The sequence below is a fragment of the Acidimicrobiales bacterium genome, from assembly GCA_035547835.1.
GTDB lineage: Bacteria > Actinomycetota > Acidimicrobiia > Acidimicrobiales > Iamiaceae > DASZTW01.
In genome coordinates this window covers 57354-114701 of record DASZTW010000002.1, presented here as the reverse complement: position 1 = coordinate 114701, position 57348 = coordinate 57354, and the positions used below count along the sequence as shown (strand labels likewise).

General features: G+C 70.2%; 58 protein-coding genes and 1 tRNA gene (2 of these 59 running past the window's edge). 15 read left to right on the top strand and 44 right to left on the bottom strand.

Annotated features, from left to right (window positions below):
• Nucleotides 1–873, top strand: the 3' portion of a protein-coding gene (locus VHA73_01840) for a trehalose-6-phosphate synthase (protein HVX16747.1). It extends 504 nt beyond the left edge of the window; only the last 873 of its 1377 coding nucleotides appear in the window; its start codon lies beyond the left edge, outside the window; it ends in the stop codon at nt 871–873.
• Here the strand turns inward: VHA73_01840 and otsB are convergent.
• The 8 genes from otsB to VHA73_01800 form a co-directional block, all read right to left on the bottom strand.
• The gene (gene otsB / locus VHA73_01835; GenBank protein ID HVX16746.1) at nt 852–1574 is read right to left on the bottom strand and encodes a trehalose-phosphatase; all 723 of its coding nucleotides are present in this window, start codon (nt 1572–1574) and stop codon (nt 852–854) included. The genes VHA73_01840 and otsB overlap by 22 nt on opposite strands.
• 76 nt (nt 1575–1650) lie before the next feature.
• The gene (locus VHA73_01830; protein HVX16745.1) at nt 1651–2247 is read right to left on the bottom strand and encodes a LytR C-terminal domain-containing protein; all 597 of its coding nucleotides are present in this window, start codon (nt 2245–2247) and stop codon (nt 1651–1653) included.
• 137 nt (nt 2248–2384) lie between these two features.
• Nucleotides 2385–2975, bottom strand: a complete 591-nt coding sequence (locus VHA73_01825; protein HVX16744.1) for a MarR family transcriptional regulator — start codon at nt 2973–2975, stop codon at nt 2385–2387.
• 30 nt (nt 2976–3005) lie between these two features.
• On the bottom strand, nt 3006–5429 hold the full coding sequence (locus tag VHA73_01820) for a CoA transferase (protein ID HVX16743.1): 2424 nt from the start codon (nt 5427–5429) through the stop codon (nt 3006–3008).
• A 54-nt stretch (nt 5430–5483) separates the two neighbouring features.
• The gene (locus VHA73_01815; GenBank protein HVX16742.1) at nt 5484–6461 is read right to left on the bottom strand and encodes an enoyl-CoA hydratase/isomerase family protein; all 978 of its coding nucleotides are present in this window, start codon (nt 6459–6461) and stop codon (nt 5484–5486) included.
• Complete coding sequence (locus VHA73_01810) at nt 6458–7591, bottom strand: M24 family metallopeptidase (protein ID HVX16741.1); 1134 nt, start codon at nt 7589–7591, stop codon at nt 6458–6460. The genes VHA73_01815 and VHA73_01810 overlap by 4 nt, the downstream gene beginning before the upstream one ends.
• Before the next feature lie 8 nt (nt 7592–7599).
• A complete protein-coding gene (locus VHA73_01805) occupies nt 7600–8826 on the bottom strand; it encodes a M24 family metallopeptidase (GenBank protein ID HVX16740.1) in 1227 nt (408 codons plus the stop codon).
• Nucleotides 8826–9998 carry an amidohydrolase family protein gene (locus VHA73_01800; GenBank protein ID HVX16739.1) on the bottom strand — a complete coding sequence of 391 codons (1173 nt, stop codon included), beginning with the start codon at nt 9996–9998 and terminating at the stop codon, nt 8826–8828. The genes VHA73_01805 and VHA73_01800 overlap by 1 nt, the downstream gene beginning before the upstream one ends.
• A 133-nt stretch (nt 9999–10131) precedes the next feature.
• Between VHA73_01800 and VHA73_01795 the strand changes: the two genes are divergently transcribed.
• Nucleotides 10132–11826, top strand: a complete 1695-nt coding sequence (locus VHA73_01795; protein HVX16738.1) for an FAD-binding protein — start codon at nt 10132–10134, stop codon at nt 11824–11826.
• On the opposite strand, the gene VHA73_01790 is transcribed toward VHA73_01795, so the two are convergent.
• Nucleotides 11819–12028 (bottom strand): ferredoxin, encoded by a 210-nt coding sequence (locus VHA73_01790; protein HVX16737.1) that lies wholly within the window; start codon nt 12026–12028, stop codon nt 11819–11821. The two genes, VHA73_01795 and VHA73_01790, sit on opposite strands and share 8 nt — an antisense overlap.
• A gap of 42 nt (nt 12029–12070) precedes the next feature.
• Here VHA73_01790 and VHA73_01785 point away from each other — a divergent pair, with 42 nt between their 5' ends.
• Nucleotides 12071–13345 carry a cytochrome P450 gene (locus tag VHA73_01785; GenBank protein HVX16736.1) on the top strand — a complete coding sequence of 425 codons (1275 nt, stop codon included), beginning with the start codon at nt 12071–12073 and terminating at the stop codon, nt 13343–13345.
• Between the two features lie 18 nt (nt 13346–13363).
• On the opposite strand, the gene VHA73_01780 is transcribed toward VHA73_01785, so the two are convergent.
• Nucleotides 13364–14188, bottom strand: coding sequence for an SDR family oxidoreductase (locus tag VHA73_01780; protein ID HVX16735.1), 825 nt, complete (start codon nt 14186–14188; stop codon nt 13364–13366).
• Between the two features lie 93 nt (nt 14189–14281).
• Here VHA73_01780 and VHA73_01775 point away from each other — a divergent pair, with 93 nt between their 5' ends.
• The 3 genes from VHA73_01775 (at nt 14282) to VHA73_01765 (ending at nt 16414) form a co-directional block, all read left to right on the top strand.
• The gene (locus tag VHA73_01775) at nt 14282–15487 is read left to right on the top strand and encodes a cytochrome P450 (protein HVX16734.1); all 1206 of its coding nucleotides are present in this window, start codon (nt 14282–14284) and stop codon (nt 15485–15487) included.
• Between the two features lie 45 nt (nt 15488–15532).
• Nucleotides 15533–16162: a helix-turn-helix domain-containing protein gene (locus VHA73_01770; protein ID HVX16733.1), complete on the top strand. Its 630-nt coding sequence runs from the start codon at nt 15533–15535 to the stop codon at nt 16160–16162.
• Nucleotides 16163–16341: 179 nt separating this feature from the next.
• Nucleotides 16342–16414, top strand: a tRNA-Thr gene (locus VHA73_01765).
• A gap of 56 nt (nt 16415–16470) precedes the next feature.
• Here the strand turns inward: VHA73_01765 and sigH are convergent.
• From sigH to ispD, 4 genes are all read right to left on the bottom strand, one after another.
• Nucleotides 16471–17121: an RNA polymerase sporulation sigma factor SigH gene (gene sigH / locus VHA73_01760; protein ID HVX16732.1), complete on the bottom strand. Its 651-nt coding sequence runs from the start codon at nt 17119–17121 to the stop codon at nt 16471–16473.
• A gap of 280 nt (nt 17122–17401) precedes the next feature.
• Entirely contained in the window at nt 17402–18490 is a 1089-nt protein-coding gene (gene rlmB, locus VHA73_01755; protein ID HVX16731.1) for a 23S rRNA (guanosine(2251)-2'-O)-methyltransferase RlmB, read from the bottom strand.
• Nucleotides 18490–19008 (bottom strand): 2-C-methyl-D-erythritol 2,4-cyclodiphosphate synthase, encoded by a 519-nt coding sequence (gene ispF / locus VHA73_01750; GenBank protein HVX16730.1) that lies wholly within the window; start codon nt 19006–19008, stop codon nt 18490–18492. The genes rlmB and ispF overlap by 1 nt, the downstream gene beginning before the upstream one ends.
• Complete coding sequence (ispD, locus tag VHA73_01745; GenBank protein HVX16729.1) at nt 19005–19706, bottom strand: 2-C-methyl-D-erythritol 4-phosphate cytidylyltransferase; 702 nt, start codon at nt 19704–19706, stop codon at nt 19005–19007. The genes ispF and ispD overlap by 4 nt, the downstream gene beginning before the upstream one ends.
• A gap of 101 nt (nt 19707–19807) precedes the next feature.
• Here ispD and VHA73_01740 point away from each other — a divergent pair, with 101 nt between their 5' ends.
• Nucleotides 19808–20467: a Crp/Fnr family transcriptional regulator gene (locus VHA73_01740; GenBank protein HVX16728.1), complete on the top strand. Its 660-nt coding sequence runs from the start codon at nt 19808–19810 to the stop codon at nt 20465–20467.
• Between the two features lie 12 nt (nt 20468–20479).
• On the opposite strand, the gene VHA73_01735 is transcribed toward VHA73_01740, so the two are convergent.
• From VHA73_01735 to radA, 3 genes are all read right to left on the bottom strand, one after another.
• Complete coding sequence (locus tag VHA73_01735) at nt 20480–21139, bottom strand: dienelactone hydrolase family protein (protein ID HVX16727.1); 660 nt, start codon at nt 21137–21139, stop codon at nt 20480–20482.
• A 37-nt stretch (nt 21140–21176) separates the two neighbouring features.
• On the bottom strand, nt 21177–22238 hold the full coding sequence (gene disA / locus VHA73_01730; GenBank protein ID HVX16726.1) for a DNA integrity scanning diadenylate cyclase DisA: 1062 nt from the start codon (nt 22236–22238) through the stop codon (nt 21177–21179).
• A 65-nt stretch (nt 22239–22303) separates the two neighbouring features.
• A complete protein-coding gene (gene radA, locus VHA73_01725; protein ID HVX16725.1) occupies nt 22304–23656 on the bottom strand; it encodes a DNA repair protein RadA in 1353 nt (450 codons plus the stop codon).
• Nucleotides 23657–23766: 110 nt separating this feature from the next.
• Here radA and VHA73_01720 point away from each other — a divergent pair, with 110 nt between their 5' ends.
• The 7 genes from VHA73_01720 (at nt 23767) to VHA73_01690 (ending at nt 30153) form a co-directional block, all read left to right on the top strand.
• A complete protein-coding gene (locus VHA73_01720) occupies nt 23767–24777 on the top strand; it encodes a sulfate ABC transporter substrate-binding protein (GenBank protein HVX16724.1) in 1011 nt (336 codons plus the stop codon).
• The gene (cysT, locus tag VHA73_01715) at nt 24774–25643 is read left to right on the top strand and encodes a sulfate ABC transporter permease subunit CysT (GenBank protein ID HVX16723.1); all 870 of its coding nucleotides are present in this window, start codon (nt 24774–24776) and stop codon (nt 25641–25643) included. Before VHA73_01720 ends, cysT begins: the two co-directional genes overlap by 4 nt.
• The gene (locus VHA73_01710) at nt 25636–26466 is read left to right on the top strand and encodes a sulfate ABC transporter permease subunit (GenBank protein ID HVX16722.1); all 831 of its coding nucleotides are present in this window, start codon (nt 25636–25638) and stop codon (nt 26464–26466) included. The genes cysT and VHA73_01710 overlap by 8 nt, the downstream gene beginning before the upstream one ends.
• Nucleotides 26466–27458: a TOBE-like domain-containing protein gene (locus VHA73_01705; GenBank protein ID HVX16721.1), complete on the top strand. Its 993-nt coding sequence runs from the start codon at nt 26466–26468 to the stop codon at nt 27456–27458. Before VHA73_01710 ends, VHA73_01705 begins: the two co-directional genes overlap by 1 nt.
• 213 nt (nt 27459–27671) lie before the next feature.
• Nucleotides 27672–28646: a hypothetical protein gene (locus VHA73_01700; protein HVX16720.1), complete on the top strand. Its 975-nt coding sequence runs from the start codon at nt 27672–27674 to the stop codon at nt 28644–28646.
• A 112-nt stretch (nt 28647–28758) separates the two neighbouring features.
• Nucleotides 28759–29325: a hypothetical protein gene (locus VHA73_01695; GenBank protein ID HVX16719.1), complete on the top strand. Its 567-nt coding sequence runs from the start codon at nt 28759–28761 to the stop codon at nt 29323–29325.
• Nucleotides 29326–29412: 87 nt separating this feature from the next.
• On the top strand, nt 29413–30153 hold the full coding sequence (locus tag VHA73_01690; GenBank protein ID HVX16718.1) for a helix-turn-helix domain-containing protein: 741 nt from the start codon (nt 29413–29415) through the stop codon (nt 30151–30153).
• Between the two features lie 36 nt (nt 30154–30189).
• On the opposite strand, the gene VHA73_01685 is transcribed toward VHA73_01690, so the two are convergent.
• The 3 genes from VHA73_01685 to VHA73_01675 are packed head-to-tail and all read right to left on the bottom strand — an operon-like array spanning nt 30190 to nt 34045.
• Nucleotides 30190–31089 carry a hypothetical protein gene (locus VHA73_01685; GenBank protein ID HVX16717.1) on the bottom strand — a complete coding sequence of 300 codons (900 nt, stop codon included), beginning with the start codon at nt 31087–31089 and terminating at the stop codon, nt 30190–30192.
• 31 nt (nt 31090–31120) lie between these two features.
• Nucleotides 31121–31495, bottom strand: a complete 375-nt coding sequence (locus VHA73_01680; GenBank protein ID HVX16716.1) for a universal stress protein — start codon at nt 31493–31495, stop codon at nt 31121–31123.
• A gap of 36 nt (nt 31496–31531) precedes the next feature.
• Nucleotides 31532–34045, bottom strand: a complete 2514-nt coding sequence (locus tag VHA73_01675) for an ATP-dependent Clp protease ATP-binding subunit (GenBank protein ID HVX16715.1) — start codon at nt 34043–34045, stop codon at nt 31532–31534.
• A 210-nt stretch (nt 34046–34255) separates the two neighbouring features.
• Here VHA73_01675 and VHA73_01670 point away from each other — a divergent pair, with 210 nt between their 5' ends.
• Complete coding sequence (locus VHA73_01670; protein HVX16714.1) at nt 34256–35242, top strand: polyprenyl synthetase family protein; 987 nt, start codon at nt 34256–34258, stop codon at nt 35240–35242.
• A 142-nt stretch (nt 35243–35384) separates the two neighbouring features.
• Here the strand turns inward: VHA73_01670 and VHA73_01665 are convergent, their stop codons facing one another.
• The 24 genes from VHA73_01665 to VHA73_01550 all read right to left on the bottom strand — a co-directional run.
• Complete coding sequence (locus VHA73_01665) at nt 35385–36239, bottom strand: alpha/beta fold hydrolase (GenBank protein HVX16713.1); 855 nt, start codon at nt 36237–36239, stop codon at nt 35385–35387.
• Nucleotides 36240–36333: 94 nt separating this feature from the next.
• Nucleotides 36334–37008 carry a hypothetical protein gene (locus VHA73_01660; GenBank protein HVX16712.1) on the bottom strand — a complete coding sequence of 225 codons (675 nt, stop codon included), beginning with the start codon at nt 37006–37008 and terminating at the stop codon, nt 36334–36336.
• A 77-nt stretch (nt 37009–37085) separates the two neighbouring features.
• On the bottom strand, nt 37086–38048 hold the full coding sequence (locus VHA73_01655; GenBank protein ID HVX16711.1) for an NAD-dependent epimerase/dehydratase family protein: 963 nt from the start codon (nt 38046–38048) through the stop codon (nt 37086–37088).
• Complete coding sequence (lysS, locus tag VHA73_01650) at nt 38045–39517, bottom strand: lysine--tRNA ligase (GenBank protein ID HVX16710.1); 1473 nt, start codon at nt 39515–39517, stop codon at nt 38045–38047. Before lysS ends, VHA73_01655 begins: the two co-directional genes overlap by 4 nt.
• A 242-nt stretch (nt 39518–39759) precedes the next feature.
• Nucleotides 39760–40653, bottom strand: coding sequence for a type III pantothenate kinase (locus VHA73_01645; GenBank protein HVX16709.1), 894 nt, complete (start codon nt 40651–40653; stop codon nt 39760–39762).
• A gap of 9 nt (nt 40654–40662) precedes the next feature.
• A complete protein-coding gene (nadC, locus tag VHA73_01640) occupies nt 40663–41565 on the bottom strand; it encodes a carboxylating nicotinate-nucleotide diphosphorylase (GenBank protein HVX16708.1) in 903 nt (300 codons plus the stop codon).
• 84 nt (nt 41566–41649) lie between these two features.
• Nucleotides 41650–42477, bottom strand: coding sequence for a phospholipid scramblase-related protein (locus tag VHA73_01635; GenBank protein ID HVX16707.1), 828 nt, complete (start codon nt 42475–42477; stop codon nt 41650–41652).
• 56 nt (nt 42478–42533) lie between these two features.
• On the bottom strand, nt 42534–44207 hold the full coding sequence (locus VHA73_01630) for an FAD-binding protein (GenBank protein ID HVX16706.1): 1674 nt from the start codon (nt 44205–44207) through the stop codon (nt 42534–42536).
• 34 nt (nt 44208–44241) lie between these two features.
• Nucleotides 44242–44706 carry an aspartate 1-decarboxylase gene (panD, locus tag VHA73_01625; GenBank protein HVX16705.1) on the bottom strand — a complete coding sequence of 155 codons (465 nt, stop codon included), beginning with the start codon at nt 44704–44706 and terminating at the stop codon, nt 44242–44244.
• Between the two features lie 216 nt (nt 44707–44922).
• The gene (panC, locus tag VHA73_01620) at nt 44923–45783 is read right to left on the bottom strand and encodes a pantoate--beta-alanine ligase (protein HVX16704.1); all 861 of its coding nucleotides are present in this window, start codon (nt 45781–45783) and stop codon (nt 44923–44925) included.
• The gene (locus VHA73_01615) at nt 45774–46532 is read right to left on the bottom strand and encodes a DUF2520 domain-containing protein (protein HVX16703.1); all 759 of its coding nucleotides are present in this window, start codon (nt 46530–46532) and stop codon (nt 45774–45776) included. Before VHA73_01615 ends, panC begins: the two co-directional genes overlap by 10 nt.
• Complete coding sequence (gene folK, locus VHA73_01610) at nt 46529–46996, bottom strand: 2-amino-4-hydroxy-6-hydroxymethyldihydropteridine diphosphokinase (protein ID HVX16702.1); 468 nt, start codon at nt 46994–46996, stop codon at nt 46529–46531. Before folK ends, VHA73_01615 begins: the two co-directional genes overlap by 4 nt.
• Nucleotides 46993–47385 carry a dihydroneopterin aldolase gene (folB, locus tag VHA73_01605; GenBank protein ID HVX16701.1) on the bottom strand — a complete coding sequence of 131 codons (393 nt, stop codon included), beginning with the start codon at nt 47383–47385 and terminating at the stop codon, nt 46993–46995. Before folB ends, folK begins: the two co-directional genes overlap by 4 nt.
• Entirely contained in the window at nt 47382–47903 is a 522-nt protein-coding gene (locus VHA73_01600) for a hypothetical protein (GenBank protein HVX16700.1), read from the bottom strand. The genes folB and VHA73_01600 overlap by 4 nt, the downstream gene beginning before the upstream one ends.
• A gap of 58 nt (nt 47904–47961) precedes the next feature.
• Entirely contained in the window at nt 47962–48804 is an 843-nt protein-coding gene (gene folP, locus VHA73_01595; GenBank protein ID HVX16699.1) for a dihydropteroate synthase, read from the bottom strand.
• Nucleotides 48805–48929: 125 nt separating this feature from the next.
• Nucleotides 48930–49571 carry a GTP cyclohydrolase I FolE gene (folE, locus tag VHA73_01590; GenBank protein HVX16698.1) on the bottom strand — a complete coding sequence of 214 codons (642 nt, stop codon included), beginning with the start codon at nt 49569–49571 and terminating at the stop codon, nt 48930–48932.
• 6 nt (nt 49572–49577) lie between these two features.
• A complete protein-coding gene (gene ftsH / locus VHA73_01585; protein ID HVX16697.1) occupies nt 49578–51569 on the bottom strand; it encodes an ATP-dependent zinc metalloprotease FtsH in 1992 nt (663 codons plus the stop codon).
• A gap of 105 nt (nt 51570–51674) precedes the next feature.
• Nucleotides 51675–52223 (bottom strand): hypoxanthine phosphoribosyltransferase, encoded by a 549-nt coding sequence (hpt, locus tag VHA73_01580; protein HVX16696.1) that lies wholly within the window; start codon nt 52221–52223, stop codon nt 51675–51677.
• A 99-nt stretch (nt 52224–52322) separates the two neighbouring features.
• On the bottom strand, nt 52323–53246 hold the full coding sequence (gene tilS / locus VHA73_01575) for a tRNA lysidine(34) synthetase TilS (protein ID HVX16695.1): 924 nt from the start codon (nt 53244–53246) through the stop codon (nt 52323–52325).
• 18 nt (nt 53247–53264) lie between these two features.
• A complete protein-coding gene (locus VHA73_01570) occupies nt 53265–54335 on the bottom strand; it encodes a zinc-dependent metalloprotease (GenBank protein HVX16694.1) in 1071 nt (356 codons plus the stop codon).
• Nucleotides 54336–54347: 12 nt separating this feature from the next.
• Nucleotides 54348–54518, bottom strand: coding sequence for a hypothetical protein (locus VHA73_01565; GenBank protein ID HVX16693.1), 171 nt, complete (start codon nt 54516–54518; stop codon nt 54348–54350).
• Nucleotides 54519–54583: 65 nt separating this feature from the next.
• Nucleotides 54584–56047, bottom strand: coding sequence for a multicopper oxidase domain-containing protein (locus VHA73_01560; GenBank protein ID HVX16692.1), 1464 nt, complete (start codon nt 56045–56047; stop codon nt 54584–54586).
• 168 nt (nt 56048–56215) lie between these two features.
• Nucleotides 56216–56665: a hypothetical protein gene (locus VHA73_01555; GenBank protein ID HVX16691.1), complete on the bottom strand. Its 450-nt coding sequence runs from the start codon at nt 56663–56665 to the stop codon at nt 56216–56218.
• Between the two features lie 32 nt (nt 56666–56697).
• Nucleotides 56698–57348, bottom strand: the end of a protein-coding gene (locus VHA73_01550; GenBank protein ID HVX16690.1) for a hydantoinase/oxoprolinase family protein. It continues 2979 nt past the right edge of the window; 651 of the gene's 3630 nt are visible here — the last part of the coding sequence; its start codon lies beyond the right edge, outside the window — the gene reads right to left on this strand; its stop codon occupies nt 56698–56700.

Genomic DNA, 57348 nt, shown 5'->3' with positions numbered 1-57348 from the left:
GTCCACTTCAGCCACACCCCGTTCGCCACCCCCGACGGGCTGCGAGTGCTGCCGAGCGACGTCCGCCACGAACTGCTCGCCGGCATGGCCGCGCACGCCGCGTGCGGGTTCCACACCGCCCGATGGGCCCGCGGCTTCGAGGCGTGCTGCGACGACACGCTGGGGTGGGTGCCGACGACGTTCGTCTCGCCGCTCGCCTCAGATCTCGACGACTTGCGGTCGGTGGCCGCAGGTCCCGAGTGCGCCACCGCGGCCGACGAGCTCGACGCGGCCGTCGGCAACCGCCGGTTCGTCTTGCGAGTGGACCGGATCGAGTTGTCGAAGAACTTGCTGCGCGGCTTCTGGGCGTTCGACGACCTCCTCACCCGGCACCCCGAGTGGCGAGGCGCAGTGACGTTCGGCGCCTTTGTCTACCCCTCGCGCGAAGGGCTCCCCGAGTACCTCGCGTATCGCCAAGAAGTCGACCGACTGGTCCAGGACCTCAACTCCAAGTGGGCCACGCCGGACTGGACGCCGATCCTGTTCGACCCGACCGACCACTTCCCACGATCGGTCGCCGCGCTGCGCCGCTTCGACGTGTTGCTCGTGAACCCGATCCGTGACGGCCTCAACTTGGTGGCCAGCGAAGGCGTCCTGTTGAACGAGCGCGACGGGGCGATCGCGTTGTCGACCGAGGCCGGCGCCTTCGAGTACCTCCGATCTGCGGTGATACCCGTCGAGCCGTTCGACGTCAGCGGCACGGCCGATGCACTGCACCTCGCGCTCACGATGCCGGCCGCCGAACGGGCCCGCCGCGCGACGGCGGCACGCGACATCGCGTTGAGCCGGTCGCCGGCGGACTGGCTGCGCGGTCAGCTCGACGCCGCGGGCTGAGCGTCCGTCAACGTCTGCAAGAAGGCCAACGCGCCGCGCGGGCCGTCGACGAGCGAGTCAGCCGCCCCCGCCACCTCCGGGTCCAGTTCGCCCGACGCCACCGCCACGCGCAGCACGTCGCGGCCCTCGGCGGCCAACCCTGCCAGCGCCGAGAACGCGGGCACATCGCCCACGTCGTCGCCGAGGAAGCAGACCCGCGGCAGATCGCCGACCAAGCGCCGGGTCACGCTGCCCTTGTCGACGTCGACGGGCGGGTGCAGCTCCACGGATCGCTTTGCCGCTCGCACGACCAGGCCACTGCGAGCACCGGCCTGCTCCGCCCACTCGACGATCGTGCGCTCGGCCGCCGGCACCCGCCGGTAGTGCACGGTCACCGACAAGCCTTTCAGCTCCACATCGGCGTCGGCCGGCAGCAGCTCCGCTGCGTCGGCGCCGACCTCTTCGACCACGCCCCGCCACTCCGTCGCCCGGGGGTCCTCCACCCGCAGACCGCCGTGCGCGGACTCCAGCCCGTACAAGCCCGACAAGTGCACCGAATCGGGCAGCAGGTCCTGCAGGAAGCCGACGGGACGACCCGAGACGACGGCGACCATCGCATACCGTCCGGCGAGGTCGGCCAAGGTGGCTACCACGCCACCGACGGGACGGGCGGCGGTCGGGTCGGTGACGATCTCCGCGAGCGTGCCGTCGAAGTCGCTCAAGATCGCGGTGTGCGACGGATCTGCGCGGGCCCGGTCAGCCCACCCGGCGAGGTCGGAAGTGGCGACGACGGGCTCGCTACGGCGTCGACGTGGTGGACGAGCTGCTGGCGCTGGTCGTGCTCGTTCCGGTGGAACCACCCGCGACCGCCGTGTTCGAGGTGGCGTCGAGCCCGAGGATCACGACGACGTCGGCACCGGTCGAACCAGCGGGGAGCTGCGCAGTGCCTTGTGCCTGCACCGCCGTGTTCTTGAAGCCCATCACCCGGGCGATGGCTGCGGCATCGCCGCGCTGGGCCGTTGGCCCGTAGTACACGACCGACGTGGAACGCTGGTCGGTGTCGTGGCCGACGGTCACGTTGGTGTAGCCCGCCGTCGAGAGCGCCTTTTGGGTGTTGCCCGCCGCTTTGGCCACCCGGCCACCGGTGCCGTTGAACACGGCCACCTTCAGCGCGGTGATCGGCTTCGACGTGGTCCCGGTTGGCAGCACGGCCGTGGTCGTCGGGGCGTTCACCGTCGTGGACGTCGTGTTCTTCGGCGCCGAGGCGTGACCGCCACTGCCACCCCCGCCGTTGAAGCGTGCCAGAAGCACGACCCCCACCAACACCGCCACGACCAGTAAGGCGATCCCCTTGGCGGCGTTCTGGTCGGCGGGTGGTCGATTCGCAGCAGTCATGACGAAAAGCGTCCGTCCGGTCGGGTGACGTTCGAGGCAGCTTGGCGCGCCCCGCTGGGCAATACAAGCATTCCCCATGGGAGGACACCGGGCGTGACATACCTCGAAACAGCCTGTTGGACCAGATCGATCGCGCCTTACGCGACCCCGCGGGGCGGCTTCCGTCGGGGCGCCTGAGAACGGCGCCCGGCCAGCTCTTCGATCACCTCGTTGGATCGTTCGACGTCGAACTCCCCGCCGCTCGCGCGCAGGTGCGCGAGCACACCGACGAGGTCGCGGCGCTGCGCTTGCGTGAGCGCGAGCTCCTCGTACACGGCCCCGTTGAGGTCGCGGGTCGCCGCAGTGGCCACGCGCCGGCCGCGCGGGGTGATGACCGCCAACGTGGTGCGCGCATCGGAAGGATGCGGCACGCGTCGGACGAGCTCGTCGGCCTCGAGCCGGTCGATGATGTTGGTCACCGTCGCCGGAGGGATCCGCAGCGTCTTGCTGATCCAGCTGAGCGTGAGCGACGACTCCGGGTCGGTCGCCAGCCATGTGAGCACCTCGTAGCGCGGGAAGCTGAGGTCGTGGCGGCGCATCACGCGGCTGACCTGGTCGTGGAGCATCTGGTACGAACGGAGCACGGCCGTGTACACCGCCATCCCCGACGCCGCCTCGGGACTCCACAGCTCGAGCCACACCCGCCGTGAGGCTTCGACCACATCGAACGGCGCGACGTCGAAGCCCATGGCCGCAGGATATGACGCCCGTGGGGGCCGTCAGCTTCCTTGCACGAGCGAACGTCCGATGATGCCATCGGCTTCCAGCGCGCGGATCTCCTCGGGCGTGAGCCCGAGCCCCTCGAGGATCGTCTCGTTGTGCTCCCCCAGCAGTGGCGCATGCCGCGTATGGAAGCGAGTCGGGCCATGGGAGAAGCGCATCGGCAGTGTGCTGTAACGGGCCCGACCGGCGACTGGATGGTCGACCTCCTCGAAGAACCCCCGAGCGGCGAGCGGCGCCAGGTCAGTCTGGCGGTGCGGCAGTGTGACCGTTCCAACGGGAACGCCGGCATCCCACAGCGTGGCGGTGACCTCCTCGGCCGTGCGGTCCCGGCACCAGGCTCGGAGACCCGCGTCGATCTGGTCGTGGCCCCGACGCCGTCCGGCGGCCGTCGCGAAGGCGGCATCGGTCGCCCAATCCGGTCCGCCCAATACGTGGCACAGCGAGCGCCACTGCTCGTCGGTCGCGACCGCGATCGCGACCCAGCAGTCGTCGCGGCCCCACTCGTCGGGTCCTGCCACCTGGTACAGGTTCTGCGGCGCGGCGCCCGGCCCGCGGTTCCCGTCGCGGCCGAGGAGCGCTCCGTACGCCGAGAACTCGATCGGCTGCTCGGCCGCGATGTTGGCTGCCGCGTCGACCATCGCGACTTCCACCACACCGCCGGCACCGGTGCGGTCACGATGTGCGAGGGCGAGCAGCAGGCCGTACACCGCGTGCAGGCCCGCGTTGGGGTCGCCGATGCAATACGGCTCCAGGGGCAAGAGGTCGGGATACCCGGTGAGCCACGTGAGCCCCGCCGCGTCCTCGATCACAAAGGCGAACGCCGCCAGGTCGCGCCACGGACCATCGAGCCCGAACCCCGGCATCCGCAAGACGAGCAGCTCGGGGTGGCCGGCCCGGAGCGCGTCGTGACCGAGACCGACCTGGTCGAGCACGCGAGGTGTGTAGTTCTCGATCACCACGTCGCACGTTCCCGCGAGGCGCCGGACGAGCTCCGCGCCGCGCGGGTCGGCAAAGTCGATGGTGAGGCCCTGCTTGTTGGTGTTGAGCGCCGCGAAGATCGGCCCGCGCTCCCAGAACTGTTCCTCGGACTGCGGCACCCCACCGACGAGACGGGCGCCGTCGGGGCGGGCAGCCGATTCGAGGTGGATGACCTCGGCGCCGAGCAGCGCGAGCACCTGCCCTGCGAGCGGGCCAGCCCAGTAGCCGGTCATGTCGAGCACGCGCAGGCCGGCGAACGGCAGGGTCGGCGACGAGGGGGCACCGGCGGGCGCCATGTCATCTCGAGCGTGAGCAGAGGACGCCTCGAGCAAGGCGTCGATCGCCTGCTCCCCCAGGCGCGGTGCAGGCCCCGGGGGGCGCAACCCCCCGGCACCCAGGCGGAACGGCGCGCGCGGGTTGGTGGCGCCGTCGGTGGGGTTGGCCACGAACGCCCCGCGCTCACGGAAATGCTCGAACGTGGCAATGTTCGAACCGTCCGCCAATGGGGCGTTCGGGATCCGGAACGCGGACGCGAGGTCGAGCACTTCCGCGACGGTGTGCTCGGCGATCCAGGCATCGATGGTGGGCGCGAGCCCGGTGCGCTGGAGGAACAGCGACTGATCCTCCATCCACTCCGGATGGCCGACCATCACGCAGAAGTCGAGCCACTGCTGCCCCGTGCCGCAGCCGAGGCCCACCAGCCCGTCGCTGGCTGCGCCGACGCCGGGCGTGGGAACCACCCGGCGGCGTCGCATCGGCCGGCCGAGCTGATCGTGGAACGTGACGGGGTAGTACGTGAGGCACATCGCCAGCGCCTCGAGCATCGACACGTCGACCAGTTCGCCACCAGCGGGCACACGCCGGCCCGACGCAAGGGTGCCGATGGCGGCCAGCAGCCCGGCGAGCCACTCACCGACCTGGCCGCCGACGTACACCGGCGCCCGATCCGACGGGCCGCGCCCGAGCCCGATCACCCCGCCGGACCACGCCTGCAGCGTGAACTCGGTGGCGGCACGGCCGGTCCACGGGCCGTCGAGGCCGAACGGCGTGATCGACGTGACGGTGAGATGCGGGTGGCGGCGCAGGATCTCACCCGGCGCCAACGTGGGTTCCTCGGCCAGCGGCGAACCCGGCGACCACACGACGGCAGCCGCCGTCGCCAGCAACGCCTCGAGCGACGACAGGGCGGCCGGTTGCTGCGGGTCGACCACGACACCCTGCTTCGACGCGCCCAGGAAGTTGAACAGTGCACCGTCGTCGTCGGCCCCGATCGCCGCGCCCGACGCCGACCAGCGGCGCAGCGGGTCGCCGCCCGGCGGCTCGACCTTGACCACCTCCGCGCCACCGTCGGCGAGCAGCTTCGTGCAGTACGCGCCACCGATCCACGTCGACAGGTCGACCACCCGCAACCCATCGAGCGCGAGTCCGCCGACGTCAGACATCGGCTGCCCCGACACCCGTCTCCGTACCGCCGACGAGCGTCGGTCGGGCGGCGGTCACCGCCAATCGGCTTCGGTGCGCCGACGACCCGACCTGCTCAGGCGCCAGTCGGGCGGGAACCGGTCATCGTTGTCCTTCACCGAGTTGTTGAGGCCAGCGTCCATCGTCTCGCCGGACAAGGTCGCCAGCCGACCGTCGTCGTCCTCGCGGAGCGCGCCACCCATCGACTCGAGCCACGCGCTCAACAAGGTGCCCACCGACTCCCCTTGGTGTTGCTTCATCACCTCGAAGAACACCTTCTGCATGTAGACGGTGTCGGTGGGTCGGGTGCGGGCACACGACAGCGCGTACTTCTCGACTTCGGCCTCGAGCTCGGCGCGTGGCACCACGCTGTTCACGAAGTTGCACTCGTACATCTGTTGCGCCGTGAACGGCCGCCCGGTGAAGACCATCTCCTGGAACTTCCGCAGGCCCATCATCGTGGCCCACTGCCACATCCGCGGCGCATAACCCACATAGCGGAACGCGGGGTGACCGAACAGCGCGTCGTCAGAGGAGATCACGAGGTCGGCATCGGCCGCTTGGTAGAAGTGCCAGCCGTAGCAGTAGCCCTTGACCTCGAGGATGCTGATCTTCTTGAAGTCCTGCAGGGTGCGACAGCCCGACCTGGTGTCGGCGTACCAGTGCAGGAGCTGTGCGCCGGCGCGGTACGACCGCGGGCCGGGCAAGGTCACGTCGTCCTCCGGCTCGAGGCCGAACTCCTCGTGCAACGCGGTGCCCTGGGCTCGCTTCGCCATGAGCTCGTCGAGGTCGGCGCCGGTGCCGAGGTGGTCGCCGACGCCCCGCACGACGAGCACTTTCACGTCGTCGTCGATGCTCGCCTTGAACAGCAGGTCGGCGTAACGGCGCCTCGCGGCGATCGTCGGCACGTTGAGCGCGTCGGGTCGGTTGAGCGTGATCGTGGCGATCCGGGTGGCCGGGTCCTTGTCGTACAAGATGATCTCTTCGGCGGGAGGGATGTCCGCGCTGGTCATGGCGTGGGGTTCCTTGGGTTGGCAGGGCCAGAGAGGAGCTCGGGCCCGTCGGGCGTGACGTGCACTGCGGCCTGTTCGTAGATTGCCCCGACGCCCTCGGCCCACGTGTACGCGGTGAGCGCCAGCACCATGCCCGACTCGAAGGCCGCTTGGGCCGCGGTGGCGGGCAGGGCAGCGGTCACCAGCGGCACGTCGTAGCCAAGCCCGAGCCCTCTGGCCACCGGCACCGGCGGCGCCGCGACACCCGACGCCTCGTAGGCATCGAGCAGGCCGGTCATCGGCAGCCCGGCGCGGCACGCGTCCAGCAGGCGGTCCCAGAGCTCGCCGGTGCGCTGGCGCAGCGCCGCTGCCGGGTCGTCGGCGGGATCGACCTGGCGGGTGTGGCCGACCTCGCCCACGTAGCCGCCGAGGATGATCCCCGCGTCGAAGGCCACGAGATCGCCGGGCGCCGCCGGCGTGTCGCGCCCAGTTCGACCCCAAGCCTGGCGGCGCGAGGTGATCCAGGCGATGTCTTGGGTCGCGGGCGTCGTCACGCCGGCTTCCGCCATCGCCTCCATGAACACCCCCGTGAGGTGGCGCTCGGTGACCCCCGGCTCCAGCGCCGCGGTCGCCGCGTCGAGCGCGCGCTCCGCGACACCCAGCGACGCTCGGATCGCGTCGATCTCCTGCGGGAGCTTCACGCTGCGACAGCGGCGCATGAACGGCTCTGCGTCGACCAGCTCGGCAGCGGGGAACGCTGCCGGCAACAAGCGCGCCGACGACGGCGACATCGCGTCGGTCGCGACCGTACGAAACGTGTCCGCGCCGTCGATGCCTCGTAGCACCTTCACGAAGGTTCCGGAGTTGAACGAGATGCCGTACAAGTTCTCGTGGGGGATGTCGTCGGGGATGCCCTCATCCCACGTGCTCAACAAGTGCACGGCCTCGGTGGCGCGCACGAGCACGCAGCCCGGCCCGAACGCACGGGATCCCGCCGTCCACAACCGCGGCGCGCCGGACACGTAGCGGGCGTTGCCCTCGCGACCGACGACGAGCACGTCGATGTCGGCCGCCTCCATGGCTTCGAGCACGCGTGCTCGCCGTGCGCGGCGCAGCGTGGCTTCGTCGGGCAGGACTTCGGTCGTTGGCACGAGCTACCTCAGAAGGGGTCGTAGGGGTAGTCGGTCATCGGTTCCCAACCGTCGGAGGTGATGAGCAGCACCTCCTCGGACCGGTAACCAGCGGCGCCGTCGTCCCAGACGATCGGTTCGAGCACGAGGACCATGCCGGCCTCGAGCACGAGCGACGCGTCGAACGCCTCGCCGATGTCGCTGCCCACGTACGGCATCTCGGCGCTGTCGATGCCGAGGCCGTGGCCCAGGTAGAAGTGGGGCATCCACGGCTTGGTCCCGCCGGCCGCCTCGATGGCCGCAGCAGTGAGGTCGGCGGCGGTGGCACCGGCACGGGTCACGTCGAGCACCGCGCCGAGGATGTGGCGCCATTGCTCGAACTGGGCGCGCTGGCGAGCATCCGGCTCCTGACCCACGAGCCAAGTGCGACCGAAGTCGGAGTGAAAGCCGCCGAAGCTCACCCCGGTGTCGACCCACAAGACGTCGCCGGCGGCCAGCTCGCGCTCGGTCGACAGCAATGGGCAGGCGAGGTCGCCGGTGGTGGTCCACGGGCCGTCGGCCATGCGGCGAGGCATCACCTGCCAGATCGGGTCGAGGATGTTCGCGTCGGCTCCCGCGTCGAAGATCGTGCGCAGGAACGTGGCGGTGAGCTCCGTCTGGCGCACACCCGGCGCCAGACGCGCCTGCACCTCGGCCGCCGCGAGCTCGGTGATCCGCAGGCCTTCGCGCAGGTACGAGAGCTCGTCGGGCGTCTTGATCAACTTGGCGCCGCTGATCACACGCCCGCCATCGACCGGCTTGGCCGAGGCCGCCTGCAACGACGGTTCGCGGCGCAGCGAGTTGGTCCATTCGTCAAATGCCACCACGCCGCCGCCGGCGAGGTCGGCGAGCTGCGACGCGAACAGCTTCACGCCCTCGTCGAAGTCGACGTACACGGGGCCGTGCCGATGGTCGGCCGGCAGCTCCGCCGGCAGTCCGGCATCGTCCGCGACCGACGAGAACAAGTGGGGCCACTCGTCGTCAGCGAGCACCACGGCCACAGGCTGCTCGAAGTTGGCACGGCCCGAATCGGCGAGCGGCCACACCGCACCGGTCACGTAGACCACGTTGGTGTTGCCGAGCAGCACCAACGCGTCGAGACCGGCAGCCCGCATCCCCTCGCGCACGCGGTGCGTCCGCTCCCGCTGCATGCGAGAACGGTCGGGCACTTCGGGGATGGTCCTCGTGCCGGCCGACGCCATCAGCCCGGCCGGCATCAGTCGTCCAGCCCGAGGAACCGCTTCACGTTGCCGCCGACGACACCGACCGAGGCTTGCGCGCCCAGCGTGTCGACCACCGACGCCAGCGACGTGTTGCTGTAGCCGTACGTGCTCTCGTTGTGCGGGAAGTCGGTCGACCACATGATCTTGTCGACGCCGATGCGATCAACGAGATCGAGGCCCAACGGGTCGACCATGAACGACGCGTGCATGTGGTGGTCCCAGTAGTACCTCGGGTCGTGCTGCACTTCGAGGTTGTTGAGGTGGTGGAACGACGCGGCGATGTGCTGTGCGTCCTGGATCGTCGACGGGACCCAGTTGATGCCGCCCTCGAACCACCCGATCTGCAGGCCGGGGTGGCGATCGAGGATGCCGCCGAGCACGTACTTGCCGAACGCGTCACGAAACGGCGCCACCGACTGCAACATCCCGATGCCCACCGCGTTGAACTCGTTCGGTGTGGCCGGTGGGTTCTCACCGATGTGATGAGCGACGGGGACTTGCGCTTCCTCGATGGCGTCCCATACGGGATCCATCGCGGTGCTGGCGAAGTCGATGGGTCGCTTGTCGAGGTCCTTGCCCGGTTGCAGCGGTAGCAGGAACGTCTTCAGGCCCAACTCCTTGAGCTCGTTCACCGTGCGACGGGCGCCGTCGGCGTCCCACCAGTTGATCAGGCCAACGCCGTAGATGCGGCCTTTCGAACGCTCCTGCACCTCGGCGATGTGCTCGTTGTAGATCCGGAAGCACAACTCACGAACCTCGCGGTCGGGCCAGCCGAACAGCGCCAGTACCGAGTTGGGGAACGCCAGCTCCTTCGACACGCCTTCGGATTCGAGTGCGGCGATCCGGGCCTCGACGTCGCCGGTGTGCGAGCCCGACACGGGGTCGTACTGGGTGAGCACGTCGACGAACTCGGGAACCAGGATCGACTTGCCGTCCATTCCGATCACCCACCCGCCGCGCTCGTTCATCACGCGCGGTGCACGGTCCTTCATGCTCGCGGGGAAGCGCTCGTAGAAGATGTCGACGGCCAGCGAGATGTGGTTGTCGGCGGAGAACACGTCGATGCCGGCCGGCAGCCCGACATCGGCGAGCGGACCAGGCCTGCGGGCCTTCGGCGCTCCCAGCCCCTCGGGCGGGTACGTGATCGTCCTCGACGCGACGGACATTCCCCCACCTCCCCGCCGCGGACCGGTTCCGCGGACCTCGCGGACATTACTTCGACTTCGTAGCAATCGTCAACGGACGCTGCTAAGTTCACGGCGCTGCGGGAGGACGTTCGGGGGCCGGAAGGGGCGCGACATGACGACGTGGGACTCGACCGTCGACTTCGTGATCATCGGATCCGGCGGTGGCGCGATGGTGGCTGCACTGGCCGCCGCCGAACGCGGTGCGAGCGCGTTGGTGCTCGAGAAGCAGGAACTGGTCGGCGGCTCCACCGCCATGTCGGGTGGCATCGTGTGGGTGCCGAACAACCCCGTGATGCAGGCCGCGGGCGTCCCTGACTCCTATGACGCGGCCATGGCGCACTTCGAATCCGTGGTGGGCGACGTCGGGCCCTCGTCCTCGCCGGCCAACCGTGCCGCCTTCTTGACCGCGGGGCCGGAGATGGTCTCGTTCCTGCAAGGTCTCGGCGTGCAGTTCAGCTACTGCCGTGGCTACAGCGACTACTACTCGAATGCCGAAGGCGGCCACGACCTCGGCCGTGGCATCGAGCCCGTGCCGTACGACGGCCGGGCCCTCGGCGAGTGGCAGCACAAGCTCCAGCCGGGCCTGGCAAAGAGCCTCGGCATGTGCGTGATGACCAATGAGGCGCGGTCGCTGTCGAACTACAACCGCAGCGTCGGCGCGTTTGTCACCTCGGCCCGGGTCGTGATCCGCACCGTGCTGGCGCGGCTGCGGCGCCAGGATCTGCTCACCAACGGCGCGTCGTTGATCGCGCAGATGCTGCGGGTCGCCATCGACCGCAACGTGGAGATCTGGACCGAGGCGCCGCTCGACGAGCTGATCGTCGAAGACGGCAGCGTCGTCGGTGTCCGCACCGTGCACGGCGGCCGGCAGCACCAGATCCGGGCGCGCCGGGGCGTGTTGATCGCGGCGGGTGGCTTCGCACACAACCCCGAGATGCGCGCCACCTTCGGCGCCGACCAACCGAACGAAGGGAAGTGGTCGATCGCCAACCCGGGTGACACAGGCGAAGCCATCGCGACCGCTATGCGTCTCGGGGCGCGCACCGATCTGATGGACGAAGCGTGGTGGATGCCCTCGCCGCGCACCGGCCGGTTCGGGCAGTCGACGCTCGACCAAGCACGGCAACGCCCGCGCACGATCTACGTCGACGCCGCTGGACAGCGCTTCGTGAACGAGTCGAACTCCTACATGGAGGTCGGCAAAGCGATGTACGCACGCAACAAGACCAGCAGGGCCGTGCCCTGCTGGCTGATCTTCGACGACCGCTACCGCAAGCGCTACGCGCACCTTCGATCCAGCCCCGGCCGCTTCCCGCGCAAGCTCTTCGAGAGCGGGCGGCTGAAGCAGGCCTGGACCCTCGCCGACCTGGCCCGGCTGTGCGGCATCGACCCGGCGGGCCTCGCCGAGACCGTCGAGCGCTTCAACGCCAACGCCGAGCGCGGGGTCGACCCGGACTACGGGCGCGGTGAGTCTGCGTACAACCGAGCGCTCGGCGACCCGAACCGCAAGGTGCACCCGTGCCTGGGGCCGATCGACGAGCCGCCGTTCTACGCGTGCGAGGTGCTCCCGGGCGACATCGGCACCTGCGGTGGGCTGGTCACCAACGAGCACGCGCAGGTGGTCGACGGTGACGAGCGACCGATCCCTGGGTTGTACGCCGCCGGGAACAGCACCGCGACCGTCATGGGCCGCCACTACCTGGGCCCCGGCGCGAGCATCGCCAACAGCATGGTGTTCGGCTACGTAGCCGCGCTCCACGCGCTCGGCTCGGGTGAGCCCGAAGGGCCCGGAGGCGACGTCAGTTGATCACTGCGCCGTCGCGCCGGACCGTGATCGCCTTGGTCGGACACTTGCGCGCGGCTGCGAGCACGCGCTCCTCCGGTGCCGCCGCGATGTCGACCACCACCGAGATCGAGTCGTCGTCGAGGTCGAACACGCCGACAGCCTCGTACACGCAGTTCCCTGACCCCATGCAGACGTCGCGGTCGATTTCGACTTCGAGGGCCACGCCGCGACCCTATAGCTCCTCCCCGACCGACCGAGGGCGATCATGACCGACTTCGAGCACGTCAACTTCTTCGCCGACCGGACGGTGCAGGACGACCCCTACCCCTACTTCGACTGGGTCCGCGAGCAAGGCCCGGTGTGGCAGGAACCGAAACACGGCATGTTCGTCATCACCGGCCACCCCGAAGCGATGGTGGTGTACGGCGACCCTGCGACGTTCCCGGCCAACGACGAGCCGTCGGGTACGTACTCGTCGTGCAACGCGGTGAGCGGCTCGTTCGTCCCGTTCTCCGAGCCGCTGGAGGGCCACGACGTCAGCGACGTGATCGTCCGCTGCCGCCACGAGCTGCCGTTCAGCGACCAGCTCCCCGCGTTCGACCCGCCGCGGCACACCGACCACCGCCACTTGTTGATGCGGCTCATCACCCCGAAGCGCCTGAAGGAGAACGAGGGCTTCATGTGGGAGTACGCCGACCGGCTGATCGACGGGTTCGACACCAGCACCGCCTGCGAGATCGTCAGCGCGTACGCCGAGCCGTTCACGCTCACCGTGATTGCTGACCTCGAAGGCGTGCCCGAGGCCGATCACTCGCTCTTCCGCGAGCAGCTCTCCACCGCCCACCAGCAGCTCGACCACAAGCCGCTCGAGTTCCTCTACGAGCATTTCCGCGCTTACATCGAGGAGCGCCGCGCCAACCCGGTCAACGACGTCCTGAGCGGGCTCGCCACCGCCACGTTCCCCGATGGCACCACCCCCGAGGTCGGCGACGCCGCGCTGATCGCCGCGAACCTCTTCGCCGGGGGGCAGGAGACCACCGTGCGGCTCCTGTCGTTCGCCTTGCGGATGCTCGCCGAACGACCCGACCTCCAAGCTGCCGTGCGGGCCGATCGCGATCGCATCCCGAACTTCATCGAGGAGACGCTCCGGATGGAGAGCCCGCTGCGCACGCAGTTCCGAATGGCCCGCGTCGACACCACGCTCGGTGGCGTCGACGTGCCGGCTGGCAGCTCGTTGATGCTCGCGCCCGGCGCATGCAACCGCGACCCGCGGGTGTTCGACCACCCCCACGAGTTCGATCTCGACCGCCCCAACGCGCGCCAGCACATCGGCTTCGGCCACGGGATCCACACCTGCGCGGGTGCGCCGCTGGCGCGGGCAGAGGGTCGCGTGACGATCAACCGGTTCCTCGACCGCACCGCGAACATCGCCATCGCCGAACAGCACCACGGACCCGCCGGCGCGCGGCGCTACGAGTACCTGCCCACGTTCTTCCTGCGGGGGTTGCAGCACCTCCACCTCGACCTCACCGCGCCATAGCGCACGGTTCGGTCGGCCTCACGCGTTTGGGTTGTTCGCCGGCCGGGCAGCCGTCGACATGATGAGCTTGGTCTGTGCGTACGGCGGGCCGGCCGTGGTGCCGCCGTCGATCGGCATCACGATGCCGGTGATCTGAGCAGCCCGATCGCTGGCGAGGAACACCACCGCGTTCGCCACGTCTTCGGGTTGCGCCTCGCGCTCGAGCGGCTGCATGTACTTGAGCACGGGCGCCATGTCATACGTGGTGATCGCAGTGCGGATGTGTGCCGGGGTGAGGCAGTTGACCCGGATGCCGTACGGGGCCAGGTCGATCGCCATGCACTTCGTGATGTGGGCCACCGCCGCCTTGGAAGCGCGATAGGAGATCATCCCGGCACCGGCGTTGACGGCCGCGATCGACGCGTTGTTGATGATCGAGCCGCCGCCGTGGTCCTTCATGTGGCGCGCCGCTCGCTGCGCGCCCGCGATGACGCCGAAGAGGTTCACGCCCATGATCCGCGAGAAGTCGCTCAAGTCATCGGGCAGGAACCGCTTCAGCTCGCTGCCGATCCCCGCGTTGTTGAACATGATGTCGAGGCCGCCGAAGCGTTCGACGGCGAAGTCGACGAGCGCCTGCACCTGGTCCTCGTCGCTGACGTCGGTCTGGCAGAACGCCGCCGCCTCACCGATCCGCGCGGCTACGGCCGCGCCGTGTTCCGCGTCGACGTCCGCCACGACCACGTGCGCGCCCTCGTCGGCCAACATCGCCACCGTCGCCTCACCGATGCCCCCGGCGCCACCGGTCACGATGGCCACCTTCCCGGCAAGGAGCTGGGTCTTCCCGTCGTTGTTCGACTCGCTCATCGCCGAGACCCTACGGGGCGTTGACAGCCGTTGTAGATTTCATGTCAGAGTCCGACATGAACTGTCCGGCATGAACGGAGCGGAGGGCGCCGCATGGCTGCGAGCAACACCACGGGGGTCTACTACGACCCCTACGACGCCGGGATCGACGCCGACCCCTATCCGGTGTACCGGCGCCTCCGTGAGGAAGCCCCGCTGTACTACAACGACCAGCACGACTTCTACGCGGTGAGTCGCTTCGCCGACGTCGAGCAGTGCTTCCGCGACCCCGGGGTGTTCATCTCGGGTCGCGGCGGGATCCTCGAGCTCATCAAGGCCGGCATCCAGATGCCGCCGGGCATCTTGATCTTCGAGGACCCGCCCACCCACACCATCCACCGCCGCCTGCTGTCACGGGTGTTCACCCCCAAGCGGGTGGCCGAGCTCGAACCGAAGATCCGCGAGTTCTGCGCCCACGCGCTCGACCCCTACGTCGGCAGCGACGGGTTCGACTTCATCGCTGACCTCGGCGCCCAGATGCCGATGCGCACGATCGGCATGCTGCTCGGCATCCCCGAATCCGATCAGGAAGCGGTGCGCGACCACGTCGACAAGAACCTCCGCACCCGGGAGGGTGAGCCGATGAAGGTCACCGAGGACTTCGTCAGCGGCGACATGTTCGCCGACTACATCGACTGGCGCGCCGAGCACCCATCGGACGATCTCATGACCGACCTGCTGCAGGCCGAGTTCACCGACGCGGAGGGCGTGGATCGCCGCCTGACCCGGTCGGAGATCCTGACGTACGTCACCGTGGTGGCTGGCGCTGGCAACGAGACGACCACCCGTCTCATCGGCTGGACCGGCAAGGTGCTCGCGGACCACCCGGACCAACGCCGGGAGCTGGTCGACGACCGTTCCCTCATCCCGAACGCGATCGAGGAGATCCTGCGCTTCGAGGGGCCCGCTCCCCACGTGGGCCGGTGCACGTCGGGCGACGTCGAGATCCACGGCACCAAGATCCCCGAAGGCAGTGCCGTCCTGTTGCTGCTCGGGTCCGCCAACCGCGACGATCGGCGGTTCCCCGACGGTGACCGCTTCGACATCCGCCGCGACGTCGGCGCCCACCTCACGTTCGGCCACGGCATCCACTTCTGCATGGGCGCCGCGCTCGCCCGGCTGGAGGGCCGCGTGGCCCTCGACGAAGTGCTCAACCGGTTCCCCGAGTGGGAGGTCGACGCCAGCAGCATCCGGCTCGCACCCACGTCCACGGTGCGCGGGTGGGAGCGCTTGCCGGTGACCGTCACGTCGACGACCTGAGCCCCGAGCTTCGCGCCAGCCGAGCCGATCGCCTCACTCGAAACCATGCCTGGCGCCTCCACCAACCGCACCTCGGACGCCCGCCGACCGTACGACAACAGCCGCCGCCGGCAGCAAGCCGCCGAGACCCGTGAACGGATCGTGGCATCCGGCGCCGCACTCGTGCGCAGTTCACCCGTGCGCGACTGGCGCGGGTTGACCGTGCGGGCGGTCGCCGAGCACGCGGGCGTCAACGAGCGCACGGTCTACCGACACTTCGAGCATGAGCGCGGGCTGCGCGACGCCGTCATGCACCGCCTCGAAGAAGATGCCGGCATCGAGCTCACCACCATGCGCCTCGACGACCTCGCGTCGGTGACCGCGAGCATCCTGCGACAGGTGGCCGAGTTCCCGATCCCCACCCGACCCCCGCTCGACCCGACCTTGTCCGACGCCAACCAGCGCCAGCGACGCGCGCTGCTCGACGCGGTCGCCGAGCACACGTCCGCCTGGAACGACCAGCAGCGGGGACAGGTTGCCGCCGCGCTCGACGTGCTGTGGAGCGTGGCCGCGTACGAACGGCTGGTGGTCGATTGGGGCTTCGACCACACCCGCGCGGTCGCGTGCCTCACCTGGATGATCGACATGGTCACCGCGCAGGTCCGCGCGGGTGACCCACCACCGACGCACACCTGAACCAGGCCCCCAACCCCCAAGCCCCGACCCCTTGTCTTCTGGGTACCTCACCGTGTCGCCCCAGGGCACGCTCCGGCGCCCAGAAGGACGGATTGGAAGCGGTCGGTGGGACGGCGTGCGTCAGCGGCGGGCAGGGGTGGATCCGCGACCCTCTACGCTCTCGCCTGTCGCGCCGCCGTGCCCGAGTAGCTCAGCTGGCAGAGCAACCGCCTTGTAAGCGGTAGGTCGTGGGTTCGATTCCCACCTCGGGCTCGCGGCCGGGGCGGCCGAGGCCCCGAGCCCGGCGACCAGCCCGGCTGCCCGGTCGCTCAGGCGAACGCCAGCTCGGCCTCGCGCTCATCGGCGAGGTGCTGGTCGAGCTTGCGCTTGATGCGCTGCAGCGCGTTGTCGATCGACTTCACGTGGCGGCCGAGCCGCTCACCGATCTCCTGGTAGCTGTGGCCCTCGATGTACAGCGACAAGACACGGACCTCGAGGGTCGACAGGCGCGCGGCCATCGACTCGCGCATGGCGTCGAGCCGCTCGCCCGCCATCACCCGGTTGACCGGATCCGCGTCGACCGGCCCCGGCAAGGTCTCCTCGACGGAGCGCTCACCGCTGTCATCGCTGCCGTGGGTGGCCGAGATCGACAGGTACTGGTTCAGCGGCTGGTGCTTTTGGCGCGTGGCCGTCTTGATCGCCGTGATGATGTGCCGGGTGATGCACAGTTCGGCAAACGCGCGGAACGAGGCGTTGTGCTCGGGCCGGAAGTCGCGCGCCGCCTTGTACAGACCGATCAGCGCTTCTTGTTCGACATCGTCGGCGTCGCCGCCCACGAGGAAGTAGCCGCGGCCTTTGGCGCGGGCGAAACGGCGGTAGCGATCGATCAGCGTGTCGAGCGCACGTTGGTCACCTGCTTGGAACCGTGCAGCGAGCTCCTGGTCGGTGAGGGTCGTTCGGGTGGTAGTGCGAATGGCCACTGAGGGCTCCCAGCTTCGATGACGACGACGTCAGGTTCGTGCGGTGACTAGTTAGGTTGGGCCATGAACCGGGGCGCGTGTCAAGTGTCACTTGTCCCAGGTGAGGCCGCAAAAATGCGCCATCTCGGCCTTCCCGCGGACAAACACCGCGAAAAATCGCACACCGATCGGGACACGTCCACCGCGAACTGTCGACCGCGACCCACCGCGCCTGGCCGACCTGACTAGTCCGATCAGGCCACGCTGTGAGCACTTGGCCACCCGTACGGTGGCCAAGTGCTCACAGCAGGTGGTTTCGGGTGGGGCCGGAGCCGGGGGCCCAACGGCGTCGGGCCACCTCGAACAGCGCGAGCGCGCCCGCGACGGACACGTTGAGCGAACCCAGCCTTCCTCGAAGCGGTATCGCGACCACCTGATCGCACCGCTCGCGCACCAGCCGGGACAGGCCCGCTCCTTCCGAGCCCAACACGAGGCAGAGCGGCTCGGTCGCGACGGTGAGATCCCACAGTGCCTGGTCGCCACCAGCGTCGAGCCCGACGACCCACACCCCTTGCTCGCGAAGCTGGCTGATGGCCGCGGGCAGCCCGCCGACCAGCGCGATCGGCAAGTGCTCGACCGCGCCGGCGGCGGCCTTTGCGACGGTGGGGGTCACGTGCGCGCTGCGATGCCGAGGAAGCACGATCCCCGTCGCGCCGGCGCCATCGGCGGAGCGCAGGATCGCTCCCACGTTGCCCGGGTCGGTCACGCCGTCGAGCGCCACGAGGAAGGGCGCCGTCGCACCGCTGGCCTCGGCAAGGTCCGCGAGGTCGGCTTCGGGCAGCGGGGCTGCCAACGCGATGACGCCTTGTGGCGCGTCGGTCCGCGCCTCGGCGTCGAGCTTCGCGCGGCTGATCTCACGGACTGGGACGTTCAGCTCGGCGGCGAGGCCGCGGATGTCGTCGACGATGGGAGCGGCGTCCAAGTCGGCCGCCAGTAGCACTTCTTGCGTGCGTCGCCGTCCCGCCAACAGCAGCTCGCGCACGGCATGGCGCCCTTCGACCTGTTCGCCCCCGAGCCCGGACGCAGCCGACGCGCGGGATCGTCCAGGCGAGCCACGCCCGCCCGACCGTCGGCCACCTGAGCCACCGGCAGCCGACCCGCGTCCCGAGCCGGGCGCCGGTCCGGACCCAGCCGCACCACGGCCGCCACCCGACCCTCCACGGCCACCCGACCCTCCACGGCCACCCGACCCCCCACGGCCACCCGACCCCCCACGGCCACCCGACCCACCGCGGCCACCCGACCCTCCCGGGCCTGCGGCTCCCCGACCGGCCGATGGACGGGCACTCCCCGGCTTCGGACGACGCCCGCGCCCTTGCGACCCGGCCATCACCGCGCCCCGGTCGCCGGGGGGCCCGCGCCGACGGCCACCAAGGCGTTCGCGAAGCAGACGATGCCTTCGCCCCGACCGAGCGCACCCAGCCCTTCGGTTCGGCGCCCCTTCACCGTCACCGGCGCACCGACCGCTGCGCTCAAGCGAGCTTCCATGTCGGCCCGGTGGGGGGCCAAGCGCGGTTCGTCGAGGACCACCGAGCAATCGACGTTGACCGGGGCGAACCCGGCCGCACGAAGCTGCTCGACCGCCCCGCGCAACAGCTCGACGCTGTCAGCGCCGCGCAGCGCGGGATCGTCGTCGGGGAACAGCGAACCGATGTCGCCAAGTCCCGCCGCGCCGAGCAGGGCGTCGGCGCACGCATGCGCCACGACATCGCCGTCGCTGTGGCCGACCAGGCCAGGGCCGTCGAAGCGGATGCCGCCCAGCATCAACGGCCGGGACGGGTCGTCGCCGAGGCGGTGGGCGTCGAAGCCCTGACCCACCCGGAACGCCACGCTGCCACCCACGCTCATGGCGTCAGTCCAGCAGAAGCGGGGTCCTCCCCCGCGCCCACCGCCCGGTGATGCAACCGCGCGGCAGCCACCACCAGGTCGGATGCGGTGGTGATCTTGCCGTTGGAGCTCTCCCCGTCGACGAAGCGCACGTGCCCGCCGGTCGCTGCCACGAGGGTGGCGTCATCGGTGGCCGTCCCACCGCCGTGGTGGGCGGCTCGAAGGGCTTCCGCCCGGAAACCCTGCGGCGTCTGCACGGCCACGAACCCGGTCCGATCGACCGCCTCGCCATCCACCGTCCACAAGGTGTCGACCACTGGCACGGCCGGGATCGCCGCATCGGCACCCGACCGCACCGCGTCGACCACCCGCCGGAACAGCGCGGCGGTCGCGAGCGGTCGGGCCGCATCATGGACCAGCACCACTTCGGCGTCGGAGGGAACCGCGTCGAGGCCGGCTCGCACCGAGTCCGAGCGAGTTGCACCGCCCGGCACCACCACGTCGGCATCCGGCTCCTGGTCGGCAGCTCGATCCGGCGCCGCTACCAGCACCACCCCATCGGCGACCGAGCGCGCGGTGCGCAAGGAGTGGTCGAGCACCCGCATGCCGCCGAGGTCTTCGTACTGCTTGGCGCCCCCGAAGCGGCTACCCGAACCGGCAGCGACCACGATCACCCACACCCCGCGGCGGTCGACGAGAGCTGACGCATCGGACGGCACCGCGCCTCGTTAGCACGAAGCCCCGACGTCGGCACGTCCAGCCCGCGGGCCGTGACCACGATGAGCCACCGGTCACGCCGTTTCGTTAGCATGACCGCCGCATGCCCGACCTCGCCCTCCTTCGCAATGTCGAGCTCTTCGCGGATCTGACCGACGACGAGCTCGGCGGTCTTGCCGGCTCGATCCAGACACGGCACTACGTCCGCAACGACCTGCTGTTCGCGGAAGGCGAGCCGCCCACCGAGCTGTTCGTGGTCCGCAACGGCCGCATCGCGATCTCGAGCAAGTCGATCGACGGCCGCGAGTCGATGTTCGCCCTCATGGAACGAGGCGACCTCATCGGTGAGATGGGGCTCTTCGACGACCGCGGGCGCTCCGCCGACGCCCGCGCGCTCGAGCCGTCCGAAGCCATGGTCGTACCGTATGCCCCGCTGCGCGCCGTCTACGAGCAGCGCCCCGCCCTGCTGTGGGGCGTGGTCCGGCTGTTGGTCGGGCGGCTCCGCTCGACCGACATCGCGCTGGCCGACGTCGTGTTCCTCGACGTGACCGGCCGCACCGCGAAACGGCTGCTCGAGCTCGCTGGCGAGGCCGACGAGTTCATGCTCCCGATCACCCAAGAGGAGCTCGCCGGCATGGTCGGCGCGTCACGAGAGCGCGTCAACAAGGCCATTGCCAGCTTCGTTCGGCTGGGCTGGCTCGACCAGGCCGATCGGCACTACCGCTTGTTGAAGCGCGACGAACTCGAGCGCCGGGCTCGCTGAAGTCGGGTTCGCTCAGGCCCCGAGGAACGCCGCGACCCGCGCCCAGGCGTCGGCCGCATCGTCGCCACGATGCACCGGACGGCTGGGGTCGTGCACGAAGCCGTGCTCGGCGCCCTCGTACTTCACGACCCGCGCGCCCGTGGCTTCCAGATCGGCCACATCGGCGGGGGGCGTGAAGCCGTCGGCGGTGCCCACGATGGCCAACACCTGGCTGGCGCCAGGCGCGGTGGTCGCGGCCAACGGGTCGGGCACGGTCCCCGCCCACGACTCCGGCACGTGGATCATCCCGTAGAAGGACACCACCCGGTCGTAACGACCGACGCCTGCCGCCAGGTAGGCCGCCATGCCGCCCATGCAAAAGCCGAGCGCGGCCACAGGATCGGCGCCGAGCGACTGCAAGTGCTCCGCGGCGAGCCCTGCGGATCGCAGGTACGCGTCGGTGTCGTACGACGACATGGCCTCGAGCCGCTCACCGACCGGTAGATCGGTCCGGCCGGGGAACGGCTCGACCGCGCACACCGCCCAGCCGTGCTCGCCGGCCAGCCGCGCGCACAGCTCGTCGAACAGCGGCCGCAGCCCGCCGATGTCGGGGAACAGCACGAGCCCACGGGTGGGCGTCCCGCCGGGCAGGGCCAACTCGGCCGGGGTGGCGTCAGGCAACTCGATCCGCATGCCGACGAGTCTGGCCCACGCCCCCGTGGAGGGTTGGTCAGGTGTAGCGGTCGAGGATGCTCGATGCGGCGAGTCGGGACAGTCCGTCCTTGATGGCCTGGGCGCGGGTGGCGCCGACGCCTTCGACGTCGTCGAGGTCGTCGAGCGTGGCGCGCAGGATCTTGTCGAGGCTGCCGAAGCGCTCCACGATGTGCTCCACGACTTGTTCCGGCAGCCGGGGGATGCGGGCGAGCATCCGATACCCGCGGGGAGCCAGGGGGCTCTCGAGGTCGATGGGCGCGTCGCCGACCGCGGCTTCGGCCACGAGGTCGAGGTGGAGCAAGTCGTCGGTGCTGCACGCCCCCATCCGCTCCAGCGCGGCTTCGGGACCACGGTCGGTGCGGCGCTGGTAGTCGCGCAGGACCAGGCGGCGCTCGTCCTCGACGCCGCGCATGAGCTCCTCGAGCTGCAACCGGATCATGCGGCCTTCGGTGCCGAGCTCGAGGAGGTACCGCTCGACTTCGACGGCGATCCGCACCACCATCTCGCCGCGCTGCAACACGCCCGCCACATCGCGAACGGTGACGAGATCTTCGATCTCGAGCGCGGCCAGCGACGCCGACACCGTCTCCAACCGCGCCTTGTAGCGCTCCAGCGCCTCGATGGCCTGGTCGGCACGGTTGACCAGCCGAGGGATGGAGCTGAGCGGGTGCTTCTGGTCGCCGACGTACACGGCGATGCTGGCCATCCGCTCCGAGACGGACAGCACGGGCACGCCCAACGAGCGGGCCACGCGTTCGGCCGTGCGGTGACGGGTGCCGGTCTCGGTGGTGGGCACGGACGGGTCGGGCACCAGATGGACGTTGGCGCGTGCGATGCGGCTTGCATCCGCCGCCAAGATCACGGCGCCGTCCATCTTCGCCAGCTCGAACAGCCGCTGGGGGCTGAACGCCGCGTCGAGCAGGAAGCCACCAGAGCAGACGTTGAGCACCTGTGGCCCGTCACCGATGACGATCAACGCGCCCATCCCGCCCCGCACGACGCGGTCGAGCCCGTCGCGCAACGCCTGCCCGGGCGCCACCTGGGCGATCGCGCGGTCGAGTGGGGAACGGGAGACCACGCCAGGATTCTACGAGGACGGCGCGGCCGGAGGCGGTGGGAACCCGCCGTGGGCGCCACCGACGTTCACGGTCGGCACCCGACCGCGAGCAGTGCCTCGCTGAGCGTGCCGGCGCGGATCACCTCGAGACCGTCGGTCGCGGCTGGCGACGTGAACGGCACGATCGCCCTGCGGAAGCCCATGCGTGCGGCCTCGGCGAGCCGGCGAGGCATGTTGCCGACTTGGCGCAACTCCCCCGCGAGGCCCACTTCGCCGACCGCCACGAGGTCTTCTGGGACCGGCCGGTCCAGCACCGCGGAGGCGAGCGCCAACGCCAACGCCAAGTCGCCCCCCGGCTCGACGACCTGGGCACCGCCCACGGCCAGCCCATAGACGTCGTGCTGGTTGCACCAGATGCCGGCGCGGCGGCCGAGCACCGCGAGCAACAGCGCCAGGCGCCGGCTGTCGACGCCTTGGACCGAACGCCGCGGGGTCGGCAACGGGCTGGGCGCCACCAGCGCCTGCACCTCGACCAGCAGGGGACGTTGCCCGTCGATCGTCGGGACCACCACCGAGCCTGCGACCCCACGGCGGCGGTCGGCCAGAAACAGCTCGCTCGGATCGGGAACGCCGTCGAGGCCCTGCTCGCTCATCTCGAAGAGGCCGACCTCGAGCGTGGACCCGAAGCGGTGCTTGACCGCTCGCAGCACCCGTAGGGCGTGATGCCGGTCGCCTTCGAACGACAGCACCGTGTCGACCAGGTGCTCGAGCGTGCGGGGACCCGCCAGGCCGCCGTCTTTGGTGACGTGGCCGACCAGCACCACCGACATGCCCCGGGCCTTGGCTTCTTGGACGAGGCGGGAGGCGCACTCGCGCACCTGCACCACACTGCCCGGCGCAGAGGGGATCTCGGGGTCGTGCAGCGTCTGGATCGAGTCGACGATCAACAGGTCGGGCTCGACGGACGCCACGTGAGCCAGCACGTTGCCGATCGAGTACTCCGACACCAGCAGCAGACGGGGCCGGAGCGCGCCGAGCCGTTCGGCGCGCATCCGAACTTGCGCTTTCGACTCCTCGCCCGTCACGTACAGCGCGGTGTCGCCCTGCCCGGCGACGCCGGCCGCCGCCTGCAACAACAACGTGGACTTGCCGATACCGGGCTCGCCGCCGCACACCGTGACCGAGCCGGGCACGAGCCCGCCACCGAGGACACGATCGAGCTCCGCCACGCCGGTACCGACCGGCTCCCACTGCGACAGGTCGACCTCGGCGATGGGCTCGACCTGATCGCGGGCCGGGATCGCGGCCGGGCTCGAGCGCGGCTGTTCGACTTCCTCGGTCAATGAGTTCCACGCTCCGCAGGCTGCGCAACGCCCCGCCCACTTGGGCTCGGCCGCTCCGCAGTCGGCGCATCGGAAGACGACCTTCACCTTCGACATGCCGCCCAACCTAGGCACGACCTGCGACAGTCTCAGATCCAATGTCGGGAATCTTGACTAATAAGGTCGGCCTTTGTACCTTTAGCCGCTCGTAGAAGGGAGGTCGCACCGTGCGACAGAGACCCCACACCCATCCCCGACTCGCCGGGCTCGCCCTCGGCATGGTCGCGTTGCTTGCGGTGGCCGCGTGCAGCTCGGCTGGCACCAGCGACTCGAGGCAGTCCCTGGTCGCGTACTCGACCCCCAAGCCTGTCTACGACCAGCTGACCAAGGACTTCGCCAAGACGAGCAAGGGCAAGGGCGTGACGTGGCGAACGTCGTACGGCGCGAGCGGCGACCAGAGCCGGGCCGTCGAGTCGAACCTGTCCGCGGACTATGTGGCGTTCTCGCTCCAGACCGATATGGACCGTCTCGTGAAGGACGGCAAGGTCGCGACCAGCTGGAACCAAGGGCCCACCAAGGGCATGATCAGCGACTCGGTCGTGGTGATCGTCGTGCGCAAGGGCAACCCGAAGCACATCGAGGGGTGGTCCGACCTCGTCAAGCCCGGCATCAAGATCGTCACGCCCGACCCCGGGTCATCCGGCTCCGCGCGGTGGAACACCATGGCCGCGTACGGCCAGGTCGTCGAAGGCGGCGGCAGCCCGCAGGAAGGCGAGGCCTACTTGCGGGCGTTCTTCAAGAACGTCGTCGCGTCGCCTTCGAGCGGGCGCGAGGCCACGAGCACGTTCACGTCGGGCACCGGCGACGTGCTCATCTCGTATGAGAACGAGGCCATCTTCGCCCGCCAGCACGATCAGGCCGTCGACTACATCGTCCCGAGTTCCACGCTGCTGATCGAGAACCCCGCGGCGGTGACCGTCCACGCGGCGCCGGCCGCCAAGGCCTTCTTGGCATTCGCGCAGTCGGCGGCGGGCCAGCGCGTCTTCGCAGCCAACGGCTACCGACCCGTCATCGACGGGATCCACGTGCGAGTCGACGGCGCCAACAACCCGACCGACCCGTTCCCCCAGCCGGCCAAGCTCTTCACGATCGCCGACCTTGGCGGGTGGACGCAGGTGGCGACCAAGTTCTTCGACGAGCACGACGGCATCGTCACCAAGATCCAACAAGCCGGATGACCGCCGCCACGGTTGCCGCGCCACCAGGCCCCGCGGCCGACCCTCCGTCGACCCGCGCCCTCCCGCGACGACCGGATGGCCGCGTGCTGTCTGCCGCGTCGACGTGCGGGCTCGGGTTGGCCACGCTGGTGATGAGCCTGCTGGTGCTCATCCCGCTGGCGGCCGTGCTGACCAAGGCCACCAGCGGCGGCTGGAGCGGCTTCTGGGCCGCGGTGTCGTCCCCCGGCGCCGCCGCGGCCCTTCGCCTCACGGTGGTCGGATCGCTGCTGGTCACGGCCGTCAACGCGGTGATGGGCACGTTGGTCGCGTGGGTGCTGGTGCGCGACGACTTCTTCGGCAAGCGCGCGCTCGAGGTGATCATCGATCTGCCGTTCGCCTTGCCGACGATCGTCGCGAGCCTCGTGCTGCTGTCGCTGTACGGACCGCACAGCCCGGTCGGCGTCAACCTGGCGCAGGCGCGCTCCGGGGTGTTCGTGGCGCTGCTGTTCATCACACTGCCCTTCGTGGTCCGCACGGTCCAGCCGGTGCTCATGGAGCTCGACAGCGAAGTCGAGGAAGCGGCCGCGTCGCTCGGCGCGTCGAGGGCCACGATCTTTCGCCGCCTGATCCTGCCCAGCTTGTGGCCCGCCATCTCGGCCGGCGCCGCGCTGTCGTTCGCGCGGGCGATCAGCGACTACGGCACCACGATCTTGATCTCGGGAAACATCCCCTTGAAGACCCAGCTCGCATCGGTGCAGATCCTCGGCCAGCTCGAGAACGACAACGATGCCGGTGCCGCCGCAGTGGCCACCGTCCTGCTCGTGGTCGCGCTGGTGGTGGTGGTGGGCCTCTACCAGTTCCAGCGCCGGATGGCCCGAGGTGGCTGACCTGCGGGCGGACGGGACCGGGCCGGTCTCCCGGCTGGCGCGGCTGGCGTTCCGCGCCACGGCGCTCGTCTACCTCGGCTTCCTGGTGGTGGTGCCCCTGGTGGCGATCTGCTGGCACACGTTCGGGCACGGGGTGAGCCCGGCGTGGCACGCGCTCACCCAGCCCGACATGGTCCACGCTTTCCAGCTGACGTCGATCGTGGCCGCCGTGGCCGTCGCGATCGACGCGGTGCTCGGAACGGGCCTTGCGCTGTTGCTCGTGCGGTACCGCTTCCCGGGCCGGCGCGTGCTCGATGCCCTCGTCGACCTGCCGTTGTCGGTGTCGCCCGTGGTGGTCGGCTTGGCGCTGATCCTCGTGTACGGCAGCGACGGCTGGTTCGGCGGCATCGCACGGTCGGGCTTCACGATCATCTACGCCGTGCCCGGGATGGTCCTGGCCACCGTGTTCGTCTCGCTCCCGCTCGTCGTGCGGGAGCTGACACCCGTGCTCGAGCACATCGGCGAGGAGCAGGAGCAGGCCGCGTCGACGTTGGGTGCCAGCGCGTGGCAGCGGTTCTGGCGGATCACGTTGCCGTCCATCCGTTGGGCGCTGGCCTACGGGGTCATGCTGAGCCTCGCCCGATCGCTCGGCGAGTTCGGTGCCGTCAAAGTGGTGTCAGGCAACCTCGTCGGGCAGACCCAGACCTCCACCCTCGTGGTCGAGCAGGCGTACCTGGGTTTCGACTACCAGACCGCGTACGCCGCCTCGTTCGTGCTCGCCGCCGTCGCGGTGGCGTGCTTGTTGTCGGTGACCGTGCTGCGGCCAGGCGCGGAGGAGAGGTGATGGGCATCCGGGTCCGCGGCGTTCACAAGCGGTTCGGCGACTTCGTGGCGCTCCACGGCGTGTCGCTCGACGTGCCGAGCGGGAACCTCACGGCGCTGCTCGGGCCGAGCGGCGGTGGCAAGTCCACTCTGTTGCGCATCATCGCCGGGCTCGAGCAGCCTGACGAGGGCGCAGTCGAGATCGACGGCGCCGACGCCACCACCCTCGCTCCGCAGCAGCGTGACGTCGGGTTCGTGTTCCAGCACTACGCGCCGTTCACGCACCTGTCCGTGTCCCGGAACGTGGCGTTCGGCCTGGAGATCCGCAAGCGACCGAAGGCCGAGATCCGTGCCCGCGTCGCGGAGCTGCTCGCGCTGGTCCACCTCGAACAGTTCGCGGACCGCAAGCCCGCGCAGCTGTCCGGCGGGCAGCGCCAGCGGATGGCGCTGGCGCGGGCGCTGGCCGTCGAACCGAAGGTGCTGCTGCTCGATGAACCGTTCGGCGCGCTGGACGCCAAGGTTCGCAAGGAGTTGCGTGACTGGCTGCGCCGCCTCCACGACGAAGTGCACGTCACGACGGTGTTCGTCACCCACGATCAGGAGGAGGCGCTCGAGGTGGCCGACGAGATCGTGGTGGTCAACGAGGGCCGGGTCGAGCAGACCGGCACGCCCGAAGACTTGTACGACCGGCCTACCAACGAGTTCGTCATGGCGTTCCTCGGCCCGGTGACACGACTCGACGGGCACCTGGTCCGTCCACACGACATCGATCTGGTGCCACCTGGGACCGCGGGGGCGGTGGCGGGTCGCGTGACGAGAGTGCGGATGCTCGGATCCGTCGTGCGCGTCGACGCAATCGCGGACGGCGACGAGGTGTGGGTGCAGACCTCGCGCCAGGAGGTCGAGCGCCAGGCGATCGAAGCGGGGGGATCGATCGGGCTGCGTCCGACGCGGACGCTCCCGGCCGGCCAGGCAGCAGGTGGCGCTGCGACGCATTTGGTGCGAACCGGTTGACAGTTTCCGGAACGCCGTGCACACTCCGGAACGTGGCTCCGCCACAACCGGGGGAAGGGAAACAGGCGATGCGGGCAACGCGGGCACACCACGCAGCTCGAACTGAGCGCGACGCGGTTTCCTCGACGCGACTCGACACGGGGGACTGGGCTCCTGGAACGGGGATCGTGGCTGGGGGCCACGCGACCATCCATCAAACCAAGGAGCAATCCATTGACGACGACACTGAGGCGACGCGGGCGACTCGGCGCACTTGCCGTACTCGCCCTCCTCGCCGCCAGCCTGCTCGTGGTTGCACCGGCCTTCGCGGACGACGGACCGGGCGGTAGCGGGAGCAGCGGCGATCCATTCACCTCGATCGACAATCTGCCCATCGCCCCGATCTCCTGTCCGGCCAGCCTCAAACCGGCGGGGGCGCTGCTGGCCTTCTGCATCGAGATGACGTTCGAGGGCGGGCACGCGAAGTTCGGAAGTGTCAGCTCCACGGTCAGCGGCCCGATCAAGGTGCGCCAGGTCGTGGCGGTCACGTTCGGATCTGACGGGCTCGAGATCACCAACGTCGATGAGGGCGGTAGCGGCAGCGGCGGCGGTGGCCTGGGCTTCCCGCCCATCGACGTGCCGGGCGGCATCGTCGGCAACGAGAGCCTCAACTCCCTGTTGAAGCCCGTCACCGGCGTGAGCGCAGAGATCCAGCCACTCGGTGCGCTGACGCTCAGCGACGTGAACAGCACCGGGGTGCTCGGACTGATCCTGGGCACGCAGACGGAGCCGTTCACGCTGGCGACCGCGAGTATCCCGTTGCGCGTGAAGGTGAACAACCTGCTGCTCGGCGACACCTGCTACATCGGAAGCGCCACCGACCCGATCACGTTCAACCTGCCGATCAACCTGTCGGAGCCGCAGTACTGGTCCGGCACGAACGACACGGGCCACTTCCTGTACATCGTTCCGAAGGCGGACGCCACTGATGGGTCATTCGCCGTCCCGGCTGCCGGCGATTGCGGTCTCTTGGGCCTCGGCAAGGCGCTCGACAGCATGAACCTCCAGCAGCTCAACTTGTTCGACCAGCTGCTCGACAACGCGGTCGGACTCCCCGCAGCGCCGGGCACCAACCTGCTGTCGCTGCAGGGTTACTTCGGCCTGACGGCGACAGGTTCGGACGGGATCAGCTCGCCCCCGGCTCCATAGGGGCCCAGCTCGCGGGCGACGATGCCCGCAGCGACCACATCACAGACAGCGCGCGGGGCGGGACCGAATCGCCCCGTCCCGCTCGCTGTCCTGATCGGGCAAGGAGCGCGCAGTGCGCCATCTGAAACACCTCGTGGCCGGGGCCGTGATCGTCGCCGCAGTGGCCATGACCGGGTGCAGCAGCAACCAGAAGCCTGGCGTGCGCGCCGCGGCCACGGCCACGGCGCCGACCACGCCGGTGGGTCAAGGCCACCCAACCGACGGGTCGCCGACCACCAACGGCACCGGGGCCGGCGTCGGTCACGACGACGCCACCAAGGCGGAGGTCGACCCCGCCACGGCGTCGAAGGCGATCGGCTATGTGGAGAAACTCATCCCTCCCCTGCACGGCTCGGTGCCGCGCAGCGCCTACGACCGTGTGCTGAGCGCGACCTGCACCGCCACGGTGGGAGGGGCAGCCGACCGCAACGCAGCGACCGCCACCGCAAACGGCATCGTCGTGCGGATACCGAAGGGTCCCGCGGCCCTGCCGCAGTACCGAACCGGCATGATCCTGCTCGCCGAGACCTATCTCTCACTTGACCACTGCGGCGCCCCGGCCCCCTACGCCGACGCCGTGCTCCGCGCACTCGAACCCCACGCCAGCCAGGCGCTGCTCGAGATCGTCAGAGGTGGCTGACTCGCGAACCCTCGGGCAACCCGCGGCGAATAGCCTTCCCCCTCGATGGGGGCCAAGCGGGCGTCTGGGGACGGCGAACGGCTGACGATGGCTGATCTCCGAGCCCGTCAGCGTCTCGAGCAACGGCGCCACGCGCTCGACACGGCGCTGGGCATCATCGCCGCCGACGGCGTCGACGCGCTCACGATGCAGCGACTCGCCGACGAGCTCGCCTGTGGCATCGGATCGATCTACCGGCAGTTCACGTCCAAGAGCGCGCTGCTCGCGGAGCTGCAACGCGGCGCGCTCGAGGTGCTGCACCGGTCGCTGGCGGGCTCCCAGACCTCCCTCGACTCTGTCTGCAACGAGCGAGGGGTGTCGGACCCTGCCGAACTCGCGCTCTCACGCGTGCTCGGGGCAGCCTGCTTCTGGGTCGACGCGGAGCTCACCTTCCCGCTCGAGGTCGAGCTCTGTCGGCGAATGTTCACCTACCCGTCCGTGGTCATGTCCGACTCCGACGTCGCACAGGTACTTCCCGCCGCGTTGGCCGTGCTCGAGACTGCCCGCCAGCTCCTTGCCGCAGCCGTCGAGCTGGAGGCGCTGGCCCCCGGCGCTGACCTGCAGCGAGCGTTGACGATCATCGCCGCGACCAATGGGGTTCGCATGACGTCGGGTCTCCACAGATTCAGCGCGACGTTGTTCGATGGCAGCGAGCTCGCCAACAACTTGGTCCGCGACCTTCTGGTCGCGTGGGGCGCGCAGCCGGCACGGCTCACCACCGCGGCCGGGGTCGTCGCCGAGCTCGCCGCTCGTGGAGAGCTCGTGCCGGCCGTCGAACCTTCTCATTGACAGGCGGGCTTCAAGCCCCGGGGCGCTGCCACGCGGTCAGCGGTTGCGGGCCTTGCGTCGACCGCGGGCATGGCGCCCTCGTTTGCCGCGCCCATTGGTGGCGCGGCTCGATCCCGACGCGCCACGGCGCGCCCGGCGATCGCGCCGGAACCCCCGCACTGCCCACCAGGTCGCGAGGAGCAGGCCGACCAACGCCACCGCGGCGGCGAGCAGCAGCCACGGCGCAATGCCATTGCTGCGCTTCGACGTGAACTGGAAGGTCTGGGCGCGTTGACCGAGCCCGGCGCCGACCGGCGTCGACGAGTCGGAGGGATGCCCCGGTAGGTCGGCCTGCACCGACACCCGCACGGCAGACGAGAGCGGCCCGTCGCCTGGCCGCTGCAACGAGGGCAGCAACGACGAGAGTGTGCGGTTGCCGAGCGCGGCGGTCAACGTCGGGTCGCCGAGCGCGTCGACGCCTTTGGACAGGTCGACGGTGCCGTCGAGGCGCCACCGGGTCGAGGTGAGCGACACGTGGCGACTCATGTGGAGGTCGCGCAGCGGACCCTCCGGACCCGACAGTTCGGCCAGCAGACGGTTGCCGTCGATCAGGCTCGCGAAGTGGTGCGAGACCGTGGCAGAGAACGATCCGTCCGGCCCCACCGTGGGGCCCGCGACCGTCCATCCGGCGCGGCGCAGGTCCGCGACCGAGAGGAGCCCTGCGGGCGGTGGGAGACGCTTGGCGGCCGCCGCGTCGACCCGCACCACGACCTCGATCTCGCCGCTGCCGTCGTTCTTCACCTTCACCGTGACGTCGGCGGTGGCCTGGCACCCCGCCAGCAGGATGAGCGCCACGGCCAGCAGCGCCAGCAGCACCGGGCGCGCCCGCCGGACCGGACCGCCCGCGTCGGCACCGGGAACGCCGCCGTGGAGGGCGACCTGCACGTCGTGGCTCACGCGGCCCAGCATCCGCCAGCCGTCGGCGCGCTCAGGTGGTGCGCACGATCAGCAGCGATGCCGGGAGGTGGTGGGTCACCTTGTTCGGCACCGAGCCGATGGTGAAGAACCGCCGCGCGCCAGTCATTCCCTTGTTGCCGACGACCACCAGGTCGTAGCCACCCGCGACGGCCTGCTCAGACAGCACCGTCGCAGGATCACCGTCGACCACGAGCGTGTCGATCGCCACGCCCGAGTCGGCGTGCCGCGCGGCTTCCGCCTCCACGATCGGGCCGCCCCGGCGGGGTGAACCAGCGGACAAGATGGTGAGCGCGGCGCCCGTGGCCGAGGCGACCGACACGGCGCGCTCGACCGCCTTCGATGCGGTCTTCGACCCGTCGGTACCCACGAGGATCTTGCGGTACATCGGCCAGACCCTACTGTCCGGCCCGCGGCGGTTCGCTCAGGACTCGGCAGACGACGGGATCTCGCCGGTACCCGCCTCGGCCAGCTCGGGCTGCGGAGGATCGAAACCCTCGATCGACCGGAACACGACCGCCTTCTCGCCGCGGGCCGACTCGGGGTCGTCCTCCGCGTCGACGATGACCGTCTCGCCGGCACGGAACTGCTTCCACAGCAGCCGCTCCGACAGCGGGTCCTCCACCAGCCGTTGGATCGCACGGCGCAGCGGGCGGGCGCCGAGACCCGGGTCCCAGCCGCGCTCGGCCAGTTCGACCTTGGCGGCGTCGGTGAGCTCCAGGCCGATGCCCTGGCTGCGGAGCTGCTCTTGCACCCGACGGATCATGAGGTCGACGATCTGGCAGACCTCGTCCTTCGACAGCTCGTGGAAGACCACGGTCTCGTCGATGCGGTTGAGGAACTCCGGACGGAAGTGCTCCTTGAGCGCGTCGTTGACCTTGTCCTTCATGCGCTCATAGGTCATGGCCTCGTCGCTCTTGCCGAACCCGACCGATGCCTTGCGCAGGTCGCGGGCGCCGAGGTTCGAGGTCATGATCAGCACGGTGTTGCGGAAGTCGACCGATCGACCCTGCGAGTCGGTCAGGCGGCCTTCCTCGAGGATCTGCAACAACGTGTTGAAGACATCGGGGTGGGCCTTTTCGATTTCGTCGAACAACACGACCGAGAACGGCTTGCGGCGGACGGCTTCGGTGAGCTGGCCACCTTCCTCGTAGCCGACGTAGCCCGGGGGCGACCCGACGAGGCGGCTGACCGTGTGCTTCTCCATGTACTCGCTCATGTCGAGCTGGATCACGGAATCCTCGTCGCCGAACAGGAACTCAGACAGGGTCTTGGCGAGCTCGGTCTTGCCGACACCCGACGGGCCCAGGAAGATGAACGACCCGCTGGGCCGCTTGGGGTCCTTCAGGCCGGCGCGGGTGCGGCGGATGGCCTGCGAGACGGCCTTGATGGCGTCTTCTTGGCCGATGACCCGCTTGTGGAGCTCGTCCTCCATGCGCAGGAGCTTGGCGGTCTCTTCCTCGGTGAGCTTGTAGACGGGGATGCCGGTCCACACCGACAGCACCTCGGCGATGCTCTCCTCGTCGACCACGTCGAACAGGTCGACGCCCGAGTCCTTGATCTCCTGTTCCTTGGCCTCCTTGCGCGACAGGAGCTCCTTCTCCTTGTCGCGCAGCTGGCCGGCTTCCTCGTAACGCTGGGCCTCGACCGCGGCCTTCTTGTCGGACTGCACCTTGGTGAGCTCGTCCTCGAGCTCCTTGAGGTCCGGCGGTGCCTGCATCCGCTTGATCCGCAGGCGGCTGCCGGCCTCGTCGATGAGGTCGATGGCCTTGTCGGGGAGGTGGCGGTCGGAGATGTAGCGGTCGGCCAAGTTGGCCGCGGCCACGACAGCCTGGTCGGTGATCGTCACCCGGTGGTGGGCCTCGTAACGGTCGCGCAGACCCTTCAGGATCTCGACGGTCTGGGCCACGGTGGGCTCGTCGACCTTGATCGGCTGGAAGCGCCGCTCGAGCGCGGAGTCCTTCTCGAGGTACTTGCGGTACTCGTCGAGTGTGGTGGCGCCGATGGTCTGCAGCTCACCGCGGGCGAGCATCGGCTTGAGGATCGACGCGGCGTCGATGGCCCCCTCGGCCGCGCCCGCGCCGACGAGCGTGTGGATCTCGTCGATGAACAAGATGATGTCGCCGCGGGTGCGGATCTCCTTGAGCACCTTCTTGAGGCGCTCCTCGAAGTCGCCGCGGTAACGGGAACCGGCCACCAGCGCACCGAGGTCGAGGGTGTAGAGCTGCTTGCCGTCGAGCGTCTCGGGGACGGTCTCGGCGGCTATGGCCTGGGCCAGGCCCTCGATGATGGCGGTCTTGCCGACACCCGGCTCGCCGATGAGGACGGGGTTGTTCTTGGTGCGCCGGCTCAGCACTTGCATGACCCGTTCGGTCTCGCGCTGACGGCCGATCACCGGGTCGAGCTTCTTGTCGCGGGCGAGCTGGGTGAGGTTGCGACCGAACTGGTCGAGCACCAGCGAGCCACCCGACTGGCTCTCCCCCGACGCGGAGCCACCCGTGCTGGCACCGGCCTTCTCGGCACCGGCGCCCTGGTTGCCAAGCGTGCCGGACAACAGCTGGATGACCTGTTGGCGCACACGGGACAGATCGGCACCCAGCTTGACGAGCACCTGCGCGGCCACGCCTTCGCCCTCACGGATCAAACCGAGGAGGATGTGCTCCGTACCGATGTAGTTGTGGCCGAGCTGCAACGCCTCGCGCAACGACAGTTCCAGCACCTTCTTGGCGCGCGGGGTGAACGGGATGTGCCCCGAGGGCGACGACCCGCCTTGGCCGATGATCTCCTCGACCTGCGCCCGCACCGCCTCCAAGGAGATCCCGAGCGACTCGAGCGCCTTGGCGGCCACCCCTTCGCCCTCGTGGATCAGCCCGAGGAGGATGTGCTCGGTACCGATGTAGTTGTGGTTGAGCAGCCGGGCTTCTTCCTGCGCGAGCACCACCACTCGCCGAGCTCGGTCTGTGAACCGTTCAAACAAGGTCTTTCCTCCCACCCCAGTGGGGATTCGTGCTGCAAGTGTATCCCCGAGGCCTCCGAGCCCCGCCGTCGGAGAGGTTTTCGGCACTGAAACCTCTCTCGCCTATCGTCGGCCGGAATTGTTCGCGCCCGAGGCCCTCGCCTCCCGTGCGCCTGCCGAACCGGGACGACCGTGGCCGCCAACGATCTGTTCACTCTCGCCGGAGCACCCGATGAGCGCGCGCGGGTCGAAACGGCGCTGCTCGCCGCCGTCCACGTGGCCGACGACACGTACCTCACCGAGATCGCCAGCCATCTCATCCACGCGGGCGGCAAACGCCAGCGACCCGGCTTCACGTTGGCGGCGGGTGCCTGCGTCGACGGCTACACCGGTCCGGCCAGCGCCGACGTCGTATCCGGCGGGGTGGCGGTCGAGCTGGTCCACCTCGGATCGCTGTACCACGACGACGTGATCGACGAAGCCCTCACCCGGCGCACCACCGAGAGCGTGAACGCCCGATGGGGCAACTTGCGGGCGATCCTCGCGGGTGACTTCCTGCTGGCCCGGGCCTCGGAGATCGCCGCGGCGCTGGGCGCCGAGATCGCCGCCCTGCTGGCCAACACCATCGCCCAGCTGTGCGCCGGAGAGCTGGCCGAGCTCCAGACCGCTTACCAGCCCACTCGGTCGCGCGACGCGTACTACACCGCCATCGACGGCAAGACGGCCGCCCTCTTTGCAGCCGCCACCCGCATCGGCGCGATCGTCGCCGGCCACCAGCCCGGCGACATCGAGCGACTCACCCGCTTCGGGCAGGCGTACGGGCGGGCGTTCCAGATCGTCGACGACGTCCTCGACCTCACCGCCACCGAGGAACAGCTGGGCAAGCCCGTGGCCCACGACCTCGTCGAAGGGATCTACAACTTGCCGGTGCTCCACGCCCTCGCCGGCCCCGACGGCGACGAGCTGGCGGCGCTGCTGGGGACCCCGATCGGGGGCGAGGTGCTCGAGCAGGCGCGATCGCTGGTGACGGCCGGCGACGCCATCACCGCAGCGGTGCGAGAAGCGGCGTCGGAGTGCGACCAGGCCGTCGACCAGCTCGGCCCGCTGGCCGCCACGCCGGGTGGGGAAGCTCTGGTGGCCGCCGCCGACCACCTCGTCCGCAGCGTTCGCACGGGCTGATCAACACCGCCCCATCGGGCTGGTCGGGTCGACGACCTCACCGCAGGCGGCGAGGTGACGCCGGCCGGTGCTGCGCTCGGCAAGCGAGCGGTCGGACCCTCGGCTGGCGTGCCAGCCAGGCAGGTGACGCCGTGGCGTGGCCTCAGGCGGCGGAGGCGGGGGCCGGCAGCGTCCCGGCCACATCCCGTTGCGCCGCGATGACGCGGTCGACAAACCCGGTGACCACGCGGTTGTAGGCGGCGGCGTGCTCGACCATGAAGCCGTGCGCACCACCGCGCACCACCGCGAGCTCCGCGCCAGGGATGCGCTCGGCCAGCTCCTCGGAATCCGCCAGCGGGGTCAAGATGTCCTGACTGCCGACGATGACGAGCGTGGGAACGTCGATGGTCGACAGCTCGGCGCGGATGCTGTCGTCCATCGACAGGATCGCTTCGATCTGGCCGGCGAAGGTGGCCACCGGAGCGCCCATCATGACGGGGCCGAGCACCCCCATGAGCGGCCAGAACCGCCGGAGTGACCGCGGCCCGACGATCCACCGCATGTTGCGGTTGGCGAACGCCCGCATGCCCTGGGTGCGAGCGATGTCGGCCCATTCGTCGAGCAGCTCACGGCGCCAGGCGGTGTGGTGGCACGCCGTGCACGCCAGCACCAACGAGCTCACCCGGTCCGGATGCGTGATCGCCAAGAGCTGGGCGAGGATGCCTCCCATCGACGCGCCCATCACGTGGGCACGCTCGACTTCGGCGTGATCGAGCACGGTGACCAGGTCGTCGACCAGGCGAGGAAGGTCGACGGGAGTGTCGGGACGGTCGCTACGGCCCAGCCCTCGGTGGTCCGGGGCCAAGCAGCGGTAGCGCCGCCCGAAGGCCCGCCGCTGCGCCAGCCAGCCGCGGCTGTCGGTCCCGAGCCCTTGCACCATCAGCACCGGCTCGCCAGCGGCCCGCCCGAACGCCTGGTAGTGGATCCGGACATCGTCGTCCGTCAGTGCCCACGGCATGGCGATCACGGTAGTGGAACAAGAACGCGTTCTCGCACCCGACACCCCCGTTCGGGGGGTTGGAGGGGGGTTGGAGGTTCGCGGGCCCGCGGCGTCAGCGGATCAGGAGCGACGGGGGCATGGCCTGGTCCAACAGGGCCTGCACCTCGCGGCGGGCGGCGTCGGCCACCTCGGCGACCGTGAGGGGCCCACGGCGCGGGCTCGCGGCGATGGGCTCGCCGACGAGCATCCGCCAGCGGCGACCGACCTCACGTCCCACGACCCCGACCGGCACCACCGGCACACCGGCGACGACCGCGGCAGCCAGGTGGCGGAGCGGCACCGCGCCGGCGTGGTGCCGATGGACGACCTCTCGGTCGAGGGGCACCGCGACCAGCTCGCCCGCCCGCAGCAGGCCGCTCACCTCGTCGGGGTGCGACTGCACCACACCGAAACGTCGCAACGCGGGTCCCAGGACCCCGACGTCGGGGGCACCGACCGGGCGGATGAACCGTCCTGTCGCCTTCCGGAGCCCGCGGCTGAGCACGAACATCTCCGACACCCCGAACCGGCGGTTGAAGACCACCATCGCGGGCCCCTCGGCCGGCAGGTGCTCGCCGCCGTCGACGTCGATGCGCCACCGCACGGCCAGCAGCGGGCTGACGAGGTCGACCAGCTCGGGGTCGAGCCCCCATTCGTCGATCGGGTTCGTGCCGTCCCAACGGTGGCGCAGGATCCGCACCGTCGGCTCGGCTTCCCGCCGCCCGCCACGGCCTGCCGGGCTCGACACCACCGTGCGCGGGGCGCGGGCTCCAGACGCACGACCGCGGAGATCGGCGACCGAACCAGTTGCGCGCCGCCCGGCCGTCACGCGGCTTCCTCTCGCACGGGGAGGTACGTGACCTCCGCCCACTCGTACAGCATCTCGACCACTTGGCGGGTGGCGCGCGTCGGCGCGAACCCGAGCGCACGGGCAGCCAGCGTGCCGTCGGCGGTGCGGCCACGCACCAGCAGCTCACGGATGTGCGCAGGCAGCGGCGCCGACAACAGCTCCGCCACCAGTTGCGCGCCGCGCCAACCGGGACCCCACAACGGCACTCCGACCCGGCCGCCGAGGCGGGCAGCCTGCGACGCCGTGATGACGCCCGGATTCACGACGTTGACGGGCCCATCGAAGCCGGCGTCGAGCGCCGCCATGACGGCCGTGGCGGCGTCCTCTTGGTGCAGGACGGAGAACGGCAAGTCGCCGGTGAGGCTGACCGGCACGAGCGGCAGTCGCAGCAGGCGGCCGAGCGGGCTCGGGAAGTGCGGCCCGACCAGCGACGCGAACCGCAAGATGGTGACGGGCACCCCGGCGGCGAGCCCGGCATGGGTGGCGGTTCGCTCGACGTTGAGCAGGGCCTGGCCGAACGGCGACGTGGGTTGCGGTGGGATCGACTCGTCAGGTCGGAACGGCGCGCCGCGCGGCCGGCCGTACACCTCGAGGCCGGACCGCACCACGAGCTTCGTGAGCGACGGACAACGCGCCGCGGCACCCAGCACCGCGAGCGCGACCTGGTTGGTGCCCCGGAGCGCGACGCCCGGCGTGAAGCGGGCGTGCGGTTCCATCACCCCGAGATGCACCATCACCTGCGGATCGAAGTCCTCGACGACCGACACCAGACGCCGTCGGTCACGGAAGTCGACGCGCGTGAACGCTGCCCGGGCCAACCTCCGGCGCGGAGGGTCGTCGTCGATCCCGAGGATGTCGCTGACGTCCACGCGGTCTTCGAGCAAGTGGGCAACCCGGGTGCCGAGCTCGCCGCCCATGCCGGTCACGAACACCCTCATCGGTCGCCACCCGGCTCAGCGGTCGAGCGAACGGCTCCGGGCGAGCCGGTGCCCACCTCGGGCCGCAACGTGGGAAACGCGATCACATCGCGAATGGTCGGCGAGTCGGTGAGCAACATGACCAACCGGTCGATGCCGATGCCGAGTCCGCCGGTGGGCGGCAAGCCGTACTCGAGCGCACGGAGGTAGTCGTCGTCGACCACCATCGCTTCGTCGTCGCCGGCCGCCTTGGCTCGGGCCTGGTCCTCGAAGCGCGCCCGCTGCTCCGACGCGTCGGTCAGCTCGCTGAAGGCGTTGCACAGCTCGCGGCCCGCCACGATGGCCTCGAACCGCTCGACCATGCCGGCCAGCTCGCGGTGGTCGCGGGCGAGCGGCGACACCTCCTTGGGGTAATCGCACACGAACACCGGACCCCACAGCGTGGCCTCGGTGGTCTTCTCGTACAGCTCGAGCAGCAACTTGCCGGGCCCGTAGTCGGGCTTCCACGGCACGTCGAACTCGTCGCAGAGCTTGCGCAGCCCGTCGACGCCGAGCTCGAGCGACACGTGGGTGCCGACCTGCTCGCTGGTGAGCTCCGCGAGCGTGGCGCGCCGCCAGGGAACCGACAGGTCGAGGTCGCGCCCGCCGTAGCTGATCGTGGTCGTGCCCAGGATCTGTTCGGCGAGGTGAGCCACCAGCTCCTCGGTGATCGCCATCATGTCGCCGTAGTCGGCATATGCCTGGTACAGCTCGAGCATCGTGAACTCGGGGTTGTGGCGGTTCGACAGGCCTTCGTTGCGAAACACCCGGGCCACTTCGAAGACCCGCTCGAAGCCGCCGGCGACGAGCCGCTTGAGGTACAGCTCGGGCGCGATGCGCAGGTACAGCTCCATGTCGAGCGCGTTGTGTTGCGTGGTGAACGGCTTGGCCAGTGCACCGCCCGGGATCGGATGGAACACCGGGGTCTCGACCTCGATGAAACCGCGATCCTCGAGGAAGCGTCGGGTGAGCGACACGACCCGAGAGCGGGTTGCGAGGGTGGCGCGGGTGCCGTCGCTGACCCACAGGTCGACGTAGCGCTGGCGGTAACGGGTGTCGGGGTCCGTGATGCCGTGCCACTTGTCGGGAAACTGGCGGCTGGTCTCGGCCAGCAACTGCCAACCGTCGACCCGCACCGACAGCTCGCCCTTGCGAGTGGTCATCACCTCACCGGTGACGCCGATCCAGTCGCCGAGCGACAACTCGGTGAAGGCCGCGAAGTCGGGGGTGGCGTCGACCCTCGCGAACAGCTGGATGCGGCCGGTCTGATCGGCGAGCGTGCCGAACGCCAACTTGCCCTGGGTGCGCCGCAGCATCAGGCGGCCGGCCACCGTGACGGTCTCGCCGGACTCGATCCCGGGCTCGAGACCGCCGAACCGGTCGCGCAGCCCAGCGGCCGTGGCCGTCGGCTCGAAGCGGTACGGGATGCGGCGGGGATCGGCGGCAGTCACGGTCCCGTCATGCTTGCAGCCGCGAGCGCGCCGCGGCGAACCAGTTGGTCCGACGCCGGGCGCCAAGCTGCTGCTCACCGCTCGCAGCCGCCGCGATGCCGACCACCGGCGCACGGTGTGGGACCGAACCGCAGAGCTCGTCGGCCTCTCCCCGGCCGTCGCCTGACGACCACCATCCAGTCACCCGCCTCCCGGGGGACGCTCAGGCGCCCGGACCGCGAAGAGGTGGGCCGGCCACCCGGTCAGCTGTTGCGCTGGTGGATCAGGCGGAGGCCGTGGAGGGTCAGCCACGGCTCTATGTGGTCGACCGAACGGGTGTAGGGGGCGATCAGCGATGCCAGTCCGCCCGTGGCGATCACCACCGGGTCCTTCTCGAGCTCGTCGACCATCCGCGCGCAGATGCCGTCGACCATCCCCGCGAACCCGAAGATGGCGCCCGCCTGCAACGCCTCGATGGTGTTGCGGCCGATCACGTTGCGGGGCTCGCGCAACTCGACGCGGCGCAGGGCGTCGGCGCGCTGGTACAGGGCGTCGAGGCTGATGTCGATGCCCGGCGCGATCGCGCACCCGAGCAGCTCGCCTTTGGCCGACACCGCGTCGTACGTGGTGGCGGTGCCGAAGTCGAGGACCACGCAGGGCCCGCCGTAGACGTCGACCGCGGCCACCGCGTTGGCGATGCGGTCCGCGCCGACCTCGCGGGGGTTGTCGGTGAGCACGGGCAGCCCCGTCCGCACGCCCGGTTCGAGCACCAGCGCATCGAACCCGAAGTAGCGCTCGGTCATCTCCCGGAACGCGGCAGTGCAGCGGGGGACCACCGACGACACCACGATGCCGTCGATCTCCTGGTCGAAGCTGCCGCCGTGGAAGCCCAGGAACTCCTGGACGGTGAGCGCCTGCTCGTCGGCGGTTCGCTCGGGGTTGGTGGCGATCCGCCAGTGGTCGAGGAGGCCTTCCTCGCACGGGCTCGGTGACCGCTCGAGGCCCGTCGACTCGACCGGCGCCGAAGCTGCTCCGCCGTTCCCAGCCGCCGACGCGACCGGCCGATCACCCGCCGATGAGCCTGCGGTCGGCTCGCCGTCGTCGCCGTACAGGCCGATGACGGTCTGGGTGTTGCCAACATCGATGGCAAGCAGCACTTCAGTTCCTCACGCGCGGAGAGACGGGTCGATGTCGAGGCCGATGTCGAGCACCGGCGCCGAGTTCGTCAGCTGGCCGGTGGAGACACGGTCGGCACCCGTGTCGGCGTACGCCCCCACCGTGTCGAGGGTGATGCCGCCCGACACCTCGATCAAACAGCGCCGCCCACCCGGGTCCGCCTGCCTGGCCAGCCCGACGCACTCACGCACGAGGTCGGGCGGCATGTTGTCGAGCAGGACTGCGTCGGCTCCGGCGTCGAGCGCTTGACGGAACTGGCCGATCGTGTCGCACTCCACGTGCACCGTGCGGGCCGGCCACTGCCGGCGGGCGAGCTGTACCGCTTCGTCGATGGGCAACACGGTGAGGTGGTTGTCCTTCAGCAGGATCCAGTCAGAAAGGTTCCCGCGGTGGTTGGCGCCGCCACCGGCTCGAACCGCTGCCTTCTCCAGCGACCGCAAGCCGGGTGTGGTCTTGCGCGTGTCCCAGATGGCGAGCGGCGTGCCGTCGAGCGCGTCGACGAACTGCCGGGTCAGGGTCGCGATGCCCGACAGGTGACCCAGGAAGTTGAGGGCCGTCCGCTCCGCGGTGAGCACCGACGCGAGCGACCCGCGCACCCGACCGATCTGCTCGTTGGCACCAACTCGATCGCCGTCGTCGGCCAACCACTCGACCTTCACGTGGGGGTCGACTTGTCGGAATGCTTCTTCGGCGCAGGTACGGCCTGCCAGCACGCCAGGCGTGCGCACCACGAACGCGGCGTCGGCGTCGGCGTCGGCGGGCAGCAGCGCCGCGGTCACGTCGCCGAGTGGGGTGAGGTCCTCGGCCAGTGCCCGAGCCACCGCTTCGCGCACGGCGACACCCGGCGGGTGCACGCCACCGGGCGCGATCGGGTCGCTCGACGGGCCAGCCATGGCCGAAAGCCTGCCCGACTCGGCCACAAGAGAGGAAATGCTCCCGGCCGGGACGGCGTCAGGGCCGCCCCGGCCGGGGCCGGGTCAACGAGACGCCTGGCTCAGCGCGGTGTCGATGCTGAGCGCAGAAGCGAGCACGAGGCTGCGCAGCGGATCCTCGAGCGGCCGGCTGATCTGCACCACGTAGTTGTCGGCGCTGGTGAAGGCCGCCTTGGCAAAGCCCTGCCAGGTCTTGTCGACCCGGGCGATCTCGGCGTCGGTCTCGTCGCGGATGTTGAACTTCCACGCCCGCCAGTTCTCACCGTTGAGCGAGCCGATCTTTTGGCCGTTGACCACGTAACCGAACCGGATCTTGCCGATGCGGTTCTCCTGCAGGATCTGGCCGATCTCGTTGCCTTGCGCGTCCTGCACGAGGAACTTGTTCTTCATGAAGGCCTTCGGCCGCACGATCTGCAGCACCAACGCGCCCTGTGCATCGACGATCTGGAGCGTGTGGCTGAGGAACATGTCGACGCTGGAGACCGCCCGCAGGACCTTGCGGGCCGCGCTCTGACCCACCTCGCGGACCGCGCCGATCTGGGTGCCGTGCTGGTCGAAGATCCCGTACTCGTTGGTCAACTCGAACAGCTTGGCCTTTTGGTTCACGACCAGGATCGGCTCGGTGAACAGCGTGCCGCCACCCTGGACCGTGCCAGGTGCTGCGCCTGTCTTCTTGGCGACCGCTTGTTGGATCTTCTCGCGGTTCTCGTTCATCTGCGGAATCACGGGCGCCGCTTGGTCGAGCCGATCCGTGGACTGCTTGCCCTTGGAGGAGACATCGTCTGTCCACTGGGTGCCGTCCCACCAGCGGTACTCGTGGCGTCCGGCGGGGTCGGGGTACCAGCCGGGGTTCGTGTTGGTGGTGTCTGCCATGACGGCAACGTAACCAACGGCACGGATCTCAACCCCTCGGGCGGGTGATTCTCAGGTCACGGACCGAGCACCAGGCGGCAGTGGAAGGACTCGAGCGGGTCGGGATAGTCCTCGCGGGTGTGCGCGCCGCGGCTCTCGGTTCGCGCGGTCGCCGCGGTCACGAGCGCCGCACCGATGTCGCACAGGTTGCGCAGCTCCTGCGAGGCCGGGTCCGCTGCCTGCACGTGCGCGGCGGCGCGGGTGAGCTGCGTCGACGCCTCGGCGAGCGATCCGGCCGAGCGCAAGACACCGGCCGTCCGGGTGAGCACCCGCTGCAACTCGTCGCGGGCGACGGCGACGTCGGCCACGATCGCGGATCGGACACCTGGGGACGAACCGTCGGCCCCTGACGAACCAGCGGCGACCCTCTCGGTCCCACCGGCAGACGGCAACGCGACCGGGCCGAGGGCCCGTCCGGGCACGTCGGCCGGCGCCCGCACGACGCAGCGCATCGCGCCGGTCGGCTCCGGTCCATCGACGCCCGCCGCCACGGCCTCCACCACCCGCGGCCCGAACACCATGCCTTCGAGCAGGGAGTTCGACGCCAGCCGGTTGGCGCCGTGGACCCCGCTGCAGGCCACTTCGCCGGCGGCCCACAGGCCCGGCAGGTTGGTGGCACCGCGCAAATCGGTCACCACTCCCCCGCTCAGGTGGTGCGCAGCAGGGGCGATCGGCAGCCAGTCCGTGGCCGGGTCGAGCCCGACCTCGGCGAGCGACGCAGCGATGGTCGGGAAGCGGGCGTCGAACCGGTCGAGGCCGGTGGCGTCGAGCCAGAGGTGGTCGACCCCACCTTCCGACATGCGAGCCGTCATGGCTCGCGACACCACGTCGCGAGGCTGGAGCTCGTCGACGAAGCGTTCGCCGCGGTGGTCGCGCAGCAGCGCCCCATGCCCCCGCAGCGCTTCGGTGAGCAGCGGCCGGGGCATCTTCGGGGTGTGCAAGGCGGTGGGATGGAACTGCATGAACTCGACGTCGGCCACCGCGACTCCGGCCCGCAGCGCCATCGCGATGCCATCGCCCGTGGAGGCCACCGGGTTGGTGGTGACGGCATAGAGCTGCCCGGCGCCGCCGGTGGCGAGCAGCACGTGCGCGGCTGGGATCTCGATGAGGCGGCCCGCAGGATCGAGGGCGGTCACTCCCCGGCAGCGCCCGCCGCCGGCGACGAGTTCGGTGGCGAAATGATGCTCGTAGACGGCCGTCGCCGTTCGTCGCACCGCAGCGACCAGCGCCCGTTCGACCTCGGCGCCGGTGGCCGCCCCGCCTGCGTGTACCACCCGCGCCATGGAATGGCCGCCTTCGCGAGCCAACTCGAGCTGGCCGTCCGCGTCGCGGTCGAAGATCGCACCAAGACTGATCAGCTCGTGCACGCGATCGGGCCCTTCGTCGACCAACACCCGCACAGCGTCGAGGTCGCACAGCCCTGCGCCGGCCTTCACCGTGTCAGCCAGGTGCAGGTCGGTCGAGTCGGGGTCGGCGTCGAGCACCGCGGCGACGCCACCTTGGGCCCACCTCGTGGTGGCTTGCTCCAGCTCACCTTTGGTGAGCACACCAACCGACAGCCCGTGCACTTCGGCCGCTCGCACGGCCGCCGACAGCCCGGCCACCCCCGAACCGATGACGAGCAGATCCAGGGGGGCTCGCGGTGCAGGCGCCACGTCGCCCTGCGAGATGGCAGGGTCGGGTCGGTCCACTGGCGCGGCTCCTCGAACTCGCGCGGGGGTGCCGCTACTGGTTGCCGAAGGCGCTGGCGAGCTCGGGCGCCAGGTCGGCCGCCGACTCGATCTCGACGTAGCGCCGCGGCGCAGGACGATCGAGGCCGGCCAACGCCCGAGCCGTGTCTTCGTCGACCGGCTGGTTGCCGGAGTCGACGTGGACGACCTGTGGTTCGAAACCCTCGAGCTCGGCCGCTTCGTAGTCGGCGTACGTGATGACGATCAGCCGGTCGCCGGGCGACACGAGGCGGGCGGCAGCACCGTTGAGGCAGCAGTCGCCCGAGCCCCGCACGCCGCTGATGGCGTACGTCTCGAAGCGGTTGCCGTTGTCGATGTCGAGCACGTGCACCTGCTCGTACTCGGCGATGTCGGCTCGTTCGAGGAGCTCGGGGTCGAGCGTGATCGAACCCACATAGTGGAGATCGGCACCGGTGACCGTGGCCCGGTGGATCTTCGACTTCATCATGCGCCTGCGCATCGTTCCTCCTGTGGCCCTACCGGACCAGGGTGGGCGCCCATGGGTCGCCCCCGTCAGGGACGCTTCAGTCTGCCATCTCGCCGTCGGATCCCGGCAAATCCACCCCGACCATGCCCGCTCCTTGCCGCCCCTTGCCGATCCTCCCCCGAAGTGGGTGGAGAAGTGGCTGCCGTTGGGACCAGATCCCCACCCGTTCGGGAAGGGTTCGGGTCGGGCTCAGGGGTCGGGTGGTGGGGCGGCGGCGCCGGCGTTGTCGAGCAGGCGGGCCTTGCCGAAGCGCGCGGCGGCGAGCAGGCGGACCTCGCCGGCGACCACGTCGAGCGGCGCGAGCGTGGCCGCGTCGACCACTGCTGCGTAGTCGAGCTCGGCGAGCGGTTCTGCGCGGATCGTGGCCTCCACCGCCGCCTCCACCACTGCCGGGTCGCGCTCGCCGCCGTGCACCAGCGCGACGCCTGCCTGCAACGCCCGTTGGAGGACCGGTGCTGCGGCACGTTCCTCGGGGGTGAGGTACACGTTGCGGCTCGACATCGCCACGCCGTCGGGCTCGCGGACGGTCGGGCACGCCACCACCTCGACCGGGAACGAGAGGTCGGCCACCATGCGGCGCACGACCGCCACCTGTTGGTAGTCCTTCTCGCCGAAGTACATGCGGCACGGACCGAAGATGTTGCACAGCTTGGCCACGACCGTGGCGACCCCGGCAAAGTGCGTGGGGCGGGTCGCCCCTTCGAACCGTGCGGACACGTCCGCGACGCGCACCGTGGTGCACACCGGCTCTGGATACATCTCCTCGACGGTCGGCGCGAACAGCAGATGGGCGCCGGCCGCGTCGGCGAGGCGACGATCGCGGTCGAGATCGCGGGGATACGCGGCGAGGTCCTCGGTCGGCGCGAACTGCAGGGGGTTCACGAAGACCGAGGTGGCCACGAGGTCGTTGTCGGCCGCCGCGGCCCGCATCAGCGACTGGTGACCCTCGTGCAGGAACCCCATCGTGGGCACCGCGCCCACCGTGCGACCCTCGGCTCGGGCCTGGTCCAGCCGGCCGCGCAACTCGGCGACAGTCGTGATCAACTCCACGGCGGCACTCCGATGGGGTCGAACGCCGGGTCGACGAGGCGCCGGGCCTGGCGCGCCAGGGCGTCGTAAGCGGAGCGTTCGGTCGGGTCGAGCGCGGCGAGATGTGCGGCCACCGTGGGCCAGTCGCCCCGCGCGACCGGGCCGGTGAGTGCGTCGGCGGGGCCGAGCTCGACCACGCTGTCGACGGTGGAGCGCACCAGGTCGAGGTACGCCGCAAACGGGACTCCGGCGCTCGCGGCGATCCGTTCGACTTGACCGAGCAGCGCCACCAGATGGTTCGACGCGATGCACGCGGCCGCGTGGTACTCGGTGCGACGCTCGTCTGCCACATCGACCTTGCTTCCTCCGAGGGCGGCGACCACCTCCGCCGCGAGCGACCGAGCGGGATCGGTCGAGCCGGCGACCGCAAACCAGGCGCCTCGCAAGCGGCGGGCACCGAAGGGCGGCGGCGGGATGGCCACCAACGGGTGGACGGCCGCGCGCTGGCCGTGCGGGGCCAACACGCCGAGGCCGAGCGACCCCGCCACGTGCGCGATCACGGCGTCGGACCGCGGTGTGATCCGACGGGCCACCTCGCCCACCGACCGGTCGGCGACAGCCACCAGCACGAGCTCGACGCGTTCGGCCGCCCGCTCGATCGGGTCGTCGCGCCCCATCACCCCGGCGACGGACCACCCGGCGTCGGCGAGCGCCGCGGCGAACGCCGTGCCGGCCCGGCCGCCGCCCACGATGCGCACCGTGTGGCTCATCGGGAGAGGTCGAGCTCCCCCACACGGGCCACCTCACCGGTGACGTGCTCCTCCCAATCAGGCGGCACCAGGTCAGGGGCGACGTCGGCAAGCGGCGCCATCACGAACCGGCGCTCGTACATGCGGGGGTGCGGGATCTCGAGGTCGGGCGTGTCGAGCCGGAGGTCGTCGTACAACAAGATGTCGACGTCGAGCGTGCGGGGTCCCCACCGGACATCACGGGTGCGGTCCGCTGCCGCCTCCAAGCGGTGGCACACCGCCAGCAGCTCTCGGGGACCGAGGTCGGTCTCGATCTCCACCACGATGTTGAGATACGCGCCCTGACCCGGCGGGCCGCCGACCGGTTCGGTCTCGTACAACGGCGACACGGCGCGCACTTGCGGACCGAGCGTGTCGACCGCTGCCCGCAAGTGGGCCAGGCGATCGCCGAGGTTGGAGCCCAGGCTCAACAACGCACGACTCAACCCGTCACCCCACCGGGCCTGGTACGACGGATGCGAACCCCTGACGAGACGAGCTGGTGCGGCACCGGCGGCCGCAGCTTGCGGACGCGAACGTCGCATGCCTCGACCCCGTCGGCAGCGAGGACGACGTCGGCCACGCGCGCGGCGAGCCGTTCGAGCAGCGCAAACCGCTCCTCGTCGACGAGCTGCGCGACCTCATCGCACAGTCCGCCGTAGTCGACCGTGTCCGTCAGGTCGTCGGAGGCGCTGGCGGGCCGCAGGTCGACTTCCACATCGAGATCGATCTCGATCGGCTGCCGTCGCGCCTGCTCCTCGGGCAGCACGCCACAGAACGCGTTGAGGCGCAAGCCGCGCAGCTCGACCCGGTCTGGGTGCGACCCGTCGCTCATTGGCCGCTCGGAGGGGCCGGCGCCAGCGCGCTGGCGACCGAGACCAGCTCGCGGCCCACCGACCCGAGCTGCCGCTTGGTGATCTGCTCGATGATCATCGTCGCCCGCGGCGTCTCCGGCACCATGTCGGTCCACACCAGGTAGCCCGCCATCAGGCCGCACAGCCGGTCGCCGAGCTCCTCGCCGTGAACCGCGAGCTTGCCGCCCGCCGCGATCAGCTCGCGCAGCTCCGGGAACAGGCGCTGCTCGTACGCCTCGGCGTCGTCGTGCGGCGCGAACGGCCGGTGGCGCCAGACCACGCCCATCTCGGTGTAGTTGTGCAGGTTGTGCGGCGCCGGGATGATCGAGATCACGCACGTGAAGCCCTGCTCTCGCAACCAGATGATCTCTTCCTGTCGCCGCACCTTGCGGTGGTTCTCGCCGTAGCCGCCCGGACGTTCGCAGACCGCGAGTTTGTCCGCCATGATCCAGGCGAAGTTGCGGGGCGGGATGCCTTGTGCCCACTTCCCCTTCACCATGCGAGGTTCTCCCTGTCTCGGGCCGGCGGTGCGGCAGATGGTCGTACGTGCGTCATGCTCACGTCGCGGCTCCTGCGGTTGGGACGCCGGCGACTTCGGCGGTCGATGCTCGTCGGCCGCGCTCGACCGCAGCAAGCGCGGCGGCCGTGGGTTCGACGTCGTGGACCCGGACAGCGTGCACTCCTTGCATCGCAGCCCAAGCCGCCGATGCGAGCGACCCTTCGAGCCGATCGTCGACCGGAGCCGGGCGATCGTGGCCGTCGGCCCGCGACTCGAGCGTGCCGAGGAACGACTTGCGGCTGGTGCCCACCAGCACCGGCCACCCGGTGGCGATGAGCTGGTCGAGGTGGGCAAGTAGCGCCAGATTGTGATCGAGGGTCTTGCCGAACCCGATGCCCGGGTCGATCCACACCTCGCCGACGCCGAGGGCGCGGCCCGACGCGGCCCGATCAGTCAGCCAGTCGCGGACCTCGGCCACCACGTCGGTGTACTCCGGCTGACGCTGCATGGTCCGCGGGGTGCCCTGCATGTGCATGCACACCCAACCCGCGCCCGTGCGGGCGGCCACCCGCGCCAAGTCGAGCGAACCGGACACGTCGTTGACCAGCGTGGCACCCGCCTCGACCGCCGCTTCGGCGACCTCGACCTTCATCGTGTCGATCGACACCCGCGTGTGCGGCGCAAGGGCCTCCACGACCGGCAGCACCCGGCGCAGCTCCTCCACCGTGGCCACCGGGTCGGCGCCGGGACGAGTCGATTCGCCGCCGACGTCGACCACTGAAGCCCCGGCCGCGACCATCGCCAGGCCGTGCTCGATCGCGGCAGGGCCGTCGAACCACTGGCCGCCGTCGGAGAACGAGTCCGGCGTGACGTTGAGCACGCCCATGACGAGGGGGGACACGGCGGTCAAGGCTACAAGGGGCATGCAAATCGTCGTTCTGGGCACGGAAAGCGCCCTGGGGGGCACGGCCAGGTGCCCGCAATGGGGTTTCGGGGGTGCTGGGGGGGTCGGGGGGTGCTCGGGGGTCAGGCCTGGAGGAAGCGCATCGCTTCTTGCCGGGTCGACACGTTGGTGCGGAACAGGCCCCGTACGGCCGAGGTGACAGTGGTGGCACCCGGCTTGCGGACACCCCGCATCGACATGCACAGGTGCTCGGCCTCGACCACCACCATCACGCCCTTGGGGCTCAGCGTGCGGTCGATCTCGTCGGCGATCTGGCTGGTCAGCCGCTCTTGCACCTGCGGCCGGCGGGCGTAGGCGTCAACGAGGCGGGCCAGCTTCGACAGGCCCGTGACCCGGCCGTCGTCGTTGGGGATGTACGCCACGTGCGCCTTGCCGATCCAGGGCAACAGGTGATGCTCGCAACACGAGTACAGGGCGATGTCGCGCACCATCACCATCTCGTCGTGGTCGGCCTCGAACGTGACCTGGAGGTGGTGCTCGGGCGCCTCCCGCAGACCGCTGAAGATCTCGGCGTACATGCGGGCCACCCGGGCCGGCGTGTCCACCAGTCCGTCGCGGTCGGGGTTCTCGCCGATCGCCAGGAGGATCTCACGCACCGCGGCGGCGATCCGCGCCTGATCTGGCGCTGGGTGGCCGTTGAGCTTGACCGAGGGGCGAGCCGCCCGATCGTTGGTCGAGATATCGGAAGTGGTGTGGTCGGTCATGGCGCGTCAGCTGTCGTCCGTGGCGGTGGAGCGCCGGCGGCCGCGACCCGACGACTTGCCAGTCGCGCGCCCCGACGACCCATTGGTTCCAGTGTCACCTTTGCCCGCTCCCGTCGATCCCGCCGCGCTCTTCGCCCCGGTGCCGCCGCCCGCCGTGGCCTTGCGGATCCGACGGTTCGGCGTGGGCTTGCCCTTCCACGTGTCGAGCCCGCCGAACAGCTCCATGATCGCCGGCGGGTCGAGCGTCTCGTGCTCGACGAGCGCGTCGGCGAGACGGTCGAGCGTGGGACGGTGCAGCTCGAGGATCTCGCGAGCTTCGGCGTGGCCCTCGTCGATCAGCCGGCGGATCTCCGCGTCGATGTCCGCCGCCACCGAATCGGAGTAGTTCGGCTGGTGGCCCATGTCGCGGCCGAGGAACACCTCACCGTTCTTGTCGCCGAGCCGCTGCGGTCCGAGGTGATCGCTCATCCCCCACTCGGTGACCATGGCCCGCGCCAAGTTGGTGGCCCGCTCGATGTCATCGGACGCGCCGGTGGTCGGGTCGCCGAAGATCATCTCTTCCGCCGTGCGACCACCGAGGATCATGGCGAGCTGATCGCGCAGCTCAGAGCGGGTGCGCAGCACCTTGTCCTCGGTGGGCAGCGCCAGCGTCCACCCCAGGGCGCGGCCGCGGGCCACGATCGAGATCTTGTGGATCGGGTCGGTGCCCGGCAGCACGTGACCGACCAGCGCGTGGCCGCCCTCGTGATACGCGATCACCCGGCGCTCGCGTTCGGAGAGCACCTTGGTCTTGCGCTCCGGACCCGCGATCACGCGGTCGATGGCGTCCTCCATCTCCTCCATCGAGACGAGGGACTTGTCGCGGCGCGCTGCCAGCAGCGCCGCCTCGTTCATGAGGTTGGCCAGGTCGGCACCGGTGAATCCCGGGGTGCGGCGCGCCACGACGTCGACGTGGACATCGGGCGCGAGCGGCTTGCCCTTGGCGTGGACGTTGAGGATCGCCCGGCGACCCTCCAAGTCGGGCTGGTCGACCACGATCTGGCGATCGAAGCGACCCGGCCGCAACAGCGCCGGGTCCAAGATGTCGGGCCGGTTGGTGGCGGCGATGAGGATCACACCGGTCTTTACATCGAAGCCGTCCATCTCCACGAGCAGCTGGTTGAGGGTCTGCTCACGCTCGTCGTGCCCGCCACCGAGACCTGCCCCGCGGTGACGGCCGACGGCATCGATCTCGTCGACGAACACGATGGCGGGCGCGGCCGCCTTGGCTTGTTCGAACAAGTCGCGGACCCGGCTCGCGCCCACGCCGACGAACATCTCGACGAAGTCGGACCCCGAGATGGAGAAGAACGGCACGCCAGCCTCGCCGGCGACCGCCCGGGCGAGCAGGGTCTTGCCGGTGCCGGGCGGCCCGTACAGCAGCACGCCCTTGGGGATCTTCGCCCCCATGGCCTGGAACTTGGCGGGATGCTGGAGGAAGTCCTTGATCTCCTGGAGCTCCTCGACCGCTTCCTCGACCCCGGCCACATCCGCGAACGTGACCTTCGGTTCGTCCTTGGACACCTGCTTGGCCCGGGCTTTGCCGAACGAGATGACCTTCGACCCACCGCCCTGCATCGCGGACACGAAGTAGAAGAACGCCCCGAGGATCAACACGAAGGGGCCGAGGTTGAACAGCAGCGACTCCCACAGCGGGGTGTGCTGATGGTCGACCTTGATCTCGACGTCGTGCTGTTGAAGCCGGTCGACGATCTGTGAGGTGTACCGCTCGGGGTACGAGGTCTTGAACTTGGTGCCGTCGTGGAGCTTGCCGGACACCGAGCGGTCGCCGTCTTTCAACGTGGCTTCGGCCACCTGGCCGTGGTCGACCTTGGTCAGGAACTGGTCGAGCCGGTACTTCTTCGGCTTGGAGCCCCCGCCCACGAACATGCTGATGGCGACGAGGACGATGATGGCGACGGCGGCCGACGCGACGACCGGGCGGATGAACTTCCTCACAAGGTCGCCCAGGCTACTTGCGCGCCACACGCCGCCACACCTCGACGACGACGGTTTGCACCGCCTGCTGCCGAGCCGGTCGCGCGGCCGCTGGCCGCCCCGGCCTCACTCGCCGACGTACTCGGCGATGTACGGCAGGTTCCGGTATTGCTGGGAGACGTCGAGCCCGTAGCCGACCACGAACGCGGGCGGGATCTCGAAGCCGACGTACGCCAGGTCGGGGTCGCCCTTCTGCTGGCCTTCTCGCACGAGCAACGCGCAGACCTCGAGGCTCGCCGGGTTGCGATGCGCGAGGTTCTTGCGCAGGTACTGCAACGTGAGGCCGGAGTCGATGATGTCCTCGACCAGGACCACGTGGCGGTCCGACAAGTCGACGTCGAGGTCCTTGACGATCCGCACGACACCGCTCGACCGCGTCGACGAGCCATACGACGAGACCGCCATGAAGTCGACCTCGACCGGCAGGTCGATGTGGCGAACGAGGTCGGCCATGAACATGAACGCGCCTTTCAGCACGCCCACGAGGAGCACCGGGAGCGGCTCGCGCTCGGCGTAGTCGCGGGTGATCTGCACGCCCAGCTCCGCGATGCGCTCCTGCAACCGGTCGGCGTCGACCACCACTTGCCCGACCAGGGGGTCCTCCCGCCCGATCACGACGTCACCCCGCCGTGGGCGCCGACGACGAGAGGTGTGGACATGGGGGCGCGCTCCAGCGTGGCGAACGGGGCGGCTGCAGCTTGGCACACCACCCGTTCAGCGAGCACTGCGAGACCTGCCGGCGCGGTCGGCGGCCGTAGGGGGTGGAACGATCCGCAAGCGCTGGCCGGTGCGAGCCACCCGCCAGCCGCCGGCCAGTTCGGTGGCCCGCACGGACCCCCGGGCCACCGCCAGGACGCGCTCGAGCGCCGCACGGTCCGGCGGATACCCGCCCCCCGCCCCGCGGAGCCACGACCGCAGGGCCGCTGCGGCCACCGGGGTGGGGGCAGCGGCGAGCGCACGGGCGTCGGTCGGGTCCAGCTCGCCGGCGAGCGCCGTGGCGAGGTCCTCGAGTTGACGGAACACGCCTGCCTGTCCGGCCAGGACCGGCGCTGGGTCGCGCCCCGCGAGGTCGGCCAGCAGCGGCAGCAGTTCGTGGCGCACCCGGTTGCGCAAGATCGACGGGTCCCGGTTCGAGGGGTCGTCGACCGGCGTCCACCCGAGCACGTGGCACAGCTTCGCCGTCTCCGAACGTCGCACTGCGAGCAGCGGGCGGCGCTCGGGAGCCATCCCGGCCATGCCGGCCGGCCCGGCCCCGCGCAGCAAGTTCAACAGCATCGTCTCGGCCTGGTCGTCGAGGGTGTGACCGGTGAGGACGTCGGCGGGCAGCACTGCGTAGCGGGCAGCGCGCGCACGCGCCTCCAAGTTCGGACCTGGCGCGACCTGGACCGCCTCGGACCGGAACGCGACGCCGACCTCGCTCGCGGCGGCGGCCACCACCTCGGCTTCGCCAGCCGATCCCGGGCGCAGGCCATGGTCGACGTGGATGGCGGTGACGGCGAGACCGTGGTGGACCGCCAGCGCCAGCAGCGCCAGCGAATCGGGACCACCCGACACCGCGCACGAGACCGCGGTGCCCGGCTCCGGAAACCGGCAGCGGGCCACCAGCGCGTCGAGCAGGGGGTCCGAGCGCAAGCCCACCGGCGGACGACCCGAGCCTTACGCCGTGAGGGCAGACGTTCCCCGCACCCTGCCGATCCACCGGTCAGGGTCACGGATCTCGCTGATGCCCGGCAGCATGGCCGGCGACTCCCAGGCCCGATTCAGCAACTCGGAGCCACCGACACCCTCGACGCGCTCGATGAAGCGCTCACCTTGCTCGTACTGCTTGAGCTTGGCCTCCAGCCCGATCAGGCGCTGCAACAGGTGCAGGACCGGGTTCGACTGGCGCCGCCGCTGACGCAGCACACGGTTGAAGCGCTCGGCGCTCGGGATCTGGTCGGCGCCCGCTCGGTCCATGGTCACGTCGCCGTGTCCTTCGAGCAGGCTCATCAGACCGCTCATCTGGTCGAGCGCCACGCGCTGTTCGTCACTGGCGAACACCGCTGCGAGGCCGCCGTCGTCGAGCGGGTTGCGGCCCTGTCGCAGCTCCGACGCCACCCGGCCGACGGCGTCGAAGAACCGCTTCGGGTCGGGCTCGACCGCACCCAGGACCGTGCTGACCAAGCCGAGGAAGTGCTCGCGCATCCAGGGAATGCCGGTGAACTGCGCCCGGTGCGTGGTCTCGTGCAAAGCCAGCCAGAGGCGGAACTCGCGAGGCGGGAAGCCGAATCGCTTCTCGAGCCCCAGCACGTTGGGGCCGACGAAGTACACGATGTCTTGTTCGTCGACGCGCTCGTCCTCGACGATCAACAGGTCGTACTGGCCGAGCACCCGGGACGACATCCAGCCGAGCATCAGGCCGACTTCCGTCGCGGCGACGCGACGGGCGATCGGCGCGGTCGGTCCGGTCATCTTCGATCCGAGCCGTTCGGTCAGCGGGCGCAGCATCCGCTGGAACGACGCCAGGTTGGCGCGCACCCAACCAGGGCGGTCGGTCACCCTCGCGCGCGCCGGGCCGGCAAGGCTGTGCAGCCCCGTGGTGTCGGCGACCCTCCCCTCGGCCTCTGCGGTCAGCTCGACGAAGTCAGGACCCAGCGAGGCGTAGTGGTACGACTCCGAGAACGGGTCACGACCAGCGGTGCGGACGGCGACCCGCTCTGCCCACTTCCAGTCGACGACGTCGGGCACCGAGGGCTCTGTTCAGCGACGGCGGAGTGCGTCTTGCACCCGGCGCTGGATTTCGCCTGGGGGGTACTTCAGCGACACGGCCTTGACCGCGTAACCCGCGGCCAGAGCGACGAGCGTGAGGATCACGAGGATCGCCACCGCCGCGGCGATCCAAAACGTCCAGATCACTCCTGCCAAGACCATGAGCGCATCCTACGCCGGTCACCCGCCGCTTCTGGTAGTCGGCGCCAACCGACCCCCGCGGGCGATCAGTGCGCCATGGGGGTCCCGTTCCCGGCGAGGAGCACGCCGGTGGCGCCGCGGGCGGCGTCGTTGAACTTGTGGCTCACGGCGGCGTACGACCCGTCCTCAGGGATCGTCAGCTCCACGAACCCACCCTGCGCCGGGGTGAGGTCGAGGGCTTGGGACCCACCCGTCGAGACGCCGGGCCGCAAGAGCCACGCACCTTCCTTGTACACGCCGTCGAAGATGGTGCCGACGATGTGGAACGACGAGGTCTCGTTCGGTCCCACGTTCAGCACCCAGACTCGGATCCGCTCGCCGGCGGTGACGTGGATCGGAGCGAACTTGTACTGGTTGTAGTAGCCGTTGAACACCACGGCGTCGGGCTTGCCGTCGAGCATCTTGGTGTAGTCGCCCGGCTGGCCCTCGGGGCCGAGGTACAGCTCCGATTGCACCATCAGCAGCTCCTTGTCGACTCGGGGCAGGTCGGGCGGGTCGATGATCACTGCGCCGTACATGCCGTTGCCGATGTGGTGAAGGACCGGTGCGGTTCCGCAGTGGTACATCCAGATCCCGGAATGCCCGGCGCGGAACGTGTACGTGAGCCGCTGGCCGGGGGCGAGCGTGCGCATGTTGCGATCCATCGCCGTCTGTGAGGCGTGGAAGTCGATGCTGTGCGAGACCTTGCCATCGTTCACGAGCGTCACGTTGAACACGTCGCCGACCTTGCCGCGCAGCACCGGGCCGGGGACCTGGTCGTTGAAGGTCCACATCTGCTGGGAGACGCCCGGAGCAACCTCCATGACCTTCTCGGTGGCGTGGAAGGTGACGTCGTGGACGGTGCCACCTGGGGCGGGCGCCAGCGTGGCGTCACGCGGCTTCCACGACGAGGCCGGCTGGGCATTGGGGTCGATGGTGGCGTCGGTCCCGCTTCCGCTCGTGGATCCGGAGCTGGCGCTGTTCATCATCGAGTGGTCCATCGCGGTCGAGCTCGCGTCAGATGCGGTTGCCGACGCGGCTGTGCCGCCGCCCGTGGTGATGTCCATGGTCATGCCGGCCGCGCGGTGGCCGGGCACCGAGCAGTACGCCTGGGTCGCCGAGTCGATCGTGGCGGTGACGGTGCCCGACTTGCCCGGCTGCAACATCGAGGTCTTGTGGCCGCTGACCACGAAGTCGTGCGTCATCTTGCCGTGGTTGGTCACTTTGAACGTGACCGGCGTGCCGGCCGCGACGTCGAGCTTGGCGGGCTTGATGTAGAAGTCGCCGAGCTCCACCTCGACGGTCTGGGGCGCCGCGGTCGCGACCCGGCTGCCCGCGCTCGACTTCGTCGTGATGGCGACGCCGACGGCGGCGATCGAGACGAGCATCGCCCCCAATGCGCTCAGTGCGCACAGCATCAAGAACTTGTCGCGCCGCAGCGCCGGTGCGGCTGCCGGTTCGGCGTCAACGGTGGGCACACCGCCGGTGTCGTGTGATGACGGAGCGTTCATCGCGGGGACCTCTTTGTCGCCTGCAACGTGACCGGAGACGACCTCCGGCCCACGGCACTCGGCCGTGCACCATCACCATCGACGATCTGCCGCGCGACCGAACGGGCCGAAGGTCCCTATCCGACGGCGCCGTTGGTCACATCCCGAGGGCCATCGCGGAGGCCACGATCAGGGGTTGGCCAGGTCGAACTCGTCCGCGACGACCTTGGCGGCATCGGCGACCGTGCGTTGGAACACGGAGCTCGGCACCCCGTCCTCGTCGGCAGATCGCACGGTGGCCACCGCGGCCCGCAGCCGCTTGCGGGCCGATGGCCCCAGCCACTTCGCCTTGGCGATGGCGGCTTCGAGGTCGGCGTCGAGCTGGTCGAGCGACTGGCGGAACGTCGCCGCGGACTTGCCCTGCGCGCCCTGCTGGGTGGCCTCGTACTCGGTCGGAAGGCTCTCGAGGAGACCCGTCGTCCGCTGCGCCCGTGACTGCGCGGCATGGATGCCGTCGCTCAGCCCAGGTGCGGTCAGCCGACCGACGAGCACGCCGACGAGCAACCCCACCACCACGCCCGCGCCGATCAGGAGGATCAGTCGCCGGCGTCGCTTGGCCGCAGGGATGTACAGCGCCACTTGGATCTCCTTGGGGTCTGCGGATCGGATGATCAGTCGCGGATGACGACGACCATCGAGGGGTCGGGATCGTCGGCCAAGCGACGGACCGCTTCGTCGACTTCACGGCCGGCCACCCCGATCATCCGGGTGCCACCCACCAGCCACACCGAGGGAGCCACCGTCATCGGCCCCACCCGCTTCGTGCACGCATCGACGAGCGCGGCGACCTTCTCGACCGCAGCCTGGTCGCCGCCGGACACCGCACCGCCCGGCCCGCCCGCGAGGCGGTCACCGAAGCGGTCGAGGACCACGACATCGCCGAAGCGGTTGCGGCGCCTTCGCCCGGTCGTTCCGTTGGCGCCGCCGGCCACCCAGAACGAACCAGCGGGCACCGGTGCCGGCAGACCCGACTCGCCGGCGATCGCAGCAGCCTGGTCGGCGTCGATGGGAGGGCGGCCGGGCAGCGCTCCGGCCTCGAGACCGACCGCACCTGTCGCGATCGCGCGCAACGTGGACCGCTCCGCCTCGAACTCCACTCGCACGTCGACCGAGTCGGCGCTGGCACCCGCGGCGAGCACCGCTGCTTCGGCTTCGGCGGCGACGGCATCGCTGTCGGCCGCCGACGGGCTCACCACCGTGCGCTCCACTTCGGTGCGCACCAGCGACAGGGCGTCGCCGATCGACGAGATCACCTCGGCGCC

Excerpts from the sequence above, each read along its gene's own strand:
- VHA73_01690 (HVX16718.1), top strand. The coding sequence starts at position 29,413 with ATGGCTGATCTCCGAGCCCGTCAGCGTCTCGAGCAACGGCGCCACGCG.
- VHA73_01815 (HVX16742.1), bottom strand. The coding sequence starts at position 6,461 with ATGACCAGCGCGGACATCCCTCCCGCCGAAGAGATCATCTTGTACGAC.
- VHA73_01740 (HVX16728.1), top strand. The coding sequence starts at position 19,808 with ATGCCCGACCTCGCCCTCCTTCGCAATGTCGAGCTCTTCGCGGATCTG.
- VHA73_01780 (HVX16735.1), bottom strand. The coding sequence starts at position 14,188 with ATGAGCGAGTCGAACAACGACGGGAAGACCCAGCTCCTTGCCGGGAAG.
- VHA73_01770 (HVX16733.1), top strand. The coding sequence starts at position 15,533 with ATGCCTGGCGCCTCCACCAACCGCACCTCGGACGCCCGCCGACCGTAC.
- VHA73_01830 (HVX16745.1), bottom strand. The coding sequence starts at position 2,247 with ATGACTGCTGCGAATCGACCACCCGCCGACCAGAACGCCGCCAAGGGG.
- panD (HVX16705.1), bottom strand. The coding sequence starts at position 44,706 with ATGCGCAGGCGCATGATGAAGTCGAAGATCCACCGGGCCACGGTCACC.
- VHA73_01680 (HVX16716.1), bottom strand. The coding sequence starts at position 31,495 with ATGTACCGCAAGATCCTCGTGGGTACCGACGGGTCGAAGACCGCATCG.
- VHA73_01635 (HVX16707.1), bottom strand. The coding sequence starts at position 42,477 with ATGGCAGACACCACCAACACGAACCCCGGCTGGTACCCCGACCCCGCC.
- VHA73_01615 (HVX16703.1), bottom strand. The coding sequence starts at position 46,532 with ATGAGCCACACGGTGCGCATCGTGGGCGGCGGCCGGGCCGGCACGGCG.
- VHA73_01795 (HVX16738.1), top strand. The coding sequence starts at position 10,132 with ATGACGACGTGGGACTCGACCGTCGACTTCGTGATCATCGGATCCGGC.
- VHA73_01785 (HVX16736.1), top strand. The coding sequence starts at position 12,071 with ATGACCGACTTCGAGCACGTCAACTTCTTCGCCGACCGGACGGTGCAG.
- radA (HVX16725.1), bottom strand. The coding sequence starts at position 23,656 with ATGTCGAAGGTGAAGGTCGTCTTCCGATGCGCCGACTGCGGAGCGGCC.
- nadC (HVX16708.1), bottom strand. The coding sequence starts at position 41,565 with ATGGCTGGCCCGTCGAGCGACCCGATCGCGCCCGGTGGCGTGCACCCG.
- VHA73_01775 (HVX16734.1), top strand. The coding sequence starts at position 14,282 with ATGGCTGCGAGCAACACCACGGGGGTCTACTACGACCCCTACGACGCC.
- cysT (HVX16723.1), top strand. The coding sequence starts at position 24,774 with ATGACCGCCGCCACGGTTGCCGCGCCACCAGGCCCCGCGGCCGACCCT.
- VHA73_01800 (HVX16739.1), bottom strand. The coding sequence starts at position 9,998 with ATGTCCGTCGCGTCGAGGACGATCACGTACCCGCCCGAGGGGCTGGGA.
- VHA73_01825 (HVX16744.1), bottom strand. The coding sequence starts at position 2,975 with ATGGGCTTCGACGTCGCGCCGTTCGATGTGGTCGAAGCCTCACGGCGG.
- ispF (HVX16730.1), bottom strand. The coding sequence starts at position 19,008 with ATGAGCGTGGGTGGCAGCGTGGCGTTCCGGGTGGGTCAGGGCTTCGAC.
- VHA73_01600 (HVX16700.1), bottom strand. The coding sequence starts at position 47,903 with ATGGTGAAGGGGAAGTGGGCACAAGGCATCCCGCCCCGCAACTTCGCC.
- rlmB (HVX16731.1), bottom strand. The coding sequence starts at position 18,490 with ATGGCCGGGTCGCAAGGGCGCGGGCGTCGTCCGAAGCCGGGGAGTGCC.
- VHA73_01735 (HVX16727.1), bottom strand. The coding sequence starts at position 21,139 with ATGCGGATCGAGTTGCCTGACGCCACCCCGGCCGAGTTGGCCCTGCCC.
- VHA73_01655 (HVX16711.1), bottom strand. The coding sequence starts at position 38,048 with ATGAGGGTGTTCGTGACCGGCATGGGCGGCGAGCTCGGCACCCGGGTT.
- VHA73_01560 (HVX16692.1), bottom strand. The coding sequence starts at position 56,047 with ATGAACGCTCCGTCATCACACGACACCGGCGGTGTGCCCACCGTTGAC.
- VHA73_01665 (HVX16713.1), bottom strand. The coding sequence starts at position 36,239 with ATGCCGTGGGCACTGACGGACGACGATGTCCGGATCCACTACCAGGCG.
- VHA73_01565 (HVX16693.1), bottom strand. The coding sequence starts at position 54,518 with ATGGTCTTGGCAGGAGTGATCTGGACGTTTTGGATCGCCGCGGCGGTG.
- VHA73_01705 (HVX16721.1), top strand. The coding sequence starts at position 26,466 with ATGGGCATCCGGGTCCGCGGCGTTCACAAGCGGTTCGGCGACTTCGTG.
- folE (HVX16698.1), bottom strand. The coding sequence starts at position 49,571 with ATGACCGACCACACCACTTCCGATATCTCGACCAACGATCGGGCGGCT.
- folB (HVX16701.1), bottom strand. The coding sequence starts at position 47,385 with ATGAGCGACGGGTCGCACCCAGACCGGGTCGAGCTGCGCGGCTTGCGC.
- VHA73_01820 (HVX16743.1), bottom strand. The coding sequence starts at position 5,429 with ATGTCTGACGTCGGCGGACTCGCGCTCGATGGGTTGCGGGTGGTCGAC.
- VHA73_01805 (HVX16740.1), bottom strand. The coding sequence starts at position 8,826 with ATGCCGGCCGGGCTGATGGCGTCGGCCGGCACGAGGACCATCCCCGAA.